General features: G+C 69.1%; 49 protein-coding genes, 1 tRNA gene, 1 pseudogene and 1 riboswitch (1 of these 52 only partly in view). Of the genes and pseudogenes, 16 read left to right on the forward strand and 35 right to left on the reverse strand.

Going from position 1 to position 53,858, the window contains the following annotated elements:
- Positions 1-697, forward strand: partial view of an inositol monophosphatase family protein gene (locus B141_RS0114115; protein ID WP_020575826.1) — the 3' portion only. 92 nt of this gene lie to the left of the window's left edge; the window shows 697 of its 789 coding nt (coding positions 93-789); its start codon lies off the left edge, out of view; it ends in the stop codon at positions 695-697.
- Between the two features lie 46 nt (positions 698-743).
- On the opposite strand, the gene B141_RS0114120 is transcribed toward B141_RS0114115, so the two are convergent.
- Positions 744-1,997, reverse strand: a complete 1,254-nt coding sequence (locus B141_RS0114120; protein ID WP_020575827.1) for an MFS transporter — start codon at positions 1,995-1,997, stop codon at positions 744-746.
- The gene (locus B141_RS40610; protein ID WP_020575828.1) at positions 1,994-2,572 is read right to left on the reverse strand and encodes an ArsR/SmtB family transcription factor; all 579 of its coding nucleotides are present in this window, start codon (positions 2,570-2,572) and stop codon (positions 1,994-1,996) included. Before B141_RS40610 ends, B141_RS0114120 begins: the two co-directional genes overlap by 4 nt.
- A gap of 202 nt (positions 2,573-2,774) precedes the next feature.
- On the opposite strand from B141_RS40610, the gene B141_RS0114130 reads away from it, so the two are divergent.
- Complete coding sequence (locus B141_RS0114130; RefSeq protein WP_020575829.1) at positions 2,775-3,209, forward strand: CBS domain-containing protein; 435 nt, start codon at positions 2,775-2,777, stop codon at positions 3,207-3,209.
- A gap of 596 nt (positions 3,210-3,805) precedes the next feature.
- A riboswitch (cyclic di-AMP (ydaO/yuaA leader) is annotated at positions 3,806-3,951 on the forward strand.
- Positions 3,952-3,957: 6 nt separating this feature from the next.
- Positions 3,958-4,941, forward strand: coding sequence for a M23 family metallopeptidase (locus B141_RS50295; protein ID WP_020575830.1), 984 nt, complete (start codon positions 3,958-3,960; stop codon positions 4,939-4,941).
- Between the two features lie 183 nt (positions 4,942-5,124).
- On the opposite strand, the gene B141_RS0114140 is transcribed toward B141_RS50295, so the two are convergent.
- The gene (locus tag B141_RS0114140) at positions 5,125-5,328 is read right to left on the reverse strand and encodes a hypothetical protein (protein WP_040421256.1); all 204 of its coding nucleotides are present in this window, start codon (positions 5,326-5,328) and stop codon (positions 5,125-5,127) included.
- A 144-nt stretch (positions 5,329-5,472) separates the two neighbouring features.
- Between B141_RS0114140 and B141_RS40615 the strand changes: the two genes are divergently transcribed.
- From B141_RS40615 to B141_RS0114155, 3 genes are all read left to right on the forward strand, one after another.
- Positions 5,473-5,952, forward strand: a complete 480-nt coding sequence (locus B141_RS40615; RefSeq protein WP_020575832.1) for a MarR family winged helix-turn-helix transcriptional regulator — start codon at positions 5,473-5,475, stop codon at positions 5,950-5,952.
- Positions 5,949-6,569 carry a class I SAM-dependent methyltransferase gene (locus B141_RS0114150; RefSeq protein ID WP_020575833.1) on the forward strand — a complete coding sequence of 207 codons (621 nt, stop codon included), beginning with the start codon at positions 5,949-5,951 and terminating at the stop codon, positions 6,567-6,569. The genes B141_RS40615 and B141_RS0114150 overlap by 4 nt, the downstream gene beginning before the upstream one ends.
- 313 nt (positions 6,570-6,882) lie before the next feature.
- On the forward strand, positions 6,883-7,497 hold the full coding sequence (locus B141_RS0114155; protein WP_020575834.1) for a type IV toxin-antitoxin system AbiEi family antitoxin domain-containing protein: 615 nt from the start codon (positions 6,883-6,885) through the stop codon (positions 7,495-7,497).
- 226 nt (positions 7,498-7,723) lie between these two features.
- On the opposite strand, the gene B141_RS0114160 is transcribed toward B141_RS0114155, so the two are convergent.
- Positions 7,724-8,497 (reverse strand): hypothetical protein, encoded by a 774-nt coding sequence (locus B141_RS0114160; RefSeq protein WP_020575835.1) that lies wholly within the window; start codon positions 8,495-8,497, stop codon positions 7,724-7,726.
- Between the two features lie 92 nt (positions 8,498-8,589).
- Positions 8,590-8,766: pseudogene (locus tag B141_RS47430) on the reverse strand (IS5/IS1182 family transposase); the annotation flags it as partial.
- Between B141_RS47430 and B141_RS45610 the strand changes: the two are divergent.
- A complete protein-coding gene (locus B141_RS45610) occupies positions 8,713-9,570 on the forward strand; it encodes a site-specific integrase (protein ID WP_020575836.1) in 858 nt (285 codons plus the stop codon). The pseudogene B141_RS47430 and the gene B141_RS45610 overlap by 54 nt on opposite strands.
- 82 nt (positions 9,571-9,652) lie before the next feature.
- Here the strand turns inward: B141_RS45610 and B141_RS0114170 are convergent.
- The 5 genes from B141_RS0114170 to B141_RS0114190 form a co-directional block, all read right to left on the reverse strand.
- A tRNA-Met gene (locus B141_RS0114170) sits at positions 9,653-9,729 on the reverse strand.
- Positions 9,730-9,819: 90 nt separating this feature from the next.
- Positions 9,820-12,837 (reverse strand): UPF0182 family membrane protein, encoded by a 3,018-nt coding sequence (locus B141_RS0114175; RefSeq protein ID WP_020575837.1) that lies wholly within the window; start codon positions 12,835-12,837, stop codon positions 9,820-9,822.
- 137 nt (positions 12,838-12,974) lie between these two features.
- Entirely contained in the window at positions 12,975-14,027 is a 1,053-nt protein-coding gene (locus tag B141_RS0114180) for a YlbL family protein (protein WP_020575838.1), read from the reverse strand.
- A 190-nt stretch (positions 14,028-14,217) separates the two neighbouring features.
- Positions 14,218-14,658, reverse strand: a complete 441-nt coding sequence (locus B141_RS0114185; protein ID WP_020575839.1) for a molybdenum cofactor biosynthesis protein MoaE — start codon at positions 14,656-14,658, stop codon at positions 14,218-14,220.
- On the reverse strand, positions 14,655-15,701 hold the full coding sequence (locus B141_RS0114190) for an NAD-dependent epimerase/dehydratase family protein (RefSeq protein ID WP_020575840.1): 1,047 nt from the start codon (positions 15,699-15,701) through the stop codon (positions 14,655-14,657). Before B141_RS0114190 ends, B141_RS0114185 begins: the two co-directional genes overlap by 4 nt.
- Before the next feature lie 223 nt (positions 15,702-15,924).
- Here B141_RS0114190 and B141_RS0114195 point away from each other — a divergent pair, with 223 nt between their 5' ends.
- The gene (locus B141_RS0114195; protein ID WP_020575841.1) at positions 15,925-17,268 is read left to right on the forward strand and encodes a zinc-dependent metalloprotease; all 1,344 of its coding nucleotides are present in this window, start codon (positions 15,925-15,927) and stop codon (positions 17,266-17,268) included.
- Positions 17,265-17,807 (forward strand): NUDIX domain-containing protein, encoded by a 543-nt coding sequence (locus B141_RS0114200; RefSeq protein ID WP_020575842.1) that lies wholly within the window; start codon positions 17,265-17,267, stop codon positions 17,805-17,807. Before B141_RS0114195 ends, B141_RS0114200 begins: the two co-directional genes overlap by 4 nt.
- A gap of 65 nt (positions 17,808-17,872) precedes the next feature.
- Here B141_RS0114200 and B141_RS0114205 read toward each other — a convergent pair whose 3' ends face one another.
- Positions 17,873-18,052, reverse strand: a complete 180-nt coding sequence (locus tag B141_RS0114205) for a hypothetical protein (RefSeq protein WP_020575843.1) — start codon at positions 18,050-18,052, stop codon at positions 17,873-17,875.
- Positions 18,053-18,261: 209 nt separating this feature from the next.
- Between B141_RS0114205 and def the strand changes: the two genes are divergently transcribed.
- Positions 18,262-18,825 carry a peptide deformylase gene (def, locus tag B141_RS0114210; RefSeq protein WP_020575844.1) on the forward strand — a complete coding sequence of 188 codons (564 nt, stop codon included), beginning with the start codon at positions 18,262-18,264 and terminating at the stop codon, positions 18,823-18,825.
- Positions 18,826-18,863: 38 nt separating this feature from the next.
- On the opposite strand, the gene B141_RS0114215 is transcribed toward def, so the two are convergent.
- From B141_RS0114215 to B141_RS0114225, 3 genes are all read right to left on the reverse strand, one after another.
- Positions 18,864-19,484 carry an STAS domain-containing protein gene (locus tag B141_RS0114215; RefSeq protein WP_020575845.1) on the reverse strand — a complete coding sequence of 207 codons (621 nt, stop codon included), beginning with the start codon at positions 19,482-19,484 and terminating at the stop codon, positions 18,864-18,866.
- Between the two features lie 104 nt (positions 19,485-19,588).
- Positions 19,589-19,843 (reverse strand): hypothetical protein, encoded by a 255-nt coding sequence (locus B141_RS0114220; protein WP_020575846.1) that lies wholly within the window; start codon positions 19,841-19,843, stop codon positions 19,589-19,591.
- 376 nt (positions 19,844-20,219) lie between these two features.
- The gene (locus tag B141_RS0114225) at positions 20,220-20,720 is read right to left on the reverse strand and encodes a M48 metallopeptidase family protein (RefSeq protein ID WP_020575847.1); all 501 of its coding nucleotides are present in this window, start codon (positions 20,718-20,720) and stop codon (positions 20,220-20,222) included.
- A gap of 679 nt (positions 20,721-21,399) precedes the next feature.
- On the opposite strand from B141_RS0114225, the gene B141_RS50300 reads away from it, so the two are divergent.
- Positions 21,400-21,558: a DUF5679 domain-containing protein gene (locus B141_RS50300; RefSeq protein WP_020575848.1), complete on the forward strand. Its 159-nt coding sequence runs from the start codon at positions 21,400-21,402 to the stop codon at positions 21,556-21,558.
- 155 nt (positions 21,559-21,713) lie between these two features.
- Here B141_RS50300 and B141_RS0114235 read toward each other — a convergent pair whose 3' ends face one another.
- Together B141_RS0114235 and B141_RS45615 are read right to left on the reverse strand one after the other, a co-directional pair.
- On the reverse strand, positions 21,714-22,067 hold the full coding sequence (locus B141_RS0114235) for a DUF3817 domain-containing protein (RefSeq protein WP_020575849.1): 354 nt from the start codon (positions 22,065-22,067) through the stop codon (positions 21,714-21,716).
- Complete coding sequence (locus B141_RS45615; RefSeq protein ID WP_020575850.1) at positions 22,064-22,558, reverse strand: hypothetical protein; 495 nt, start codon at positions 22,556-22,558, stop codon at positions 22,064-22,066. Before B141_RS45615 ends, B141_RS0114235 begins: the two co-directional genes overlap by 4 nt.
- Before the next feature lie 148 nt (positions 22,559-22,706).
- Here B141_RS45615 and B141_RS40630 point away from each other — a divergent pair, with 148 nt between their 5' ends.
- The 3 genes from B141_RS40630 (at position 22,707) to B141_RS40635 (ending at position 26,150) form a co-directional block, all read left to right on the forward strand.
- Positions 22,707-23,783: a ThiF family adenylyltransferase gene (locus B141_RS40630; protein WP_063828607.1), complete on the forward strand. Its 1,077-nt coding sequence runs from the start codon at positions 22,707-22,709 to the stop codon at positions 23,781-23,783.
- 34 nt (positions 23,784-23,817) lie between these two features.
- Complete coding sequence (locus B141_RS0114250) at positions 23,818-24,681, forward strand: LLM class flavin-dependent oxidoreductase (RefSeq protein WP_020575852.1); 864 nt, start codon at positions 23,818-23,820, stop codon at positions 24,679-24,681.
- 68 nt (positions 24,682-24,749) lie between these two features.
- A complete protein-coding gene (locus B141_RS40635) occupies positions 24,750-26,150 on the forward strand; it encodes an ABC1 kinase family protein (RefSeq protein WP_020575853.1) in 1,401 nt (466 codons plus the stop codon).
- A 505-nt stretch (positions 26,151-26,655) separates the two neighbouring features.
- On the opposite strand, the gene B141_RS40640 is transcribed toward B141_RS40635, so the two are convergent.
- The 5 genes from B141_RS40640 to nudC form a co-directional block, all read right to left on the reverse strand.
- Positions 26,656-26,820, reverse strand: coding sequence for a hypothetical protein (locus tag B141_RS40640; protein WP_237742695.1), 165 nt, complete (start codon positions 26,818-26,820; stop codon positions 26,656-26,658).
- Positions 26,821-26,972: 152 nt separating this feature from the next.
- Positions 26,973-27,251, reverse strand: coding sequence for a WhiB family transcriptional regulator (locus B141_RS0114270; protein WP_020575856.1), 279 nt, complete (start codon positions 27,249-27,251; stop codon positions 26,973-26,975).
- A gap of 572 nt (positions 27,252-27,823) precedes the next feature.
- Positions 27,824-30,004 (reverse strand): ATP-dependent DNA helicase UvrD2, encoded by a 2,181-nt coding sequence (locus B141_RS0114275; RefSeq protein WP_040421291.1) that lies wholly within the window; start codon positions 30,002-30,004, stop codon positions 27,824-27,826.
- Positions 30,005-30,105: 101 nt separating this feature from the next.
- Positions 30,106-30,354, reverse strand: a complete 249-nt coding sequence (locus B141_RS0114280) for a mycoredoxin (RefSeq protein WP_020575858.1) — start codon at positions 30,352-30,354, stop codon at positions 30,106-30,108.
- Positions 30,355-30,548: 194 nt separating this feature from the next.
- On the reverse strand, positions 30,549-31,469 hold the full coding sequence (nudC, locus tag B141_RS0114285; RefSeq protein ID WP_237742696.1) for an NAD(+) diphosphatase: 921 nt from the start codon (positions 31,467-31,469) through the stop codon (positions 30,549-30,551).
- 173 nt (positions 31,470-31,642) lie between these two features.
- Between nudC and deoD the strand changes: the two genes are divergently transcribed.
- A complete protein-coding gene (gene deoD, locus B141_RS0114290) occupies positions 31,643-32,353 on the forward strand; it encodes a purine-nucleoside phosphorylase (RefSeq protein WP_020575860.1) in 711 nt (236 codons plus the stop codon).
- A 49-nt stretch (positions 32,354-32,402) separates the two neighbouring features.
- On the opposite strand, the gene B141_RS49255 is transcribed toward deoD, so the two are convergent.
- From B141_RS49255 to B141_RS40655, 14 genes are all read right to left on the reverse strand, one after another.
- Positions 32,403-32,552 carry a hypothetical protein gene (locus tag B141_RS49255; RefSeq protein ID WP_157181011.1) on the reverse strand — a complete coding sequence of 50 codons (150 nt, stop codon included), beginning with the start codon at positions 32,550-32,552 and terminating at the stop codon, positions 32,403-32,405.
- A gap of 186 nt (positions 32,553-32,738) precedes the next feature.
- Positions 32,739-33,434 carry a hypothetical protein gene (locus tag B141_RS0114300; RefSeq protein ID WP_020575862.1) on the reverse strand — a complete coding sequence of 232 codons (696 nt, stop codon included), beginning with the start codon at positions 33,432-33,434 and terminating at the stop codon, positions 32,739-32,741.
- Positions 33,409-34,566: an ABC transporter ATP-binding protein gene (locus tag B141_RS0114305; RefSeq protein ID WP_020575863.1), complete on the reverse strand. Its 1,158-nt coding sequence runs from the start codon at positions 34,564-34,566 to the stop codon at positions 33,409-33,411. The genes B141_RS0114300 and B141_RS0114305 overlap by 26 nt, the downstream gene beginning before the upstream one ends.
- Before the next feature lie 27 nt (positions 34,567-34,593).
- Positions 34,594-35,715, reverse strand: a complete 1,122-nt coding sequence (locus tag B141_RS40645; protein WP_020575864.1) for an ABC transporter ATP-binding protein — start codon at positions 35,713-35,715, stop codon at positions 34,594-34,596.
- 31 nt (positions 35,716-35,746) lie between these two features.
- On the reverse strand, positions 35,747-36,769 hold the full coding sequence (locus B141_RS0114315; protein ID WP_020575865.1) for a carbohydrate ABC transporter permease: 1,023 nt from the start codon (positions 36,767-36,769) through the stop codon (positions 35,747-35,749).
- A gap of 9 nt (positions 36,770-36,778) precedes the next feature.
- Positions 36,779-37,720 (reverse strand): carbohydrate ABC transporter permease, encoded by a 942-nt coding sequence (locus tag B141_RS0114320; RefSeq protein WP_020575866.1) that lies wholly within the window; start codon positions 37,718-37,720, stop codon positions 36,779-36,781.
- 9 nt (positions 37,721-37,729) lie between these two features.
- A complete protein-coding gene (locus tag B141_RS0114325; protein ID WP_020575867.1) occupies positions 37,730-39,415 on the reverse strand; it encodes an ABC transporter substrate-binding protein in 1,686 nt (561 codons plus the stop codon).
- Positions 39,402-41,246 carry a beta propeller repeat protein gene (locus B141_RS49260; protein WP_020575868.1) on the reverse strand — a complete coding sequence of 615 codons (1,845 nt, stop codon included), beginning with the start codon at positions 41,244-41,246 and terminating at the stop codon, positions 39,402-39,404. The genes B141_RS0114325 and B141_RS49260 overlap by 14 nt, the downstream gene beginning before the upstream one ends.
- Positions 41,239-42,819 (reverse strand): TCP-1/cpn60 chaperonin family protein, encoded by a 1,581-nt coding sequence (locus B141_RS0114335; protein WP_020575869.1) that lies wholly within the window; start codon positions 42,817-42,819, stop codon positions 41,239-41,241. The genes B141_RS49260 and B141_RS0114335 overlap by 8 nt, the downstream gene beginning before the upstream one ends.
- A complete protein-coding gene (locus B141_RS0114340; RefSeq protein ID WP_020575870.1) occupies positions 42,816-43,991 on the reverse strand; it encodes an ABC transporter ATP-binding protein in 1,176 nt (391 codons plus the stop codon). Before B141_RS0114340 ends, B141_RS0114335 begins: the two co-directional genes overlap by 4 nt.
- The gene (locus B141_RS0114345; RefSeq protein ID WP_020575871.1) at positions 43,978-44,772 is read right to left on the reverse strand and encodes a phytanoyl-CoA dioxygenase family protein; all 795 of its coding nucleotides are present in this window, start codon (positions 44,770-44,772) and stop codon (positions 43,978-43,980) included. The genes B141_RS0114340 and B141_RS0114345 overlap by 14 nt, the downstream gene beginning before the upstream one ends.
- A 25-nt stretch (positions 44,773-44,797) precedes the next feature.
- Entirely contained in the window at positions 44,798-45,805 is a 1,008-nt protein-coding gene (locus B141_RS40650; protein ID WP_020575872.1) for a LacI family DNA-binding transcriptional regulator, read from the reverse strand.
- A 344-nt stretch (positions 45,806-46,149) separates the two neighbouring features.
- On the reverse strand, positions 46,150-49,545 hold the full coding sequence (locus B141_RS0114355; RefSeq protein WP_020575873.1) for an ATP-dependent DNA helicase: 3,396 nt from the start codon (positions 49,543-49,545) through the stop codon (positions 46,150-46,152).
- Positions 49,542-52,991, reverse strand: a complete 3,450-nt coding sequence (locus B141_RS40655; protein ID WP_202805775.1) for an ATP-dependent helicase — start codon at positions 52,989-52,991, stop codon at positions 49,542-49,544. The genes B141_RS0114355 and B141_RS40655 overlap by 4 nt, the downstream gene beginning before the upstream one ends.
- 390 nt (positions 52,992-53,381) lie before the next feature.
- Between B141_RS40655 and B141_RS0114365 the strand changes: the two genes are divergently transcribed.
- Positions 53,382-53,858, forward strand: a 477-nt coding sequence (locus B141_RS0114365) for a DUF222 domain-containing protein (protein ID WP_020575875.1), incomplete at its 3' end; no start/stop codon positions are given.

The raw sequence follows: 53,858 nt of genomic DNA on the forward strand, positions 1-53,858 counted from the left end.
TCTGCGGGTGTCCACCAAGCCCGACGAGTCGCCCGTGACCGACGCCGACACCGCGGTCGAGGAAGCTGTCCACCGCACCCTCGGGCGGGCTCGGCCGCGCGATGCCATCGAGGGCGAGGAGCTCGGCAAGACCGGCTGGGGACCCAGGCGCTGGATCATCGACCCGATCGACGGCACGAAGAACTACGTCCGCGGCGTACCCGTCTGGGCCACTCTCATCGCGCTCGCGGTCGAGGATGAGGTGGTCGTGGGTGTCGTGTCGGCACCGGCGCTCGGGCGGCGCTGGTGGGCCTCGAAGGGTGACGGCACCTACGCCGGACGCAGCCTCCGGTCGGCGCAGCTGTGTGAGGTCTCGAAGGTCTCCTCACTGCCGGACGCGTTCCTGTCGTACTCCAGCCCGGGCGGCTGGGTGAAGACCGGCCGGGGCGGGGGCTTCGGCCAGTTGCTCGAGCGGTGCGGCCGGACTCGCGGGTTCGGCGACTTCTGGTCGTACATGCTGCTCGCCGAGGGCTCCGTCGACATCGCGACCGAGCCGGAGCTCAACCTGCACGACATGGCGGCGCTCGCGGTCATCGTCGAGGAGGCGGGCGGCCGCTTCACGTCGCTGGAGGGTACGCCGGGACCGTACGGCGGGAACGCCCTTGCCACCAACGGACTCCTGCACGACGAGGTGCTCTCGCTGATCGGCGACGACTGATCGGCGTTCGCGCTGATCGCCGCCCGCGCCCTCCGTGGTGGGCAGGTCAGGTCGGGACTCCGGCCTCGGCGGGTTCGCTCCTGTCGGCCTGGTCGGCCCGGGTGAGACCGCGCACCGATGGATCGACCAGCGTGAGTGCCGCGACCCCCGCGTAGATCACCGCGCCCACGACGATCACCTGCTCGACGCCGAACGCCGCCGCGAGTGGTCCCGCCAGGAGCTGGCCCACCGGCATCGCGACCCACGAGCCGAGCGCGTCGTACGACGAGACCCGCGACAGCTTGTCGTGCGGGACGTGCTGCTGGAGGGACGTCTCCCACGCGATCCCGAACATCGCACCGCCCACCCCCGCCGCCAGCGCGGCGCTGGCCAGCACGACCACCTCCGGATCGATCCCGAGGACGAGCAACATCGGCGCCTCAGCGAGCATGCCGATCATGCCGAGCCGGAGCGGATGGCGGGGCCGGAAGCGTAGGAGCACAAGCATTCCGAGGACGGTCCCGGCGGACTGGCAGGAAAGGACGACGCCCCACGCCATACGCCCGAACGAGCCGTCAGCCACCACGGGTCCGAGCGTGCTCCAGCCACCGGCCAGGATCGCGTTCATGATCCCGAAGGCGGCGACGATCACCCAGACCCAGCGCCGGGAGACGAACTCCCGCCACCCGACCCGCAGGTCGTGAGCAACCGAGCCACCGGCGACGTGTTCGGCCGGCGGGATCCTGAGCCTGATGAGGAACAGCGCCGCGATCCCGAAACTCGCCGCGTCGACGGCAAGGCCCCATCCCGAACCCAGGAATCCCACAATCACGCCGCCAAGGGAGGCGCCACCGATCGCGGTGCCGCTTCGCACCAGACCGCTCAGCGCGTTGGCCTGCTGTAGCTGGTCGCGCGGGACGAGGTGCGGCATCAGCCCCTGCATGGCCGGGAACGTGAACGCCGCGGCGGCGCCGTTGAGCACCTCGATCACCACGATCTGCCAGAGCTTCGCGTGTCCGCTCAGCAGGAGACCGGCGGCGGCCGCCTGGGTCGCGAAGCACACCACGTTCGCCGTGACGAGAACGATGTGCCGTGGCAGCCGGTCCGCGATCACGCCACCAAACAGCATGAGCACGGTCGTCGGGATCATCCGCGCGGCGAGCACCATCCCCAGCGCGGACGCGGAGTTGGTGAGGTCGAGGACCGCGAACGCCACCGCGATGGGCGCGATCGCGTTCCCGAGCAATGAGGTGAACCTCGCGCCCAGGAAGGCACGGAAGCCCCGATGGCGCAGCGGCGCCAACGCTTCCTTGCCGATCACGCCTCCTCCCCGCGGTCAGATCGGTTCGCCTGGTCTGTGCTGCGTGGTTCGTCCCGCATCCGGAAAAGTGCCGCGGTGGCGCTGACGTGGATCGTGCCGTCTGTGCGGGGTGGATGGGCCCGCCGGTGGAGTACGTCCGATGCCTCCCTCACCAACCGCATGGCGTGATCCCAGTCCTCCTGGTCCACCCACAGCTCCGCGTCCGTCCAGTGCTGCGGCTGTGCCGGCACGGCCTGCCGGGCCCGGCGAATGAGTTCCTCGGCCATCGCCTGATAGACGAGGACCTGCGCCTCTTCCATCACCTCCGGCTCGGAGCGGCGCGCCTGCGATCCCTTCCGCTCAGGGAGTACGTACGCGTACCGCTTGGCCACGCCTCCGCGGATGTTCTCCTCCCCGACCTCGACGAGATAGCTGGCGGCCGCCAAGGTCCGGACGTGGTACGACGCGTTGGCCTGGGTGATGTCGAGCTCGCGCGCGATCTCCGCGGCCGACATCGCCGTGCCGGTGAGGAGCGACAAGATCCGCAGGCGGGTGGGATGGGCGAGGGCCCGGAGCCCGGCAACCTCCAAAGACATGTTGGAGAGTATGCGGATCCAGGCGCGCAACCGTCAAGCGGTTCTTTGGGGGTCCTCGCGTGCGACAGGCGCCGCGCCCGGCAGTCTCAGAAAGTCCTCACAATCTGTACGGGAGGGATTCCTCCGCGCACCCTTCGCGGGCTAGCCTGCAACACGGAAAGGTGGCCGGTGCTGGCCGCACCGGCGGAGAAAGGAGCCGGCGATGCGGATCAATGACGTCATTCGCGGCAAGGGCGCCCAAGTGGTGACCGTGACACCAGGGACTCTGGTCCGCCAACTTCTCCGGGTGCTGGCCGAACACAACATCGGCGCCGCGGTGGTCAGCACCGACCGGTCCACCATCGAGGGGATCGTCTCCGAACGCGACATCGTGCGGCACCTCACCACCTCGGGTATCGAGATCCTCGAGGGGCCGGTGTCATCGATCATGACCGAGCAGGTACACACCTGCACCCCCGCGGACACGGTCGACGAACTCATGCGACTCATGACCGAACGCCGGATCCGTCACGTCCCGGTGCTCGTCGACGGGAAGATCGCCGGGCTTGTGAGCATCGGCGACGTGGTGAAGACGCGAATCGGCGAACTGGAGTTCGAACGCGAGGAACTCGAGAAGTACATCGCACAGACTCGCTGACGGCGATCGGGAACCAGACCGCCAGTAGTCCAGCCCGTGAGACGACCCGCCGCCGCGAGTGCGTCCGCGACTTTGTCCGATGCTTCTCCGTGTGGATGAGTGTCGATCCTTCGGGCAAGTCCACGGTACCGGGATCCGTCGGCGCCCCATTCGGTCGCAGCGGAATTGCGCGATCAACGAGGTCTGGGAGACTGGGCCGCGCATTTCCATGATCTCGAAGGCGCTGTGATCTGCGTCACATATCAGCCCTCGATTCCTACGGATCATAGTAATGCGCTGCTTCGTTCATTCTGCGAACGTGACCTCTCGGATATTTCCCTTTCATCGCCTATGCGAGAGCCCTCCATCACGGCCTGAATGAAGAGGTCCGAGCAGGTTCTCTTGCCGTGCGTGTCCGGACAATTCCACCTGTACGTTGATCAGTTACGGCGTTCTCGCGATGTTGACATTTTCCACCACTACGACGTCGCATCGTAATTGCCGCCTTCTGCGCCTGTGGAAAGTGCCGATAATCCTCTGTTAGGACTGGCCCTGACCGATAGGGCCGAACCCGGCCCGGTTGCGACCCGCATCGCCGAACTCCGCCCGGCGGCGTCGTATGTCCCACGTTCATCACCAGGGCGGAGACGGAGGACCCATTGAGGCCCACCACGTGGTCCTTGGGGTGAAGCCACCTTTGGTGGCCGGGCATTCCTCTCGCCCGAACCCGACAGCTAACTCCGCGGGCGATGAGAGGGAATGGATCAGTATGCCCTACAAGGGGAAACATCGCGGCAAGAGCCGCCACCGTAAGACCGCGGAGAATGTCACCAAGTCAGCCGCGATAATGGGATTCGCCGCGGCGGTTCCGGTTGTCGGACTTTCAGGACCAGCGCACGCCGCGACGGTCGACAACTCGGGTCATTTCGCTCAGATCGCTCGCGCGGAGCAGGCGAAAACGACCACGGGTTACGCGGCACGGCAACTCGCGGAGTCTGGCACCTACGTCATCGTTTCGGGCGACACATTGTCCACGATCGCCGCCGCGCACAACGTCAACGGCGGTTGGCGCGCCTTGTGGAAGATCAACCGCGCCACCGTCGGCGACAATCCCAACCTGATCTTCCCGAACGACACGCTCCGGCTTTCCGGTCCGGCGGTTCACTCGAAGGCTGGTGACAAGGGCGACAAGTCGGCCCGTCACCGGTCGGCGAACAAGCCGGCCGCCCAGAAGTCCGAGTCCAAGAAGTCCAGGAAGTCCGAGTCCAAGTCGGACTCGCAGAAGTCCAGCAACCAGAACTCCAGCTCCCAGAAGTCCAGCTCCCAGTCGTCGTCGCAGACGAAGTCCGGGAGCTGGGTGCTGCCGGTGCAGTCGTACCACCTGACCGCGAGGTTCGGGCAGAGCGGCAACAACTGGGGGTCGACCCACCACGGTCTGGACTTCGCCGCACCGACCGGGACGCCCATCCGCGCTGTCGGCGACGGTCAGATCATCTCGGCCGACCAGGGCGGCGCGTACGGCAACCACATCCAGGTCCGGCACTCTGACGGGACGGTCACGTTGTACGGCCACATGTCCCGGTTCGCCAAGACCTCCGGCAGCGTCAAGGCCGGTACGGTGATCGGCTACGTCGGCGCAACGGGCAACGTCACCGGCCCGCACCTGCACCTTGAGGTTCGCCCTCACGGCGGCGGGCTCTCCGACGCGATCGACCCGTTCGCCTGGCTGAAGGGCAAAGGCCTCAACCCCTGAGCCGGCGTTCCGCCTGACGCCGACGTCGGCCCTGCGCCGGCGCCGGCGTCGGCGTCGGCCAGGCGCCAACGACGTTCCCTCCGCCACCCCCACGACGGGCGGGCCGCCAGTCCCTGGCCGGCCCGCCCGTCTCTTCATGGATCGCGTACACAGTCCGCCACACCGGCGAGATGAGCGACGCCACTAACGGCGCCGACGCAGCACACCCACCACTCTGAGCCCAAGAGCCAGGGTGACCACGCCGACCGCCAGCCAGCCGAGCGATCCATCGGTGATGGGTTGACAGTCGGCGACACACAGGATGGGCCTTATCCGTACGACATCGGCCCCCTGAAGAATCCACAGCAAGCCCAGCAGGGTCAGGACCACCCCCAGGACAATCCTCACGGCCTTACGCCATCTCACAGATGGCGCAGGTGACGTCCTGGCCGGGTCCCGCGCCGGTCGGGTAGCAGGCTTCGGCTGGGGCATTCGCGCCTCCTTCAGCTAAGGTGGGAGTAATCAAGGAACCTTAGAAGGTGAGGTTATAAGGTGTCCGAAGAACCTACAAATCCGCAACTGTTCCTGCCCCAGCTCGTCGGCCAGGCGATCAACCTGATCTTTGAAGAGCTCTACCGCCACCTCGTCGAGTCCGGACACCAGGACCTGCGACCCACCCACTGCCTGAACGTGTTCCGGTTCATGGACTGCGATGGCACCCGGCCCACCACGTTGGCCCGCCGGGCGGGGATGACCCCACAGGCGATGAGCGAACTCCTGGGCTATCTGGAACGCCACGACTACGTGCGACGTGTCCCTGACCCGAACGATGGCCGGGGCCGTGTCGTCGTCTACGCCGACCGTGGGACCCAGGCCGCCGAGATCGCCACCACGTTCTTCGCCGACATGGAAGCCCGTTGGGGTGCCGTTGTCGGACCCGACCGCCTCCAGGACGTCAAGGCCGCTCTCGCTCAGGTTCTCAACGCCGCCCCACTTCACGGCGCCCACACACCGCAAGTCTCCGCGCCATGACCCGGTCATCCAGAGCACTCGTCGGTTACTGGGACCGGCAAGCAGCCACCTACGACAGCAGGCTGGCCGCAGCCGAACGCCGATACTTAGCCGACAGCCGCCGCTGGGTCTGCGGCCGGGCCCGCGGCACCACTCTCGAGATCGCCATCGGCACCGGCGCCAACCTCCGCTACTACCCCGATGCGGTCGACGTGACCGGCATCGACTGGAGCCCTGCCATGCTCCGCGCCGCACACCGGCAGGCAACCCAGGTCCACCGGGCCGTCACACTCCACCAGGCCGACGCGAGCGCCCTGCCATTCCCCGCGGCGACGTTCGACACCGTCGTCAGCACCTTCTCCCTGTGCTGCGTCCCCGACGAACGCGCCACCCTCATCGAGGCGCTCCGCGTACTGCGGCCTGGAGGACACCTGCTGCTGGCCGACCACGTCGCCGCGTCCTTCTGGCCACTACGCGCCCTTCAGCACGCCGTGGACCTGGTGAGCGTCCCCCTGCAGGGCGAGCACTACACCCGACGTCCCGTCACCACCCTGCGAAGGCTCGGCGTGACCATCGAGGAGACCGAGCGCCTCACCATGGGCGCTTTCGAGCGCGTCCACGCCCGAAAGCCACGCTGACACGCCACACGCGAAACGCCCCCGGAGGTAAACCCTCCGGGGGCGTTTCGCCTTGGTGGCGGGGGCAGGATTTGAACCTGCGACCTCTGGGGCCCCATTACGTGGCATCCATTCCCGCTGGTCAGACCGATGTTTCACCTAGTCACAGGCAGATGACCCCGCGAAGTAGGCCGCGCAGCAAGCAGACCCCGGAGTCAGCGCCGCCAGCGTCTACGCCAAGATCCCGCAGCCTCCTGATCGGTTCTTGAGGCGGAGGTCCGAAGCGTGCATCAAATCGCACCCCTCGACATCCTCGCAGGGTATGATTTGATACATGACGCCCGTGGATCCGCCTCGCGCACGCCAACGGCTGGCGAACCTGTCGCCCACTTTCACCACGGCGCAGGCGCGCCAGGCCGGCCTGTCGTCACGGGATCTGGCGACGCTGGTCAGCGAAGGGGCCGCGGCTGAGCTCTCGCGCGGTGTCTACCGGCGGTCAGACGCCCCCGAGACTGCACACCTCGATCTGCTCGCTGTACACACACGAGCATCCCACGCAGTCGTCTGCTGCGAGTCCGCCCTCGCGCTTCACGATCTGATCGACGACATACCAGCTGCCGTACACATCGCCGTACCGCGTGGCACCCGCCGTCCGGCGATCTCCTACCCGCCCATCGTCGTCGCGCAGTACGCGACCAAGACCTTCGACCTCAACATCGAGCAGTACGAGGCTGCGCCAGGGGAGTTCGTACCGGTCTACGACGCAGCCCGGAGCGTGGTCGATGCCATGCGCCACCGCAACCGCATCGGCCAGACACTAGCCCTGGCTGCGCTCGGCCGTTACCTGCGAACCAGTGGGCCCGACGGGGTCGGGAGTCTCCAACGCATCGCGCGCGAACTGCACGCCCTCGCCGTCATCCGGTCAGCCGTCGAAGCGGTGCTCGCCTGATGGTCAATCCACTCCCACACACAGCTGACTCAGGTTGAAACCGACGGCACCAGACACCAGCTAAGTGGCCACCGATGCGTCGAGATCTCTGCTCACCCGATCATGATGCCGCCACTCCCCAGCAGGGTGAGGTTGACTCAGGGAACTGGCGCGCCGTCCTCAGGCTCACCGAGCGGCAGGTCCGTTAGGGTTTCCTTGGTTGAGGTGGTCGCCGGATCGTCAGGCTTTAGTCGACGCTCATCGAGAAGCCGTAGCAGAGGCCGCGGCCCGGGACGGGCAGCCCCGCAGGCAGCCGCGTACCGGTTAGCTCGGGGACGGCAACGGCGCTCCAGTCCACCGCGTGGTCTGTCAGATATGGGCCGAGGTCGATGGAGCTCACCACAGCGCCGTCCACGTACGTGACCAGGACGGGCGATTCGTCGAATCCACCCACGGACAGCCTCAGCCACGCGTCGCAGGCCCAGCGGATCTCGTCAGGGTCAGACGCGACGATGCTCACGAGGTACAGCATGGACCCACTACCCGCCTCATCCTTCAGCAGGTAGAAGCTGTACGCGTTCTGCACAGGAGGCTTTTCGCTCACCCCGAGCCGGATGGCCAACTCTTGCAGTCCGGCCTTGGCATCACCACCGGGGCCGGCCGCACCTATCTGGGCGAATAGCTCCCGCGCCTCAGCCCGTATCCGCTCGACTGGGCCCTCATCCTCTCCGCGGTCCCCCACACCGTCAGGGTTCAGCTCCAGCCCGTTCTCCCCGTGGGAGACCTGCTGAGCCAGACGCCCGGTCAGCAGGATCAAGGTCTCGACGTCATCGGGGTATGCCTTCAACGCAGCGCGCAGCCAGCGCTCTTCAGGCCAGGTCGGGCCCTCTTCTTCCAGGGAGTGGTCCAGGGGGTTTGTCGCCGTCAGACTCAGTAGCCGCCCCAGCTCCCGTGCTGCCCGGGCATCGCCTGTGGTCGCTGCGGTCTCCAGCCGTGTGATTGTCTCATCACTGATCACCATGGGCCGCACGTTACGACCCGCCACTGACAGTCGGGTAGCCCGAGGGGATCTCACCCCCGGGCTCCCCAAGATCCCGGCGTGGCAGTCTCCCGCCACTGGGCTCTTGTCGTTCTGGTGGCCGAGCAGGTCGTGTCGGTTATGGCTTCGTAGAAGCAGCCGAACCGCAGGAGCTGCAGCATCTTGTCGAAGACGATCCGGTCGCTGATGCGTGGGCGGTGGCAGCCCAGCGGATGGTCCGGGTGGTAGTCCGGCCGCGCACCAACGTCGATATTCGCTGGAACGGCTCGACCGTCTTCCGCTGCGCCGATCGGTGGGCCGAGCTTGAGCCATACATCCCGCACGATGGCCTTCCCGACACCCGGCCCTCGCACGCGCTCCGCGTCGCGTTCCAGGATCGCTACAGCGGCATGTGGGTGCTCGCGGCAACTACCGGAATGCGACGTTCCGAACTCGCCGGTGTCGAGCGAAGCATGGTCGATCTGGACAGCGGAACTCTGACGATCGAAGACACGCGGGTTGTGGTCGCCGGAAAGGCACAGGCTTCAGACGGCAAGTCCGAATCGAGTCAGCGGAAGATCTCGCTCGACAGTTTCACGGTTCGCCACCTGCGTAGCTACATCGACCGAATGGACGAGGAGCGGGAGGCGTTCGGCAAGAGCTACCCGAACCACGACTACCTGATGGTCGGGCCGGAGGGCCGTCCGCTCCACCCCGACACCATCACAGCGCGGTTCAATCGTCTGGTGGACAAGGCCGGCGTGCCTCTCATCCGGCTGCACGACGTACGGCACACCTACGCCACCATCTCCCAGGACGCCGGCCACAACGTGAAGACGCTCAGCGAGCGGATCGGACACGCGGATGTCGCGGTGACAGCGAAGATCTACACCCACAAGTCAACGGGTACGGACCGGGACATGGCACAGGCGATGGGCGAGCTGATCGAGCGCGCGGCCCGCGGCGACTGGCCCCCTGGAACGGCCGTGGGTACGGACCTGGGTACTGATCGCATCAATTCGGGTGAAGATCTGCCTGACCAACCGCTACTGGGCGCCGCTCGACCGTTGCGCTAGCAGCACCAGCTACAGCACAAGACCGCGGGTCAAGCCTCACCTAGCAAGACGAAGGCCCGGACCAGATGGTCCGGGCCTTCCCTGGTAGCGGGGGCAGGATTTGAACCTGCGACCTCTGGGTTATGAGCCCAGCGAGCTACCGAACTGCTCCACCCCGCGCCGACCCCCTAAGAGTACGGGTCCGAGCCGCCAGCCGCAAATCGGCCCCCTCACTACGGAACCGACATACGGGCGCGGCGGCGGTCAGAGCTATCCAGAAGGCTGATCCGGCGCGGACGCCGACCGCGGGGCGGGACCCGGCGTCGAGGTCGGGCCGGGTGTCGGCGTCGGCGTGGCGCCCTTGCCGTCCTGTCCCTGACCGACCTGCGCCTGCGCCCGAACTGCCCTGTTGACGGCATCCTGCGCCCGAGCAACCGCGTCGGCGTACCCCTTGAGGTCGCCCTTCTTCAGAGCCGCCTGCGCCTCGTCGAACGCCTTGCCGGCCTCCGCCAACGCCTGGGCCATGGTCTGGGACGGCGCCTTCGGCTTGTCCGGGCCACCGTCGCCCGGCGGAGGCTGTTCCTGGCCGTCGCCGGGGCCCTCACCGGTCGTGGCACCCGCGTTGCCCTCGAAGACCATGTTGAGCGCGTCCTGGAGCGTCGGACCGACACCGATGCCGCCACCGAACGACGCGAGCACCAGCCGGAGAAGTGGGTACGATGCGTCGCCGGAACCTCGCTGTACGTACACAGGCTGGACGTACAGCAAACCGCCACCCACCGGGAGCGTCAGCAGATTGCCCTTGACCGAACGGCTCTCGCCGCGGTTCAGCGGCAGCATCGCGTCGGCGACCCTGGTGTCGGACTCGAGCTTGTTCGCGATCTGGCTCGGCCCGTCGATCTGCGTCTTGTCGTCCAACTGCAGGACGCGGATCTTGCCGTAGTCCTTCGAGCGCGCGTCGGCGTTGACGGCAACGAAGGCGGCGAGGTTCTCGCGGTTGAAGTAGATGTACGTCGACGTCAGCGAGAACTCCGGCTCCGACTGTCCCGGCATCCGCACCGACAGGTAGTAGGCCGGCTGCTTCGTCTGGGTCTCACGGGTCGGGTCCGCCGGCACCCGCCACCGCTCGGTGCCCTGGTAGAACGCGCCCGCCTCAGTGACGTGGTACTGAGCGAGCACCTCCCGCTGGATCTTCATCAGGTCACCGGGGTAGCGCACGTGGTCGATCAACGCGTCGGGCATCTTCGACTTCGGCTGCACGGTGCCGGGGAACGCCTTCATCCAGGTACGCAGAAGCGGGTCAGTCTCGTCCCAGGCGTACAACGAGACCGTCCCGTCATAGCCGTCGACCGTCGCCTTGACGGAGTTGCGGATGTAGTTGAGGCGTTCGCTCGGCTGCCCGACGATCGCCGGCTCCGGCGTCAGCGAGGTGGACGTGGCGTCGTTGAGCAGAGTCCGCTGCGCCAACGGGTAGTTGTCAGACATCGTGTAGCCATCGACGATCCAGACGACCCGGCCGTCCACCACCGCGGGGTAGGGATCGGAGTCGAGGGTGAGCCAGGGTGCGACCTTCTGGACCCGCTCGCGAGGGTTGCGGTCGTAGAGAATCTTGGACTCGGAGTTGATCCGCGACTGGTTCAGCAGGATGTTGAAGTCCTGGAACTTCGCGGCATACAGCGAGCGGTTGACGAAGGAGCCCACCGGCACGCCGCCCTTGCCCTCATAGGTGTTGGTGGACTTGGCGTCACCGCTCGCACCGGGGACGTCGAGCTCGACCGGCGGGGTGCCCTTGGGCGCGCCGACGATGGAGTACGGCGGGGAGAACTCACCGAAGTAGATGCGGGGTTCGTACTTCCCGAGCTCTCCCTGCGACGGGATGCCGCCCTGGATCCATTCGGGGCTGCCCTCGCTGGTTCGCCGGTTGCCGTAGGCCGCGACCATGCCGTAGCCGTGGGTGTAGACGGTGTGGTCGTTGTTCCAGTTGCGCTGGTCCGCGGGCACACCGTCGAGGTTGACCTCACGTACCGCGACCACGGCGTCGCGTACCTTGCCGTCGACCGGGTAACGGTCGACGTCGAGCGACGGCTTGGCGAAAGAATAGAAGCCACGCACCTGTTGCTGCTGCTCGAACGTCTCCCCCACGATGGCCGGGTCGATCAGGCGCACGCCCGGCAGCGTTTCGGCGTCGTCAGCCAGCTGACCCTCGCTCGTGTCGGTCTCCGCTTTGTACGGATTCACCTCCGCGTCGGCGACTCCGAACGCCTCCCGCGTCGCGTCGATGTTCCGCTGGATGTACGCCGACTCGCGGACCGGCTCGTTCGGGCGCACCTGCACCTGCTGGACGATGGCCGGCCACGCCCATCCGAGCAGGACCGCCGACAGCACGAGCAACCCGAGCCCGAGCCCGGGCAGCAGCCAGGTGCGGCGTACGACATTGGCGAAGAACAGCACCGCGCAGATGGCGGCGATGATCGTCAAGATGGTCTTGGCGGGTAGGACGGCATGCGCGTCGGTGTAGGTGATGCCGGTGAAACTCTGGTTGGACATCTGGTGGGCGCCGACCACCAGGCCGTACCTGTCGAACCAGTACGCGACCGCCTTGAGCAGCACGAACAGGCCGAGCAGCACCGAGATGTGCGCCTGCGCCGCGGCCGAAGCCTTCTGGCCCTGCGTCTGCAGCCGGATTCCGCCGTACAGGTAATGCGCGACGAGAGCGGCGACGAGCGACAGGAGGATCACCGCGAACCCGTAGCCGATGAGGAAGCGGTACCACGGATAGCCGAAGACGTAGAACGCCACGTCGTTTCCGAACTGCGGGTCCTGGGTGCCGAAGGGCGTGGCGTTGCGCCATTCCAGGAACGTCTGCCAGCGCGACGAGGCACTCGAACCCGCGACCAGGGCGAGTACGCCGGACACCACGCCAGCGATGAGGATCCGGTGCGGGTCGACGACGTCGCGGTAGCGGTCGAGCGTCTGCTGCTCGCTGGAGATCGCGCGGTAGCGAGGTCGCAGCCGGTAGGCGAGCGCGAGGTTGGCGAAGACCACCAGACCGAGCACGGCCCCGAAGACCGCGAACATCCCGATGCGGGTGAGGAGCGTGGTCGTGAAGACCTTGGAGTAGTCGACGGAGACGAACCACAGACGCTCGGTCCAGAAGTTGGTGAAGACAGCGAGTAACCCCACCAGCACCACGAGCACGATCAGCGTCGGAACCAACGCGCGGCTGCGGACGTTGCCCCCTCTGAACCCGCGCCGGAACGGATCGCGCGGGGCCGAATAGCTGCTCACTGATGCACGCTCCTCGCAGGTCCATGGGTAAGTCCGGGCTGCGGCGTGGGGCAACCCGTCGTTAAAGGGGCAACTTAGCGAAGCCTTTGCGAGTTCCCACCTTTACCCCGGGAACGGCGATGGCTACACACCGTGGGTCAACCCACGCAGCTCGGGACCTTCGCGTCGGCGTCCTTGGCCAGGATCTCGAGCGCGTGGACCGCGTCCTTCAGCGTGGCGATCTTCACCAACCGGATGCCTGAGACGTCCGCGCCGGCGGCCGCCGGGCAGTTGTCGGCCGGAACGAGGAACGTCGTCGCGCCGTCCTTCTTCGCCCCCGCGATCTTCTGCTGGATCCCACCGATCGGGCCGACCTTGCCGTCAGCCGTGATCTCGCCCGTACCGGCGATGTGCTTGCCGTCAGTGAGGCTGCCCGGCGTCAACTTGTCGACGATCGCCAGCGCGAACATCGTGCCCGCACTGGGGCCGCCGATGTCCTGGCCGAGGTTGACCGTCACCTTGAACGGGAACTCGAACCCGTCCCGTGGCCCGATCCCGACGAACGCACGGTTGGGGTCGTCCGGTGCTTTCGCCGCGGTGACGCTGACCTCGAGCGGCTTGCCGTCGCGGCGTACGTCGAACCGAACCGCGCTGCCCGGCCGGTGCTTACGGACGAGCTCGACGACCTGATCCCGGTTGGACACCGCCTGGCCGTCCACCGACATGATCACGTCGCCCGCCCTGAGCTTGCCGACCGCGGGGGCACCCTTGACCACCGACTGCACCACCACCGCGGATGGCACCTTCACGCCGACCTCGCGGAGCCCGGCCGCGATCGCCGTCTCCTGGGAGTTCTGCATGTCCTCGGCGTTCTGCTGCTCAACCTGCTGGGCAGTCTGGTTGGGCGGATAGACGTAGTCGCGCGGGACCACCGCCACGGTCGGGTCGAGCCACCCGGAGATCACCCCGATGAGGTCCAAGCTCTGGTCAGGACTCGTGACCGCCACCGTGGTGAGGTCGAGCCGGCCGTCCGTGGGGTAGGTCTTGTGACCGGCGATCCGGATGATCGGCTTTCCGTCAACCGTGCCGAGGGTGTTCTCAGTCGGCCCCGGGCTCATCGCGACGTACGGAACCGGAACCAGCCAGGCAATCGCGACGAGAGCGACAAGCAGGACGGCGGTCAGGGCCATCGTCGCGGCACGGCGGGACATGTGGCCAGAGTAGGTGACGTGACCGGGAAGCCCCTGCGTGGGCCGCCAAAATGATCACGTATACGTGGTCATTAGGTGCCTCGCATGGTGCCGATGCCGTGCGAGGCACGCAATGACCACGTATACGTGATCATTACGGTCGTCGCCCGCGGTCTGCGCTCTCGTTAGCTCGCGGCGCCGGCCACTCCGCTCACTCGGCGCCGACCCACTCCGCGGACCCGTCGGCGAACCTCTGATGCTTCCACAGCGGAACCTCGGCCTTGAGGTCGTCGATCAGCTGCCGGCAGGCGGCGAACGCCTCCGCCCGGTGCGGGGCCGCGGCCCCCACGACGACGGCGATCTCACCCACCGAGAGGTCTCCGACCCGGTGCACCGCCGCGACGACCGACCCGGGGTGGGCCGCGACCACACCTTCGGCCACCCGGCGCAGCTCCTTGAGCGCGTTCGGATGCGCGTCGTACCCCAGCTCGTTGACGCCGCGCCCGGCATCGTGATCGCGGACCGTACCGACGAACACGCAGGTCCCGCCAATGCGCGGGTCGGCGATCGCCGCGAGCACCTCGTCCACGGACAACGGCGTGTCCCGGATGGCGAGTAGTCGCACCGCCTGTTCAACCGAGATGTCGGTCACGTTCCCCCTCGCGTTCTCCTACGGCGAGCCCGGCGGACCACGGCCGCCGTGCCCAGCAACGCCACGGTGGCCCCGGCCGCACCGAGGGTCGCCGTCTCCCGGCGGCCGATCCGCCGCCCGAAGGCCGCGTGCCGCCCAGCGACTTCGGTGGCCAGAACCTCACACGCGGTGGCATTGTCGTACGTCGGCCGCCAGCCGGCCGCGGTGAGTTTCGCCGACGACACTACCCACGGGTGACTGACATAGGCGAGGTCACTGGCCGGCGCGGGTGTGAGACCCAACCGGTGAAGTCGCTCCGCCGCCCCCAGCGCCAGGCTCTCGGGAAGCTCGAGGCGCGGCAGGCCGAACAACGTCTCGATCTCGTCCTGCTCGAGGAACCCTTCACAGCCCACCGTGACCGGCCCCTCGACACGACCGAGCACCGCGTACTCCAGCGCACTCACCAGGTCATCGACGTGGCAGAACTGCCAGCTGGGCCGGCTGCCCCGGATGACCAGCAGGCGGGCCGCCTCGAAGTGCCGGGTCAGGAACGTGTCGATGCCCGGGCCGACCAGCATCGACGGGCGTACGACGGTGACCGAAAGCCCGGGATGCGTCTTGGGTGCCCGGCGCGCGAGCCACTCGATCTCCAGCAGATCCGCGACGACCCCTTCCGGGCGCGCCCGCAGCGGCCCGTCGTCCTCGAGCGGGACGGGGTTGTCGGGGAAGGCGCCGTAGACCATGGCACTCGTACACACCACGACCCGGGGTACGCCGGCGGCCGCCGCCGCGGTCAGGACCGTCTGCGCGCCCCTGACATTGCGTTCGCTGCGCTGGCGCGGGTCGGAGTCGGGTGAGACCTCAACGTCGAGGTGGACGACGACGTCACACCTCGCGATGCGCTGGGCGATCGCCGGATCACGGACATCAAGGACCCGCCACTCCACTCCGTCGACGTCACCTCGGTGTTCGTCGACGCCGATGACCCGCTTCACCTCGTCGAGTGCGACGAGGCGTTCGGCGAGAGCGCGCCCGATACCGGACGATGCGCCGGTGACGGCCACAACGAGACCTCCGCCGCGGCGGCCCAGAAGCGCAGGGCGACGCGTCGTGCGTCGGCTGCGCCGGGCACGAACACGGGTGGGTTCGTCGTTCAGAGGGAAACTCCCGGGCTAGGTTGGACGATATGAACTGCTCGCTTCGTACGGCTGGGTCGCGCCGGTCGGCAAGCCCCATGCACGAGACCATCCGCACGCAGCTTCCCCTCATCCTGCCGGAGGTCCAACCGTGAGCAACGACGAGCCCGGCGCCGGACGCGAGGGCGGCGAGCCCGAGAAGCGTCCACCCGGCGGCCAGGACAACCCGTTCGCGGGGTTCGACCTCGGCGCGATTTTCGGACAGCTGCAGAGCATGTTCTCGTGGCAGGGCGGCCCCATCAACTGGAACCTCGCCAAAGAGACGGCTCGGCAGACGATTCGCGAAGCCGGCGACGCTTCGTTGACCGGTGCCGAACGCGCGGCGGTCGACCAGACCGTCCGGCTGGCCGAGCACTGGCTTGACGAGGCTACGACCCTTCCGGCCGGATCGGCCGGCGCGGCCCTCGCCTGGAACCGCAGCGACTGGCTCGAGGGCACGCTGCCCGCCTGGCAGAAGCTCGTCGAACCCCTCGCCACCCACGTCGTGGGCGCGATGGAGAAGGCACTGCCGGAGCAGCCCGGTCCGATGGGCACTCCGCTCACCGGTGTCCTGACGCAGGTCGGCGGCATGATGTTCGGTGCTCAGGTCGGGCAGGGCCTCGGGCAGCTGGCCACCGAGGTGTTCGGCGCCACCGACGTCGGGCTACCCCTGGGTCCGGCGGGCCAACCGGTCCTGCTTCCGGCGAACGTCGCGAAGTTCGGCGAGGGTCTCGGCCTCCCCGCCGAGGACGTACGCCTCTACCTGGTCCTGCGCGAATGCGCCCATCAGCGCCTTTTCCACCATGCGCCGTGGTTGTCCGCGCACCTGTTCTCGGCGGTCGAGGACTACGCGCGCGGGATGCACGTGGACGTCAGGAAGCTCGAGGACGCCGTGGGTCAGATCGACATGACCAACCCCGAGGCGCTGCAGGAGGCGCTCGGCGGTGGCCTGTTCGAACCCGAGGAGACGCCTCGCCAGAAGGCCGCCCTCGCACGGCTGGAGACCGCGCTCGCCCTCGTCGAGGGCTGGGTCGACGACGTGGTGACGGTCGCGGCCGCGCCGCGCATGCCGTCGGCGGTCCAGCTCCACGAGGCGGTACGCCGGCGTCGAGCCGAAGGCGGCCCGGCCGAGCAGACGTTCGGGACGCTGGTCGGACTCGAGCTGCGGCCACGCCGGATGCGGGACGCCGCGACGCTGTGGGCCGCACTCCGGGAGGAGCACGGCATCACGGCCCGGGAGTCCCTGTGGGCGCACCCAGACCTGTTGCCGTCCGGTGACGACCTCGACGACCCACGTGGCTTCGCCGCACACGCCGGCGCACCGGAGAGCCTCGACCTCGGTGACCTGGGCTTTGACCTACCAGGCGAGCCCGGCACGCCGGGCACTCCAGATGAGCCCGGCACGCCCGGCGACAAGCCAGCTGGGGAGAGCGGCGACGACGGACCTGCACGGTGAGCGGCCTGCACGCCGACGCCGTGACGGTTTTGTCCGCATGGGAAGCACCGAACGACCACCAGGAAGCTCTGCGGCGGCACTACCTCGAGTATCTGGCCCAGAATGCCGACGGAGTGTGGCGGAGCTGTCGCCCCTCGCATCTCACCGCGGGGATGATCATCCTCGACCACGATGGGCGACACACCCTGCTGGTGCTGCACGGGCGGATCAACCTGTGGGTGCAGCCCGGAGGTCACTGCGAGCCGGGCGACCGGTCACTCATGGAGGTCGCCGAGCGTGAGGCGCGGGAGGAGACCGGGCTCGCGGAGCTCGTCCTCGACGCGAAGCCGATCGCGTTGTCCCGCCATCGCTCACCCTGTGGCGCCGAGACTCATCTGGATGTGCAGTATCTGGGTACGTCACCCGCGGGCGCTGCCCCGGTGGTCAGCGACGAGTCGCACGACGTCCGATGGTTTCCGGTGAGCGCGCTCCCGGGCGAGCTGGCCTCGGGGGTCGCCGAGAGCGTCGCGACCGCGGTGGCCGCACTCGTGCGGCGCTGACGGGGCTCATCGAGGGCTGACCGGGAGTCCTCGCCCGCCCCATGCTCAGGCGCCGGCCCCCATGCTCAGGTGAACGCCAGGACCACCACGACGACCAGGAACGCGACGACGAGGATCCCGCCCACGACCAGCGCGAGCGGCGGGATACTCCGACGGGATGGTCCACCGCTGCCGTCCTCGACGAACTTCTGGAACATCACGGTGCTGGCACTGGGGTCCTCTTCGGCCTTGTTCATGTCCGACATGCCGCGAAACCTTACCGGCCCAGTCCCCGCTCGACCGCCTCAGCGGCGTTCATTTCACGAGAGACCACGGCTGAGTCACCCACTGCTACGCGCCACCCCACTGTCGGTGACGACACGTCCGGCAGACGACATTTGCCGCGGACAACCGGCCGGTGTGAATGCCTATACCGTGAGGTGCTGCTGAGAACGCAGGACCGGAAGGAGAAGCCGTGGGCACCCTGCCCAGCGGAGGCAACGTACGCCCGATCACCCGGTGGGGCCAGCCCGTCATGCACCATCCCTGCCGGCCCGTGGATGCCTTCGACGAGCACCTGTCCGACCTCGTGGCCGACATGGTGGCGACCATGGAGGCGGCCGACGGTGTGGGCCTGGCCGCCAACCAGATCGGCGTTGACCTGCGGGTGTTCGTCTTCCGCTGCACCGACGCCGACGAGATTGTCCACGAAGGCGTGGTCTGCAACCCGGTCCTCGAGCTACCAACCGGACAAGACCGGCGGCTGGAGGAGTCTGACGAGGGATGCCTTTCGCTCCCCGGTGCTTTCGTGCTCTGCGCCCGTCCCGACACGGCCGTCGTACGCGGAGTCGATCAGTTCGGCGCTCCGGTCGAGGTGCACGGAACGGGCCTGCTGGCCCGCTGTCTCCAGCACGAGACCGACCACCTCGAGGGCACGGTGTTCGCCGATCGGCTGCCCAAGCGGGTCAGGCGCCGGTTGTTCGCCGAAGCGGAAGACGTCGCCGACGAGTTCGGACCGGAGTGGCCGGCCGGCAGCTAGGGACCCCCCGCCGCACCACCGCCGCCTGCGGCCACCCGTCAGGTCAGCGGCAGCGGTATGAGGCGGTTTTCGAGCGCGGCGACGACTCCTCTCGTGACGACGGCGGGGCCAGAAAGCTGTTCGTACGCGGCGAGCAGCGCCGTCCGCAGGCTCGGCCGGACGACGTCCGCACCCAGGTGGTTCAGGGCTCCCGACCGGTTCAACCGGTCAAGCACGGCCCGCTCCACCGCGCCGACGTACAACCGCGGGCCGCTGGCGCGAAGTTTGTGGTGGAGTTCGAGGAGTGCTTCACAGCCCGCGTCGTCGATCTCCGGCGTGGCCTCCAGCGCCAGTACGACAGCGACCGGAAGCGGGTCGCACGCCGTCACACACCCGATCACGGTGCTCACGAGGGTGGCCGCCGTGCCCGCGTCGAGCCGGCCCGTGGGCTGCAAGCAGATGAGGTCGCGGCTGATCGAGGCTGGTCGCCGCTCGGGCGCCGGAACGGCTGGCAGCAGCCGGTCCCGGGCCCGGCGGACCAGGCGAGACCCCACCCCCCGCGGTGCGGTGGCGTGCGGTGGCGCCCCGTGTGGCGGCGCCCCATGTGGTGGCGCTTCCGGTGATGCCCCCCGGCGCGGCGCCACCCGGCGCGCCAGCGAGTACACGTCGTCGAGAAGCATCGCTCTCCCCAGCAAAGTGATGTTCTCCAGGTCCCTGATGAGTCTCCGCGACCCGGCCGGCCTCCGGCCTCACCCTGATCGGGCGAACCCAGCACGCGCGCCGTTCAGCGTCCTGATCTGCGTTCGGACGGATGGAGTTGGGCCGCGACGTAGGGACCGACGAGCTCCGAGCACTCCCGCCTGGGAGCCGCCACCTCGACGATCGCGCCGTCGTCGAGCCGGAGCCGGAGCAGAAGGGGATATGGCCCCAGATGCCGGAGATTGGCCGGCGCGTCCTCGAGGTCCTCGGCGAACCGGCAGGCCAGGAGCAGGACGCGGCTCAGTGCCACCCCGCGGTAGACCACCAGAACGTCATGCACCCAGGAGGCGTACGCGGAGCGCCGCGACCAGCGCTGTGGCAGCGACTCGAGCCCCCACGACGAACTCCTTAGCCGGCACCGAAAGATCCCTGGTGCGCTCTTGATCCGGCGGCGCCGCCACAAGACAGCGACCGCAAGACATATCACCACGACTGTGACAAGACTCGGCACCCATAGCATCACACCGACACCTCCCCGCGCGCACGGCTCACCCACGCTCAGGTTCGAAGAGGCCCGGGGCATCGACCACACCCCCAGCGGATGAAATGCCCCCGCCCCGCCTGGCCGGCCGGCGTGTCGATACTGGCTGGCGTGTCGGGTCACCCGTGGTTCAGTGCGCCTGGCCGGCTCACCCGTCGACGGGGCTGGTCAGCCGTCAGTCCTCGCACTCCGACAGCGGGAGATGCGCGGTGGCCGCGACCCCTTCGAGGTAACCGCGAGCGCGGTCGGCTTGTGGATAACGGCGTACCAACGACCAGAAACGAGGGGTGTGTCCGGCCTCGACGAGATGTGCCAGCTCGTGGACGAGGACGTAATCGACGACCCATGCGGGCATGCCACGCAGTCGGGTGGAGAGCCGGACACTGCCGTCGCTCGGCGTACAGGACCCCCACCGCATGCCCTGGTTGGTCACCCACCGCACGCTGGCCGGCTCCACACCGTCGCCGAGGTAGCGGCGGCTCAGGGCGCGGGCCCGGTCGAGAAGCTCCCCGTCGCTGGGGCTGCGCCGGCGTTCCTGCGCGGCGAGCCGGTCGAGCATGACACCGACCCAGCGGCGCTCCTCGGCCCTGCTCATCCGGGCGGGAAGGAGGACGATGACCCGATCGCCCTCGCGGTAGGCGCTGACCGTGCGGCGCCTCCGCTGGCTCCGCCGCACCTCAACCTGGCAGGGCTCCTCGCGCGCCTGGGCGGTGCGTAAGCCCGGGCGCGCCTCAGTCCGTTGCCTCGGTGCCGGTGCGGCCACCCCAGAAAACTACCTCCCCGCGCCGACTGGGGCCTCTCGTCTTCCACAAGGGTGTCTCTTTTCCACAGGCTGGCACCTCGGGGAAATGTGTCGTGATCGTGACTTTTCGGGCTCTGCCCGGCAGCATTCCCACAACCTGCCCCAGGAAATCCACCGCGAGAGGGCACTCTTTGCACAGCTCGTCCACAATCTTGTCCACATTCGGGGATAAGACGTTGACGCGACGGATGCCGGCTCGTAGGTTCGACGATCAGGAAGCCCCCGGACACGGAGCGTCCGCTCGCATGGGGAAGGCGTGCGGACCCACCGGTTCGGGGGCTTCGACATACGCTCCGTAGCCGGTTCTGATGGCCGCCGGCGCGGGGTGCCCCGCATCCCCTCGGGAGGGGGTACGGTCGACACGGCCGCACCCGGTTGTCCGCCTCGCGCGTCCTTCCAGCACGCACGGGTATAAAGGTGGGCACCATGGGCAGGACATCAGCCATGCGCGTGCCGAGCACCCAGGCGAGGACAGCGCTGGCATAAGGTGACCCGAGATCGGGCGGCCCGGGCGGGTCCGCCCTGCCCCGACCCAGCACAGAGGAGGGCCGTCATGGCGGAGACCTACACAGGCGAGTTCTACTGCGTGAAGTGCAAGGCCAAGCGCAACGCGACCGGCGAGATCAAGGTGAACGACAAGGGCACCCGGATGGCCAAGGCCACCTGCCCCGAGTGCGGCACCAACCTCAACCGGATCCTCGGCAAGGCCTGAGCACGCACCAACGTCGGGCGGCCGGTCACCTCCGGCCGCCCCTCCCACTCCCGGCCAGGCACCACTAACCGCTGGCCGGGAGTGGGCGACGCCTCCCGGTGAAGCCTCCTAGGGCGTGTTGGCTCGCTTCACCGGCGCCATTCGAGAAACACGCCCTAGAGCCGCTCTCCGCGGCGAACCCGTCCGACCACCACCCGCTCCGCCACGAACGACAGGAACGGCACCGTGCCGGCAACCAGCACGAGCAGCGTTCCGCGGAGCGACCACCGTGCCCTCAGCGCGAGGTCGGCGGCCAGCACCAGGTAAAGCATGTACAAAAATCCGTGCAAGGGTCCGACAACCGCCACGAGCCCGGCATTCTGGGCGGCGTACTTGAGCGGCATCGCGACCAGCACCAGCACGAGCAGGAACACCCCCACGACGTACGCGATGACGCGGTAGCGGGTCAGGCGTCCCCGGAGGCTGGGAGCGAGCGGCTGGGTCGTGGCGTCGACGGGCGTCTCGGTCACACGGACTCCTGCGATCGGCGGTGCAGAGCGGCGAGGTACTTGTTGTAGGCGGCCAGCTCGGGATCCTCCGCCTCACCGGCCTCGTCGAGGCGCGACCCGATCGCCGCACCGACCCGCTTGGGCGGGAGAGGCGGAAGGAGATCGTCGCCGTCTCGCTGGGTCTTGGCCACGGACGTCCCGGTCAGCGCGCCGTCCGTCTGGACCTCGGACACGCTGTCAGAGGGCTCCGAGGGAGGCGCGTCAGCGTCGCCGAGCAGCTTCCACCACAGATACACGGCGAACGCCGCGAAGAACGGCCACTGCAGGGTGTAGCCGAGGTTCTGCCAGTTGCCGGTCGACGACTCGAACCTCCGCAGCTGCCACCACGCGAGGAACAGGAACGCCCCGACGGCGAGTACGACGAACACGGTGAAAGCCGCCCATCGCGGCGTCAGCAGTCGCCTGGCCCTCGACATGGTCGCGCCGCCCACCGCGGCCTGTGGGGGGTTCATGGTCGCGTTCGACTCCTCGTTCCCTCCGGCTCGTAGGCCGACACTAACACCGCCTGTGGATGAAACCGGCGGGGCCGCGAGGAGACGTGGCAGGCTTCACTCCTTCCAGAATCCGCTCGTGGTCGGACTCGCACGGGGAGGTCACTTGATGCGACCACAGCTCAAGCCGGGACTGCGGAGGGTGTGGCGCGACCGCCGCACGGTCCAGATCGGTCTCGACCCCGAGCACGCGCTTGTCCTCACCGACCTCGACCCCGCCCTCACAGAGGTCGTCGACGGTCTCACCGGCATCCGTACCACCGAGGCGATCGTCACCCAGGCACTCTCCCGGGGCATCGACGGCGTACGCGCCCGCCGACTCCTCCAGCTGCTTTCCGATGGCGGCGTCCTCGATGACGCCGAGTCCACCCACCTCGCACTGCGAGACCTCACACCCACCGAGCGCGAACGCCTCTCCCCCGACCTCGCGGCTCGATCGGTGAGCAGCCGGTCCCCAGACGGCGGGGCAGCCGAGCTCGCCGTCCGCCGGGACGCCTGCGTCGCGGTCTACGGCGCTGGCCGGGTCGGCGCGTCGATGACCTCGCTGCTGGCCTCGGCCGGAGTGGGGCGGCTCACCATCATCGACCGATCGTTGGTCCGACCGGCCGACCTCGCTCCCGCTGGGCTGGCCTTGGGCGACGTCGGATCCTCCCGGGCGCTCGGCGCGAGCCGTGCGGTCGCCGGCAGTGCGCCCTCGACCGACGTCGCGGCGATCGGGGAAGGTCAGACCACGGTCCGACCGCACGTCGCGATCCTGGCGCCCGACGACGAACCTGACCGCAGGGTTGCCGACACGCTCGTCCGGGCCGGTGTCCCGCACCTGGTCGTACGCATGCGGGAGGCGCGCGCGATCCTGGGGCCGTTCGTGCTTCCCGGTGAGTCCTCGTGCATCCGCTGCCACGACCTGCATCGCGCGGCCCGGGATCCGCAGTGGCCGCACGTCCTCGCGCAGGTGCTCTCGGAGCCCACCCGGACCCCTGCCTGCGACGTCGTACTCGCCACGAGTCTCGCGGCCCAGGCGACGCTCCATGTGCTCGCGTTCCTCAACGGCGTCCGACCGCCGTCAGTCGACGCGACGCTTGAGATGGACCTCCCGCTCGGCGCCCAACGCCGCCGCTCGTGGTCGTCCCATCCCTCGTGCGGCTGCCAGTGGGACCCCGAGCCCTTGCCGGCCGCTGCGGCGTAGGTGGGTTGTCAGTGGCCGGGATTATGGTCCGATCATGAGATACGGATTCGTGCTGCCCTACGGAGACGCGCACACCACGGCCGATCTGGCCGTTGTCGCCGAAGACCACGGATGGGACGGCTTCTTCGTCTGGGAGGGGATCTGGGCCATCGACCCGTGGGTGTCGCTCGCGGCCGCGGCCGTCCGCACGGAGCGAATCCGGCTGGGCACCATGCTGACCCCGCTGCCGCGGCGAAGGCCATGGGAACTCGCCGGCCAGACATCCACTCTGGACAACCTGTCCGGAGGTCGGGTCATCCTCTCCGTCGGCCTCGGGGTCGCCGGTGAGGATCGCTGGTGGTTGTTCGAGGATGACCCGGGCCGGGCGGCCCGCGCGCAGATGCTCGACGAGGGCCTGGCGATGCTCGAGCGGTTGTGGCGCGAGGAGCCCTTCGAGTTCGAGGGCCGGCATTTCACGTCCCGGCTGATCGACTCGCTGGTGCCGCCCGCTCCTCCGGCGCCGGTGCAGAAGCCACGGATCCCGACCTGGGTGGTCGGCGCCTGGCCGTTTCCCAAGTCCATGCGCAGGTCCGCCCGCTGGGACGGTTGGATTCCCCACTACCAGCCGGTCGACGCTTCGGCCGACGGGCAGCTGACGCCGGAGATCTTCGGCGAGGGGGCGATCTGGATTCGGGAGCAACGCGCCACCGAGGGCCTGCCGATGGCGGGCTATGACCTGATCATGGAGGGCGCCACCCCGGCCGACGATCCGAAGGCCGCGGCGGAGCAGGTACGCCCGTGGGCACAAGCCGGGGCCACCTGGTGGCTCGACGCCGACTGGTCAAGCATGGACCCGGCGCGCGTCCGGGAAGCCTCCGAACGCCGGCTTCGTGCTGGTCCGCCCCGAGTCGACCACTGATGGGACCAGACCGCCCGATCCCGGCCAGTCAGCACGCTCGGGTTGCGCCCAACCTGGACAATGGACCTGTGAGCGATCTTCCTCGCAATGCAGTCGCCCGGACCGCGCGGCTGGCCAGCCTGCCCCTCGGCATCGCCGGCCGCACTGCCCTCGGCCTCGGCAAGCGGCTGGGCGGCCGGCCAGCCGAGGCGGTGGTCTCCGACGTTCAGAGGCGCACCGCGGAGCAGCTGTTCAAGGTGCTCGGCGAGCTCAAGGGCGGCGCCATGAAGTTCGGCCAGGCGCTCTCGATCTTCGAGGCGGCCCTTCCCGAGCACCTGGCGTCGCCCTACCGTGCGACCCTCACCAAACTCCAGGACGCCGCGCCGCCCATGCCACCCGCCACGGTCCATCGGGTCCTGGAGCAGGAGTTGGGCGCCAACTGGCGGCGACGGCTTCGACACTTCGACGACAAGCCCGCCGCCGCGGCCTCGATCGGCCAGGTCCACCGGGCACAGTGGCCAGACGGCCGCGACGTCGCGGTCAAGATCCAGTACCCCGGTGCGGCCGAGGCCCTCCGGTCCGACCTCAACCAACTCGGGCGTGTCAGCCGGTTGCTCGGGTCCTGGATGCCTGGCCTGGAGGTCCGGCCCCTGGTCGAGGAGCTCAAGGCTCGGATCGGAGAGGAGCTCAACTACCAGCTCGAGGCCGAGGCACAGGCGGGCTTCGCGGCGGCGTACGACGGTGATCCCGAGATCGCCGTGCCGCACGTGCGGTTCCACACGCCGCGGGTCCTCGTCACCGACTGGCTCGACGGCATCCCTCTCCACCAGGTGATCGCCGACGGCACCCAGGACGAACGCGACCGGGCCGGCCGGCTCTTCGTCCGCTTCCTCTTCTCCGGCCCCGAACGTGCCGGCCTCCTGCATGCCGACCCGCACCCCGGCAACTACCGGATCACGCCCGACGGCCGGCTCGGCGTGGTCGACTACGGCCTGGTCGCCCGGCTACCCGGCGGCTTCCCACCGCAGATCGGGCGCCTGCTGCGGATCGGTCTCGACGGCGACTTCGACAGCGTGGTCGACGGCCTGCGCGAGGAGGGCTTCATCAAACCGCACGTCGAGATCGACGCGCAGGAGTTGTACGACTACCTCCAGCCGTTCATCGAGCCGGCTCGGGACGAGACCTTCGCCTTCTCCCGCGAATGGATGCGCTCGCAGTTCCAACGGATCAGCGACGTCCGCGGGGCCGGCGCCAAGACCGCGTTCAAGCTGAACCTTCCGCCGTCGTACCTCCTCATCCACCGGGTGTGGAGCGGCGGCATCGGCGTGCTCGCCCAGCTGGGCGCGGAGGCGCCGTTCCGATCCGAACTCGAGCGTTGGCTCCCCGGCTTTCAGCCCGACCTCGGTCGGGCTGAGGTGCGGCAGCTCGTCGACCTGCACCCCGACGACGATGTTCTGGCTGAAGACGTCGACGAGATCGCTGAGGGGTGAGTGGGCCGGGCCGCCGCGAGCCGCTGCTCGCGGGACTGTCGGCCGGCTGGGCTTACCAGACGGCTCGGTCGAACCGTGCCTCGATGTTGTGCAGGTTGCTTCGAGCGCAACCCTCGCAGTAGCGCGTCGTCGCGCCTCGCTCGAACGACACCGCCCAGGTGATCGGAGTCTGGTCACCGGGTGCGGAAGTGCCGCAGAGATCGCACTCAATCATCGCCGTCGGTCGCTTTCTGTAGACCTGGGCCGCTGGAGGCGGCCGCGTCCTCGTTCCACGCATCATGGTGACCCAGCCGTGTTTCGACCACGCAACGCACACGGTACGACACTCTTTTGTTACCAATGCATCGAACTTGTGGTGACCAACACCAACCTCCGATAACGGCCCGGGCCCAGGGCACCAAAGGCTCCAGGCATGGAAACGGGCCGGGACACCTCGACTGAGATGCCCCGGCCCGAACGCCGGAGGCCGGCGGAGCTGGAGGTCGCACCGTCATTCCTGCTCGAACTAGTTGAACCGCGCCCTGATGAGCCGCGCGCGAATCGCGGCCTCCTGTGCTTTACGGCTCAGCCGGCGGGCGCGCACCAGCTGGGCCGCCCGTCGTCCTTCCTTGGTGGTATTCACCCGCTCATGTATCTGTGCGCGGGCCAGATCTTCGTGGAGAAGATGCATTGCGGTGCTCCTCATTGCGATATTGCGTGCCGAGTCCGTCCGGACCGTGACGGTCGTGGACTGGTCGGCGGCGTGACGATTGGTCATCGGGATCTCGGTGGTCAGGGAGGTGAAGGGCCGGATCGCTCGGGCCTGCCTCGGTCGGATGGTGGTCATGCCGCGACTTCGTTCTTGCGAGGACGTCCACGCGGACGCTTACGCGGTACGACGACGCCGGCGATGAACAACTCGCCGCCCCATACGCCCCACGGCTCCCGCCGGGCAAGCGCGCCATCGAGGCACTCCCGCCTGATCGGGCAGTCGTGGCAGATGGTCTTGGCGAACTCCACATCCGCCGGAGACTCGGCGAAGAAGAGTTCCGGATCGAACGTCCGACACGGAAGCTGTACCTCCGTGGCGACCTCAGGTATGTCGAGGACGCTCAGGCTCACTTCCAGTCACCTCCTTGTGTCCTGGGTTTGCGCGATGGACCGAACTGCTGTGCCGTGAACTGACCTGCTGGTGCCAGGTGAACTGCTGGCTGGTTCATGGGCCTGCCATTTCGCTGGTGCAAACAAAAAGGCCGCGGATCCCGGAGTCGGGATTCCGCGGCCTCGGAGGCGCCGGCCAGATCTTAAGTGACCGGTGGGCTCCAGGCTGGAACACCCGACAATGGGGCCTTGTTGGACGGAGCAGAAACTCCCGACGGAGTGGCCGGGGTGATCGGGGTGACGACACCGTCGCGGTAGAACACCGGACCGCGCGCGAGGACACCGAATCGGCCGCTGGGCACACTGCTCCCCTGGTGCGTGCGCTGACGAGGTGAAGCGCCACGCCTGGTGGAAAGCATCTCCGAGCAGGGGGCGCCGGTCAGCAGCTCACGCGAGCTGTCAATTGTGATCATCGTCGACGCACCTCCTCTGACTCAGACATGCCAAACACGCAGCGGCGGATTTGGGGACGTGGAGAGACTACGCGGTCGGCCCTGGGCAGGGCAACGAATTATTGTGGCTGGTTTTCAACGTTACCGATCCGTGGCCGACGCTCCGCCGGCTCCGCCCTCACCCGCCGCGCAGATGCCGAGCACGTCGTCGGCGTACCGGGACAACTTGCTGGCTCCGACACCTGGGATGGTCGCCAGCTGCGAGGGACTGGTCGGCCTGGCCTCGGCGATCGCGACCAGGGTCGCGTCGGTGAAGACGCAGTACGCCGGCACCCGCTGCTCCTGGGCGCGTTCGAGCCGCCATGCGCGCAGGCGTTCGAACATCTCCTCGTCGTAGCTCGCGGGGCAATCCGCGCACCGGCCGACCTTCCGCTCGGTCGCGTCGTGAAGAGGTCGATCACACTGGCGGCAACGGGCGAGACCACGGGCGGGCGACCGGCGCCCGGCGCGATCAGCCGTGCTCGGCCGATCGGCGGTGGCGCTGCCCTTCGGGCGTACGGAGGAGAGGAACCGTGATGGCGAGCGCCGACCACGCCCACCCGGCGTGCGGCTCAGGGACCAGGAAATGCCGAGGTGGCTGCGGGCCCGGGTGACCCCGACGTAGAGCAGCCGGCGTTCCTCCTCGATCTGCTCCGGCGTCTCGGCGTAGGTGATGGGGACGGTGCCTTCGTGGATCCCCACAAGGAAGACCGCGTCCCACTCGAGCCCCTTCGCCGCGTGGAGCGTCGCGAGCGTCACACCGTCGGCCGCGGGCGCGTGCTGGGCCGCGATGCGGTCGTCCACGACTCCGACGAACGCCGCGAGGTCGGTCTCGGGCTGCTCGCGGGCCACGTCAGCGGCCAGGGAGGCGAGCGCCGCGAGCGACTCCCAGCGTTCGCGGACCGCGCCGGTGCCACTCGGCGGCTCCGATGTCCATCCCGTCGCGGCCAGGACGGCGTGCACCTCTGAGACCAGTCCGGCATCGGAGACCTCGGCGGCCCGGGCAGCCCCGCGCAACAGCACCACGGCCTCACGGACCTCCGGACGGTCGAAGAAGCGTTCGGCGCCCCTCAGGAGATAGGGGATCCCCCGCTCGGCCAGGGCCTGCTCGAACGCCTCGGACTGGGCGTTGACCCGGAAGAGCACCGCCATCTCCCGCAGCGGGACGCCCTGCTGGCGAAGGCGTTCGACGGCGCGGGCGACGCCTTCGGCCTCGGCCACCTCGTCGGGGTATTCGGTGAAGGTCGGCTCCGGGCCGTCGGGGCGCTGCGCGCGCAACGTCAACCGATGCTTGCTCGCCGGACCCCGGGCGTCGGCGAGGAGGGAGTTGGCCACCCTCACCACCTGGGGCGTCGAGCGGTAGTCGCGCTCCAGGCGTACGACGGACGCGCCGGGATGCCGGCGGGTGAACTCCAAGAGGTATGCCGGGCTGGCTCCGGCGAAGGAATAGATCGTCTGGCTCGCGTCGCCCACGACACACACATCGGAACGGTCGCCCAACCACAGGTCGAGCAGCGTCTGCTGGACCGGGCTCACGTCCTGGTACTCGTCCACGACGAAGTGGTGGTATTGAGCGCGGACGGCGGCGGCGACCTTCGGACTGTCGGCGAGGAGCGCCACCGCGCAGAGGAGGACGTCTTCGAGGTCGAGGTGGCCCCGCTCGCGGCGTACCTCCTCGTAGGCGGCGAAGACGTGGGCGATCGTGGCGGCGTCAAAGCCCCCGGCCTGCCGGCCCGCCTTCGCGGCAAGGGTGGGGTAGTCGTCGGGGCGGACGTTGCTGACCTTGGCCCACTCGATCTCGCTGGCAAGGTCACGACGGCCCGCGAGGTCGGCGGAGACCCGGCAGCGGGCGGCCGCCTCCGCGACGTACCGCAGCTTGCTCTCGACGATCGGTGGCAACTCCGAGCGATAGACCTGCGGCCAGAAGTAACGTGCCTGCCGCAGGGCGGCGGAGTGGAACGTGCGGGCCTGAACGCCGGCGACCCCGAGCTCGCGTAGCCGGGTCCGCATCTCCCCCGCGGCCCGGGTGGTGAACGTCACGGCCAGGACGCGCCGCGGCTGCCAGCGCCCGGCCAGCACGGCGTAAGCAATCCGGTGCGTGATGGCCCGGGTCTTGCCGGTGCCCGCACCGGCGAGGATGCAGAGCGGACCGTCAAGGGACGTCGCCGCCGCCCGCTGCTCGGGATCGAGCGCCGCGAGCACGTCGTCGGCGGTCGGGGCCGGCCGCAGCGCTCGCGCGGCTTCGGACACGGTGGCGGCGAGTACGTCAGTCACCTGGCCCATCATGGCACCACCGGCGGACACCCGGCGGGCACCTGCCCCACCTGTGGACAGGGCCGCCGGATGGGCCGCTGTGGACGAAATCGCGGCTCAGAACGGCGCGCCTACTGGGCCGCGACCAGCCGCGCCTGGACCTGCGCGAGGGAGGGGTTCGTGAGGGCGCTGCCGTCGGGGAAGACCACGGTCGGCACCGTCTTGTTGCCGCCGTTGACCTTCGCGACCAGGTCGGCCGCGTCGGGGTTCTGCTCGATGTCAACCTCGACGTAGGCGATGCCAGCCCGGTCCAGCTGCCCCTTGAGACGGCGGCAGTAACCGCACCACGGCGTGCTGTACATCGTGATCGTGTTCGACATCGGGCGATCCTTCCAATGAGCGCCGGACCCTCGCGGACACCGGTGTAACGGCCTCGGACCGCGCGTTCTTCCCGGATCGAGCTTTGTCGCGTGCGTCGGCCATGGACGGCCAGTGGGTCGTGGGTGGCGAGTCGGACTTGTCGAGCTTAGATACACCCGGGCCGTCCTACCGCGGACGGCCCGCACGGCCCGGGTCACCAGTCGCCTGGAAGCTCCTCGCCGTACCACGCCTCGATGAGGCGGCGCGCGATCGAGACCCGGCCGGGAAGCAGCAGCTCACCCGACTCGACCGCCGCCCGCAGCTCCGCGCGGGAGAGCCACCGGGCCTCGGCGATCTCCTCCTCGTCGACCTTGATCTCCGTCGTCACCGCCCGGGCGAAGAACCCCAGCATCAGGCTCGACGGGAACGGCCACGGCTGGCTGCCGGCGTAGACCGGATCCACGACCTCGATGCCGGTCTCCTCGCGTACCTCCCGGACGACCGCGTGCTCGAGGGGTTCGCCCGGCTCGACGAAGCCGGCGAGGGTGGAGAACCGGCCCGTGGGCCAGCTGGGTTGCCGTCCGAGCAGGCAGCGGTCCGCGTCGTCGGAAACCAGGACGATGATCGCCGGGTCGGTCCGCGGAAAGTGCTGCGTGCCGCACGACGGGCACCGGCGTACGTGACCACCGTCGGTTGGCTCGGTCGCGGTGCCACACCGGGCGCAGCGCGGGTGGGCGGCGTGCCAGTTGACGAGCGCCATCGCGTGGACGAACACACCGGCGTCCCGGTCGGAGACGAGACCGCCCGCCTCCCGGAGCCCGATGAGCCGGCGGCCGTCCTGGCCTTCGCCGTCGGCCTCCCCGGTCCCGTGCACCGCGAAGTACGGGACCCCGTCGGTGTCGAGCCCGAGAAGATAGCGCTCATCGGACGGCGCGCCGGCCGCCTCGACAGAGGCCGGCGAGACGTAGACCAGCGCGGAACCGTCCTCGCTGGCCGGCGCCTTGCCGTCGACGATCACGAGGACCCGGCAGCGTGGATCAGACCAGCGCTCCGCCACCCATGCGGCGTTGGCGCGGCGTTCGGTCGCGCGGTCGAGGGTGGAGCGGGCGAGTGCGAGCTGGGAGAGGCGCGGCACGCTGAGCACTGTAGCCCGCGCCGCGGGCCGACAGTCGCCGTGAACCACGGATGGCCCGCAGCGGCCTTCGGGTTCGCGATCAACCGGGGACCCGCCTCTCCATACCTCTGGCAGCAAGGTGACGCCGGGAGCTGGGCTGGCCGGACCCAGCTGGTCTGGCAGGATCCCCGACCATGAGTACCCACATCGGCGCAGCGCCGGGCCAGATCGCCGAAACCGTCCTCCTACCGGGTGACCCGCTGCGCGCCCGATGGATCGCCGAGACCTACCTGAGCGATGCCGAGTGCTACTCGACCGTGCGCAACATGCTCGGCTACACCGGCACCTACGCCGGGCAGCGGATCTCGGTCCAGGGCACCGGCATGGGCCACCCCTCCCTCGCGATCTACGCACACGAGCTGATGGCGGAGTACGGCGTTCGCACGCTGGTGCGGGTCGGCTCCTGCGGCGCTCTCAGCGACCGGCTCGCGATCCGCTCGATCGTCCTCGCGATCACCGCGTCCACTGACTCGGCGATGAACCGCGCGCGGTTCGAGGGCTTCGACTATGCGCCGGCGGCCGACTTCGACCTGCTGCGGACGGCGTACGACCTCGCGACGAGCACCGGCATGGACGCGCACGTCGGGCCGATCGTGTCGGTCGACGCGTTCTACTCAGAACGTCCGGAGCTGCTCAAACGGTTGGGTGAGTACGGCGTGCTCGCGATCGATATGGAGACCAACATGCTGTATACGCTCGCGGCGAAGTTCGGGGCACGCGCCCTGACGGTCCTGACCGTGAGCGACCACCTGCAGACCGGCGAGGAGACCTCCGCCGAGGAACGCGAGCGGACCTTCACGACCATGGCGGAGCTGGCCCTCGACACCGTGACCCGGCGGGCATGACCATGCCGCGCTGAGAAGTCACGGTGCCGGAGGGCCTGCTCCTGGAGCGTCAGTCGACGCCGTCCATGTCAAGCACCACGTGCTCGGAGTAGTCGGTGTCGAAGATCGCGCCGTGCCGGAGCATCGGGACAGCGACCCAACGCTCCCCCTCGGGCTCGAACCACAACAGGTATTCGCGGAATCGGTCGAGGCGACGCATGACGAAGCTCCTCCCCGTCGGGAACTCAAGGCGCCAACCCCAGTGCGTCCGCACCCACCACCGGGCGGCGTCACCGGCCGCGACCATCTCGACCAGTGCCGTGCCCCCGCGACGAGGGTGGGTTCGAACGCGTGGACGAATACTAGGTGGGGGTGCCGACAGTCCGGGCCCGACCCGGGAGTCTGGTCACGTCCGGGGTGGGGAGGTCCGCGCAGCCTCGTACAGATGCGTCTGGAGGATGCTCACGAGCGCGGGCACGATCAGCACGAGCCCGCCGACCGACACCACGCCGACCAGCACGGCGAGACCGGCGACGACCCAGATGAGCAGTGTGCGTTCGGGGTGCCGCCAGGCCAGCCGCACGGACTCGCGGGCGATCCCGGCGAACGAGCGTCCCGGCTCCGCCGCGAAGATCGGCCCCCAGTACGTCGCGCAGACCGACCAGCCGAGGATCGCGAGCGTGAGGACCGTGGCGAGCGGCCCGATCCCGCCCGCGGCGACCGCCAACCACCCGAGAACCCCGAACGTGCCGTAGAGCGGTGCGAGGATCCGCAGACTCCGGGCTGCCATCGCACGGAACAACTCGACCGCCAGTCCGGCGTCGACGTGCTGGCCCCGGCAGGCCTGCGCCGCCAGGCCGTACAACACCGCCGTCGCCGGGGGCAGAGCCGTCGCGGAGTACAACCCGAGCAGGATCCGGAGCCAGCCCGGGAGCTCGGGGAACGCCAGCGCTGCCAGGCCCGGGGCGAGTTGGAACGCCCAGACGACGTTCGCCATGACCACCCGCTCGACCTGGCCGGCGACGGTGGCGAACGCCGCCCAGACCAGGCCGCGGCGTTCGTCGCGCGGGCTGACGTCATCGAGGAACGGCAGCAGTCTCACCTCCGTGCAGGAGCGAGACGCCGGTCTCGGCGTCGAACAGGTGGACCTTGCTCATGTCGACACCAAGCGGGATCTCCTGGTCGAGATAGCGCGCCGGCAGCCGGACCTTGAACGTCGCCACGAAGTCCTGCGGCTCTGACCCCGCGCCGTCACCGGACAGAGCCAGGTAGACGGTGCTTCCGGCCGACGTGGGCTCGACCAGGTTGACGATCCCGTGGATCGTGGTGTCGTCGGTGACCTCGAACGGCGCCATCCGGGGCACGTGGAGGTGTTCGGGGCGGACACCGAGCTTGATCTTCCTGCCGGCGTAGCGGCGTGCCTCCCCCGCCATGCTCGGATGGAGTTCGAGGCGCAACCCACTTCCGGTGGCGAGGACCCGGTCGCCGTCAACCTCGACCTGCAACTCGAAGAGGTTGATGCTCGGCGTGCCGATGAAGTAGGCGACAAAGACGTTGACCGGCCGGTCGTAGAGGTCGGCGCCGGAGCCGACCTGCTGGATGCGTCCGGCGTTCATCACCGCGATCCGGTCGCCGAGCGCCATCGCCTCCGACTGGTCGTGGGTGACGTAGATCGTCGGCCGGCCCTTCTCCCGGTGCAGCGTGAGGATGTCCTCGCGTGCTTGGTAGCGCAACTGGGCATCGAGGTTCGACAGGGGTTCGTCGTACAGATAAAGCGAGGCGTCACGCACCATCGCCCGCGACAACGCGACCCGCTGGCGTTCGCCGCCGGACAGCTGCCGGGGTTTGCGGGCGAGCAGGTGCTCGATGCGGAACGTCTTGGCCGCCTCGGGGACGCGGTCCCGGACGACCTGCCGGGGCGTACGCCGCGACCGCAGGCCGTAGGCGATGTTCTCGAAGACAGTGAGGTGCGGAAAGATCGCGTAGTCCTGGAACACCATCGCGACGTTGCGGTCCTTCGGCCGGATGTCGTTGACCACCCGCTCGCCGAACCTGATCTCCCCTGCGGAGACAGGCTCGAGTCCGCCGAGAAGCCTCAGTGTCGTGGTCTTTCCGCATCCCGACGGGCCGACCAGGACCAGGAGCTCACCCTCCTGGATCTCGAAGCTCACCCGGTCGACGGCCCGCTTGCGATCGAACTCCTTCACCAGGTTGTCGACCGTGATCGCGTTCACCGCGCCTCCTCGTTTCGTACGACCGCATCAGAAGAGTTCGAGTACGCCGGGCAGATGGATCGGGTCTTCAGTGTCAGCGGCGAAGAAGTACGCCCGGGACCATTCCGGGGTGACGCGTACCTCCGACCGATCAGGAAAGTCGATCGCCGTGGCGACCGCGACCGCCGCGCCACCCACGCTGCCGTAGAGAAAACTCGCCCGCTCGGTGGGAATCCGCTCGCGATGCCGGACCCGCAGCACCGCACCGTCGCCGGCATCGACGATCCAACCTTCCGGGCGCACTCCCAGGCGTACCGGGCCGTCCGGCACCGCGGGCCGGACGTCGTCCGGCAGCCGCCAGCGCAGGTCGCCGACGACCACCTCGCCACCGGCCACAACCACCGGGAGCACCGCCATCGGCGGCGAGCCGATGAACGTCGCGACGAAGAGATTCGCCGGCGTGTAATAGAGCTCGTCGAAGCTGCCGAGTTGTTGGATGTCGCCGTCGCGCATCACCGCGATCCGGTCGCCCATGAAGACCGCTTCCTGCTGGTCATGTGTGACATAGAGCGTGGTGATCGCGAACTTCCTGAGCAGCTTGCGAATCTCGATCCGGGTCTGCTCGCGGAGTTTGGCGTCGAGGTTGGAGATCGGCTCGTCCATCAGGAAGAGCTGGGGGTCGCGGACGATGCAGCGTGCGATCGCCACCCGTTGTTGCTCACCGCCCGACAGCGTCGTCGGGACCCGCCCCAGCAGGTGTTCGAACCCCACCCCCATACGGTCGGCCGTCTCGCGGACCCGCTGCTCGGCTTCCTCCTCGGTGCGGTCGTGGACCTGGAAGTAGTAGGCAAGGTTGCCCTGCCCCTTCATCGAGGGATAGAGCGCGTAGTCCTGGAACACCATGCCCACGCCGCGTTCCTGCGGGCGGACATAGGTGACGTCGGTGCCGTTGTAGAGGACGCGTCCTGCGTCGGGATACTCCAAACCGGCCACGACCTTGAGCAAGGTGCTCTTGCCGCAGCCCGACGCGCCCACCACGCTGACCGTCTCGCCGTCGGCGACCGCCATGCTGACGGAGTTGAGTGCGGGTCTCGTGCGGGACGCCTCCCGATCGACGATCGTGTCGCTCGCGTAGCGCTTCACCACCTGGTCGACCTCGATCCGTGCCACGGTTACCCCTCCCTTCTCGCCGAAGGCCGGCTCACTTGAGACCACGCAGGCGGATACCGCGCAGGAGATACTCACGGCAGACGATGAACGCGATGAAGACCGGCAGCGACTGCAGGATGCCCAGCACCATCAGGCCGTTCCACGACATTCCCGCGGAGAGGATGTCCTGCATCTGTTGGGCCTGCGCGCTCGCCTGGTCGGCGTTCGTTGCTCCTGCCTGGGTGAATCTCTGCAGTAGTAGGTAGATCTCCACCGACGCGGGCATCTTCTCCGGACTCTGGAGCACCACCAGCGGCCACAGGAACTGGTCCCACGCCCCACTGAACGCCGTCCAGATCGCGACCGCGTACACCGGCACGCTCATCGGCAACACGATCCGCCGGAAGATGTTGAACTCCGAACCGCCGTCGACCCGTGCGGCCTGGATGACCGAATCGGGAATAGTGTCGAAGAACCCCTTGAAAAGCAGGAAGTTGAACGCCTGGAACACGATCGGCAGGATCACCGCCCAGTGCGTGTCCCAGATCCGCACGCTCGGAAACTCAAGGTCCGTGCCGGGGATCCCCGGCACCGACGGCAACGCGAACGGGAAGTTCCTGGTCAGGAGATAGTTGGGGATCAACGTCAACGCCGCCGGCATCATCAGTGTGCCGATGAAGAACAGGAACGACCAGCGGGCGAGCGGGCCGCGCTGGAGCTTGCTGTTGGCGTACGCCGCCAGCGAGGTGATCGGGATTCCGAGTACGAGCACCCAGAAGGTGATCTGCACGGAGTTCAGGAAGAACATCCAGAACGGCCCGTCCATCAACCGCGCGGCGGCGGAGTTGCTGCCCTGCACCAGGCTCACCACCAACCGCCAGCCGGCCAGTGTCCCCTCGTGCGGCCACCACGTGGGCGGGAAGGCCAGCACCTCCTCGCCCGACTTGAAAGACGTGACCAGCATGAAATAGAAGGGGAACAGGTGCAGGGTGATCCCCAGACACAAGAACGCGACGACCAGCCACCACGCGATCCGGAGCGCCGGCTGCCTACGTCCCACTTGTGGAAACAGCATGCGGTCTCCTCACCGGTCCGGGTCTTCACGGAAGAACCTGCGCTGGATGATGACGAGCGCCATCGTGACCAGGAACAAGTAGACGCCCAGGGCGGTCGCGTCCGCGTAGCGCAGGCCGCGCAGCAGGTCGTAGAGGTACATCACCACGGTGCGGCTCGCACCGCCCGGCGCGCCACCGGTCATGATCAGCGGAAACTCGAACGCCTGCGAGGATCCGATCACCGCGAAGATCAACAGCATCGAAATGACCGGTCGCAGTCGTGGCAGCGAGATCGTCCACACCTTGCGCCAAAAGCCCGCGCCCTCGATCTCGGCGGCCTCGTAGTAGGAGGCCGGAATCCCTTGCAGGGTTGCCATGTAGATCAGACCGGGACCGAAGAAGAGAATTCCCGGAAACACCAGCCAGAAGAGCACCTGGTCACTGCTGTTGAGAAACGGCTGTGGCGGCAGGTGCAGCACTTCGGTGGCGATCCACTGGAACAGGCCGTACTGCGCGTTGAACATGTACCTGAAGAGCAGCGTGCTGGCGATGCCCGAGAGGGGAAGGAACCACAACAGCATCATCCAGCGGATGTGCCGTCGTGGCATCTCCATCAACAAGATGGCGACCAGGATCGGAATCATGAACGTGAGCCCGATGCTCAGGGCCGCGTAGATCGCGGTGACCTTGAACGCCTGCCCGACGAGCGGATCGCTCCACAGCCGCTGGTAGCTCTCCAGCCCGGTGAACTCCACCGGGCCACGGAAACGGGCGTTCGTCAGGCTGATCACGAACGCCATCACCAGCGGATACCAGCCCCACGACAGCTGGAAGAGAAAGGCCGGGATCACGAACAACACACCTTCAAGGCGGCGCCGCCGGCTCAGGCGGGGCGCCGGTTTATCCGGCGCCCGCCCGCCCGCCGCGTCCGCGGTGGGGACGTCCTCTGTCACGACCTGCCGCTCCGTCATGGGCGCGACTCACCCCTTCAGCGCTGGGAGCACGGTGTTGTCGTACCAATCACGGAAGACGTTCTGGTGGTATTCCGGCGCGTTCGCCTTCCAGTAGGCGTCGTGAGCCTCGTAGTAGTTACGGGCGCTCTTCACGAACTCCTCATCCGACCTGCTCGAGGTGAAGCTCTTCGCCTGCTGGTTGCGGGTCTGGTCGAGCTTGGCCAGATCAGCGCGCAGGTCGAGGTTGCCGCGCTCGTTTGCCCACCGGGAGCTCATGTCGTCGCGGGCGGTGGTGGTCGGCCCGGTGTTGTTCTCGGGTGAGAAGTAGAACGCCTCGTTGGGTGCGATCGGGATCTGCGCCGCCCGACGGACCTGATCCATGAACGGCTTGCCCCATGCCTCGTCCGGAGAACTCGGCGCCTGGTCGACCAGATCCTTGTACAACGGCATGATGTTGGCCCCGTCGAAGACGTGCTTGGGATCCTTGGTGTGTTCGTACGTCGCGGTCCGTTGCTTGACCCACCCTGGTCCCTGCATGTAGGTGAGCAGGCTGATCGCCTTGTCGAGTTGCTCGTCGTCGAGGTCCGGCGAGAACCCCACCAGGTCACATTGTCCCTGCGTGCTGGTGCTCCGGCCGTTGCCGCCGACCGGCTGCGTCATCCAGCCGACCACCTCCTCGATCGGCTTGTCGAGCTTCTTGGCGAGGTCGGCGGGTGCGTTGTCGCCACCTGGTGCCGAGGCGAAGAAGATCACCGTGTTGTTGTGCATCGCGACGTCGCCGCGGAAGAACGCGGCCAGAAGGTCACCGTCGCCCAGGCTCACGTCGGCGAGCACGGACTTGTCCTCGAAGATCATCGCCCGCATCCGCTCGATCAGCGGTACCCAGGTATCGGCGCGGGAGGTGTAGTCCCAGCGCCAGTTCCAGCCGGTATCCGGTGCGGGGATGGTGCTGTGGAAGTCCATGCCGTCGGCGCTGAGTCCAGCGTTCAGACCCCAACCCTGCAAGGCGATTCCCTTGCGCTTGCCCTGACTGAGGCCCTTGGCGAGTTCGCGTACGTCGTCCCAGGTCCAGTCGGGCGTGGGTTCTTTCAGGCCGAGTTCGCGGATCAGGTCGATCCGGTAGTGCAGGCCGGTCCCTACGTTGTAGATCCACGGGGCCGCGTAGAACTTCCCGTCGATCGCCCACTTCTCCCAGATGGGCTTGACGTAGTCGGCGAGTTTCTCCTCCACCTTGTACGTCTTCAGGTGTTCGGTCACCTCGGCGGCCAACCCCTGCGACATCGCCGCCCGGACGTTCGCGCGGTTCCAGCCACCGATCACGTCACCGGGGAACATCGACGGCGCGGTCCCACCCGTGAGGGCCGTCGTGAGGGTCTGCTGGTTCCAGACGTCGAGGGTGGAGTTCTTGATGGTGACGCCGGGGTTCTCGTCCAGCCATGCCTTCAGCACGTCGGCGTACGCCTTCGTGCCCGGGTTGGCCTTCTGATCCTTTGCGTTCGGCATCGGGCCGTAGGGCCAGCCGTTGTTCGTTGTCAAGGTGATGTTGGCAGCACCGGAACCCTTGCTGCAGGCGCTCAGGAATCCGCCGCCGGCCGCGGCGAAGGCCCCGCCGGCCATCATCGTGAGCAGCCGCCGCCGGGTGGTCGTACCCGTCGCACCGGTGGTGCCCGCCGGTCCGGCCGCCGCCGTACCCGTGGTGTCACGATCGGACATCGTCGTCCCCTCCTGTGCTCGATGAGGTCTTGCCTTGCACGAGTTCTTTCGTCCCCCGTGCCCAGACCCGGCCGCCGTTGAGCAGGACGACGGGTCCAGCGGGGCCGACGCAGAGATCGACCGTCTCCTCGACCGGCGGCCCGTCGCTGATGCGCTGCCAGGCCGCCCCGTCAGGCGAAGCCGACCACAGCCCATCCACCGTCAGCGCGACAACGCCGTCCGGCCCAGCCGCCAGGGCGCGTACGCCGTCGTCGAACGCATGCGCCCGCGTCCACCGCCCACTCCGGTCGCGGACGAAGAGGCAACGGCCGAGGCTCAGCCCGACCTCGCCGCCGAGCGGCACGGAGGCGACGATCGGCCACGGTGTGTCGGCGCGCCCCTCCAGCTCCCAGGTCGCACCGTCGTCCGCCGACGCCCACAGCGCCACCGCACCCTGTCGGGGATCGAAGGTCGCGGCGATCAGCGCACCGTCGCCGCTCTCCAGGGCAGCGAGCGGGCGGAAGCCGAAGGGTGCCGGCAGGACCTCCCAGCTCGCACCCCCGTCCCGGGTGCGCAGGAGGGAGTCGCCACGCCCCGCGGGCGCGGCCCAGCCCGAGCCGTCCTCCCCGAAGGTCATCCGGCCCACGTGGCCGGGTTCGCCGTCCACGACGGGTTCCCACTCCGCGCCGCCCCACCGGAACAACCCAGCGGGCCCTGAGCCCAGCAGCACCTCGGCTGGCGTGACCCATGCGCCCGACAGCGGGAACGGCGGGTCCGGCAGCGCCTGCCAGCGCGCCTCCTCGTCGTACCAGTGGACGCCGGTCCAGCCACCGGCGAGGAGCGGACGGTCGCGCCAGAGGAGGAGCCGGTCAAGGTCGTGCGTGGGCGGCACCCGCACCGGCTGCCAGGTGAGCCCGTGGTCGTCGCTGGCCGCGAGACCTTCGCTCGTCCCGGCGTACAACCGGACGCCGGCGCGCGCGAGGCAGAAGATCGTGCGGGCGCACGCGTCCTCGCCAACTGGTCGCCACGAGCAGCCGCCGTCGATCGAACGCCAGATGCCGGCGCCGGCCGTGCCAAGGATCAGGCCGCCGTCAGGCGCCACGACCAGGCTGGTGACCCCGGCCGGCACGCCTCCACCGGGCGACCAGTCGTGCCCACTGTCCTTCGAGCGCAGCGTCCGGCCGTCCTCCGACGCCGCCACGACCACGCCGTCAGGTACGCATGCCAGGGCGGCGACCGCGAGGCCACTGGTGTCGGAGCAGGCCCGCCAGCTACGGCCGGCGTTCGTCGTCAGGTAGACGCCGTTCATCGTGCCGGCGAACGCCACGCCCCCAGGTGCGGCGAGTAGCGCGGAGACCTCGGGGTCGCCGAGCCCGAAGGCGGCCGGCAGCCAGGTACGCCCGCGGTCGGCGCTCCGGAGTACGCCGTCGCCGATGGTCGCGGCGAGGACGACGTCGCCGCCATCCGGCCCGGCACCGGGCAGCGCGAGCAGCGCCGCCAGCGGAGCACCACCGGACTGGACCTCCCCGAGCTCCCAGTCGGAGTCGCGTGCACGAGCGATGCCCTCGGCCCCACCGGCCAGGAGCCAGCCATCCAGCACGCTCAGCGCCGCGACCGTGGACAGGGGACCGCGCCCAAGCCGCCGCCCAGAATCCACGTACTCAGAGCCCAACTCGTACTCAAAATCCGCCTGGTGGTCAGCGTCCGCCTGGTGGTCAGCGAGGAAGGCGACGCCGCCGGCACCACCCAGCCAGAGCCCACCCCTGTCCGGGGTCACCGCGAGGATCGGCGTGGACGGAGTCGCTGGCGGGTACGGCATCCAGCGGTCAAGGTCAGGAAGGGCGCTAGCCACGGGCGGCCACCACCTCGGCGGAGACGAGGAGCCCCGCGGTCTCGCCGGCCGCGGCCAACGCCCCCGACGCCACGCCAGCGACGTCCACGATGCCAGCCGCACGCATCTCCACGACGGCGTTCGCCACGACATCAACGCCGTACCCGTGCCCCCGTGCGCGCACGGTGTGGAGCGCCACCCGCGGCTCCCGCTGGCCAGCGTTCCCGACGATCTGGAGGAACGGCGCCTCAAGCCCCGCGCGGACGGCCTCCACCCCGAGCGCCTCGTCCGGGTGCGTGCAGGCCTCGCGCGCCGCGGCGACCGCCGGGAGGCAGTCCAGGTATGCGACGCCGCCACCAGGTACGGCACCGGTCCGCAGGGCCGTCCGCAACAGTCGTACCGCCTTGCGGGCGTTGGCCTTGCGCTCCTCCTTCTCCTGGCTGGTCGGGGCGCCCACCCGGAGTACTCCGACCCGCCCGAGCAGCCGGGCCTGCCGGAGCCAGAGCCGGTCCCGTGCGCTGCGGGCGGCGGCTCCGGACGCGGGATCGAGCTCCCAGGCCCGGGCGCGCAGCCGCTCCGCCGCGTCCCTGGTCGCGGCCGGCTTGCCGCCACCTCCCACCAGCGTGACGGCTCCGTGCTGGACGAGGGCGCGGCGCGCCCGGCCGGCGTATTCAGGCCGGAACGTCGACAGCGGCCGGCCCAGGTCCTTCGACACCACCTCGGCGCCGGTGAGGAGGGCGAGGTCGGCGAGGTCATCCAGGGCGTGCGTCCGCGCGGTCGACAGGACCACCGGAGCGCTCACGACCGCGCCCCGGAGTTCGTTCAGGCTGAACACCGCCAACGCCGCCTCGCTGATCTCCGTGGCCACGACGAGCAGCGGCGGCCGACCGGGCAGCCGGAGGGCGGCCTCGAGCAGCGGGCGGACCTGCTCGATCCCAGTGATCTCGTCGGCCACCACCACGACCGCGGGATCGGCGAGGGTCAACTCCGCCTTGCCCAGCGGGAGGAGCCGGGAGTCGGCGGGCCGGGCCCGCCACTCGGCGCCTTCCAGATAGTCGTACGCCAGGTCAGTCGCGGGATGCTCCTCGATCCGTACGGCACCGTCGGGCCCGAGGGCGTCGAGCATCTCGCCCAGCACGGCACCCAGAGCGGGGTCGGCGGTCACCGCCGTCGCCATACCGACCAGTGCCGCCGCACTCTTGACCGGCTCGGCCTGGTCCTCGAGCGCGTGGCAGACGGTCGCGGTGCCGCGCTGGATCCCGCGGCGAACCAGCACCGGGTTCGCTCCGCCCGCCACCACGCGTACGGCCGGACGCAGGATCCCACGCAGCAGGACGGCAGCGGTCGCTCCGCCGTCGCCGTGGCGTTCGCCCACCCGGCGCACCATCTCGCGGAGCAGCGCCGTGCCGGCCCGCTGTGCCCGCGGCTGCCGCGGCTGCTGCGGCTGCCGCTGCTCGGCCAGGGAGGTGAGTCGCCGGGCGATGGTCGCCGAGTCGGTCAGGTGCTCGGCGACGCCGCGTCCCGTGTCGTTGAGGACCACGCCGCCCACCGGGCCGAGCGTCGCCGCCAACAGCCGGGCCATCGTCTCGGTCATGGCAGGAGCGCCTGTCCGCTGTCGCGGTCAAAGACCCGCAGCCCGTCGGGACGCGCGCCAAGGCGTACGACGTCGCCTGGCGCGAGCCCTCCCTCCTCGCCTGACCGGAACACCGCCGCCAGCCCCTCAGCCGGCCCGGCTGCCTCAGGTCCGGCCGATCCCAGCTCGACTGGGGCGCGCTCGGCGGACACCACGGCGTCCTGGGCCTTCAGCCGCAGGCGTACCACCGCCTCGCCGATGAGGGGTTCGATGTCGATGACCTCTGCGGCGAGCGTGTCCGCACCGCCCGGGCCGGCCAGGGTCACGGCATCCGGCCGGACGCCGAGCGTGACCTCTTCCTTGTCGTAGCCGGCCAGCGCGGGCGTCCACGCCTCCGGCAGTGGGAGTACGGCCTCGCCCACGACCGCGGCGTACGCACCATCGACGGCCCGCAGTCGCGCCCTCAGCAGGTTCATCGGCGGTGAGCCGACGAAGCCGGCGACGAAGGTGTTCGCCGGGCGCTCGACGAGCTCGTCCGGCGGGCCGACCTGCTGGACCCGGCCGTTGGCCATCACCGCGACCACATCGCCCATCGAGAACGCCTCCGTCTGGTCGTGGGTGACGTAGACGGTCGGTTTCCCCTTCTCCCGGTGGAGAGCGGTGATATCCCGGCGTACCCGATGCCGCAGCTTCGGGTCGAGGTTCGACAGCGGCTCGTCGAAAAGGTAGGCGTCGGCGTCCTTCACCAGCGCGCGACCGAGCGCGACCCGTTGTTGCTCACCGCCGGACAGATCGGTGATCGGCGCCTTGAGAAGGTCCGTGAGGTCGAGCTTGCCGGCCGCCGCGCGGACCCGGCGGTCGATCTCCTCGCGAGCGACGTTTCCCCTGGCCTGCAGGCCGTAGGCGAGGTTGCCGAAGACGTCCATGCTCGGATACAGGCCGTACTCCTGGAACACCATGCCGAGGTTGCGATCCCTGGCCGGCAGGGACGTCACCGGCCGGTCCGCGATGATCACCTCACCGGCGTCGGGCTGCTCCAGCCCGCAGATGATGCGCAGAGCGGTGGTCTTGCCGCAGCCCGACGGCCCCAACAGAACAAGGAACTCACCGTCGCGGACACTGAAGGACAGATCATCGACGGCCTGGTGGTCACCGAGCCGCTTGACCAGACCACGCACCTCAAGCCCAGGCACCCTTACCTCCTTCGCCGCCTGTCGCCGCCCGCGTGACGACGTCCCGCATACCGGCCCACTCCCGCCAGATGTCGGTCATGCATTCCCACCGCTGGGAGTCGTGGTCGACATGGGAGAGGCGGAAGAACACCGCGTACCGGGTGTTCGGTGAGGCGTTTCCGGCGATGCCATGCCCGATCTGGTAATGGCAGAGAACCGCGTCGCCTGCCTTGGCGGTCACCTGCTCGGGTTCTGGGAGTTCGACCGCCGGCATACCGTCGAGCAGGCTTTGCGGACCGTGCTCGCGGAAATAGGTCTCGTACGCCCGGTGCGTACCAGGCCACACGGTGAAGTTGCCGGAGTACGCCGCGGGCACGTCGCTCAGAAAGACACCGATGAGCGCGGTGAAATTCTGGATCGTGCCCTCCGGCACTCCGTTGTGTGGGCTGTACATCCCGTCGATATGGGGATGCGGATCATGCGGGGGTTCCGTCGAGGGAAAGCGCAGCGCGATCTGCCCGCTCCTGACCGGCGCGACGGCACCCGCACCGACAGCGGATTCGGCGAGTTCCCACAACGGGCTCGCCGTGAGCAGGTCGGTGATTTCCTGCGAACGCTGGAGCTCTGGGCAGTACGACTGGGACCGGAACGTCACCAGCTGCTCCGGGTCGATGCCGGCCGTCCCGAGCGAGCTGTTGACTGCCCGCAAGGCGGTGTTGACGACCTCCTTGGGGACGATCTCGGGAAACCGCACCAGTCCGTGCGTATAGAGGGACTCCTGCTGGGCACGTGTCAGCTGCATCGCGTGGGTCGCCTTCGTCTCTTCGTCAGGCCGGGATTCGTTTGAGGGAAGCGGAATGGCGCTCGACCAACTCGACGCCGATCCGGGTCTCGCGGATTCCGAGTCGTGGGCTACCAATCCGTTGGATCAGGTTCCAGACCGCCTGCATGCCCAGCAACTCCTTGTCGACTGCGATCGTCGTGAGCTGCGGCACGCTGTGGGCCGCCATCGCGATGTCGTCGTACCCCACGACAGAACACTCGTCGGGCACCACCACGCCACGCTCTCGCAGCAGATCAATAACGCCAAGAGCGAGGTTGTCGTTGCAGCAGAAGATCGCGGTCGGTGGCACTGGAAGATCCAGCAGCGCGGCCATCTCCTGCCGGCCACTGTCGGCGGTGAAATGCCCTTCCCGGATGTACGCCGGATCAATGCTCAGCCCTTCCTCGACGAGCGCCCGGCGGTAGCCGGCAAGGCGAGAGCTGACCGAAGTCGACCAGGGCGGGCCGGAGATCATGGCAGGTGGTGGAGTTCGATGACCGAGCTGGATCAGGTGTTTGGTAGCGAGATATCCGCCACGATGGTCGTCAGCACATACGGAGTCGATCGGGGACGTGTCAGGTTGATGATCGACCAGGACACAGGGAACACGGGATTTCAGCAGGGCGTGCAGATAGTCGTCGCTGACGGTTCCCACCACCAACAATCCCTGCACCTGTCGACGCTCGACCGAAAGCGGCAGCTCACCGGCCTCCACGTCGTCGCGGAGAGTTTCCAGGACAAGCGAGAGGCCGAGTTCGCCGGTGGCGACCTGGGCGCCGTACAAAACCGGTCCATAGAAGGGATTCGACGGGCCCACGTAATGCTGCGCCCGGGCAAGGAGACCGATGGCCGTGACGCCGTTGGGAAGCGTTCGCGTGACCCTTCGTCGTGGGTGGTAGCCGATTTCGGAGGCCGCGGCGAGTACCGCGGCCCGTGCTTTGTCGGAGACCGACGAATTGCTGCGGAACACACCGGAAGCGGTGCCGATCGAGACGCCGGCGCGTAATGCCACGTCCCGCAACGTAGATCGCTGGCGCGCGCCCACGTTCGCACCCCCTCCGTTTCAATGAACGTTCAGGGAATTGCTTGGCCTTGGACCATAGCCGGCGAGCCCGGGCCGACCAAGCGGCTCGTCCTCACGTGGACAGAACGTCAAGAAATGAACGCGGTTGAGCAGGAGCGCCACCCACCCGAATTCCGTGCGACACCGCGAAAGAACGACTGAACGTTCAGTTCGGCGGCTCAGGATCGCAGGCGGTGCGCGAGCTGTCCGAAGGCTCTCCGCCTTGCCCCGTCGGCGCCCCCGCACGTTGACCATGGTCCGCCTCGAGGGTCGCTCTAGGCCGCCTTGGGCGGTCAGTCGTCGTCGCCTTCGGGTACGGAGGTGATGAGCTCCTCCAATCCAGCCGCATCCAGCAGGTCGACCGGCCGGACGGTGAGGCCTTGGCGTACGTAGTGGAACGCCGCCCGTACGCGTTCGAGAGGTAGGCCCGTGAGCTGCGCCCAGGCCAGGCGATAGGCGGCCAACTGCACCGCCCGGGCCGCCTCGTCCTCCGGATCCTTCGGAGGACGTCCGGTCTTCCAGTCGACCACCTCGATGCCCCGCTCCTCCGCTGCCGGGCCGGTGCGAGGATCCGCGTCGAACGTCGCGGCGAACACCGCGTCCGCGCGACCGCGTACGACCACTCCCGCGACCACCAACTCGAACGGCACCTCGACCTCGATCGGTTGCCGGTCGGCCCACTCGGAGGTGAGGAACGCCTCCTGGAGAAGGGACAACTCCTCATCGGGAGCCGCCTGACCGTCGGCCGCGCCCGGGAGTTCGTCGATGTCGAGCAGCTGGGGGCGGCCATACCTGGCCTCGAGCCAGGCGTGGAACGCCGTACCCCTGCGCGCCAGCGGGTTCGGCGGCCTCGGCACCGGCCGGCGGATCGACCGAGCGAGCAGCCCGGGCTCCCGGCGCAACTGCACGAGTTGGCTCACGGACAGGCGTTCGGGCAGCTCGACGACCACCTCGTGCCGGGAGGTACGCCGGGCGCGCTCCGCCAACAGCAGGTCGACATCACGCTGCCATTCCTGGGCCGCTTCGACCACGGCTGGTGCGAGCGGCTCGTCGGCGGCCAGGGCGGCCTCCGCCGCGGCGACCAGCCCTACGCCGGACTCCAGGTCGCGCCGGCGTTCAGGGGTGAGCGGGTCGTAGGGCCAGGCGTGCCGGGGTGGCTCCGCGGTGATCGGGTTGCCCGCCGCGAGGTCGACCTTGTCGTGCCACGCCGCGATCCGGCCCGCTCCGGCCCGGCAGGCCTCGGCCACCTCGAGGAGATACTCCCCCGGCTCGCGGGGTTTCTGCGTCTCGTCCCAGCGGTAGCCCGACCAGACCAGCAGGTGCCGGGCCCGGGTCGCCGCGACGTAGGCGAGCCGGCGTTCCTCGATGCGGGCACGCTCACCGCAGTCCTCGACGAAGCGTTCGACGGCCTCCTTGACCTCCTTCTGGTCGGCGGCCTTGTCGACCTCGAGGTCAGGTAGTGCGCCACGGTCACCACGCAACGGGAACGGCAGAGCACCGAGGTCAGACAGCCACGCCTTGTCGCGTGCGCCTGCGGCGGGAAACACGCCCTCGACGACACCGGGCACGAACACGACGTCCCACTCCAGGCCCTTGGCACCGTGGACGGTGAGGATCTGGATGCGTTCCTCGGCGACCTCCACCTGTCCGGGTTCGAGGCCGCGCTCCTCTGCGTCAGCCGCGTCGAGGTAGGCGAGGAACGCCGTCAACGAAGCGCCTTCCCCGCTGTCGGAGAACGTCACCGCGGCGTCGAGGAACGCGTCGAGGTCAGCCCGGCTGAGCGCGACGTCGCCAGTGCGCGCGGCGATCTCGACATCAAGGCCGAGCGTGCGGATCACGTCGGCGATCAGGTCGACCAGCGGCTGTCCGACCCGGCGGCGCAACGCACGCAACTCCTCGGCGAGGGCGGCGAGCCGGCGGGCGCCCTCGGGGGATAACCATCCCTCACCTGGAAGGGAATCCAGCGCGTCCACGATGCTGGCGTTGTCGACCTCGTCCGGCTCAGGCTCCTGTCCCGCCGCGTTCTCCTGGGTGGGATCGCCGCTGTCCGTGGAGGGACCGCGGCTTTCGGGGGCCGCATCGGCCGGCGCGGCCGTCGCCGTCGCGGCCAGCCGCCTGGCCCACCGGCCGAGCGCGTCCAGGTCGCGGGGGCCGATCCGCCAGCGCGATCCGGTGAGCAACCGCATCAGGGCGTCGCCGCGCCCCGGGTCGGCCAGCACCCGCAGGGTCGCCACGACATCGGACACGGCGGGCGTCGCGAGCAAACCACCAACACCGACGATCTCGACCGGAAGACCGGCCGAACGCAGGGCATAGGCGAGCCGGTCGATCTGGCTGCGTTTGCGAACCAGAACGGCCACGGTGCGGCCGGCCTTCCCGCGGCCGCGCGCCGCCGCGTCCGTGTTCCAGACCGCGAGGGCGCGCTCGGCGACGTCGTGGGCCTCGTCCTCGACGGTGTGGTGCAGCGCCGCGATCACCTTGCCGCGCCCGTTGGAGGAGTGCGCACTCAACTCGGGTACGTCAAGGCCGCCTTGACGCATCGGTGCGGAGAGGACGTTCGCGACCTCGAGGATGGCCGAGCCGTTACGGAAGCTCGTCGTGAGCGAGCGGGTCGCGCCCGGCGTACCGTCAGACGTACGAAAATGCTCGCCGAAGGCCGCCAACGTGGCGGCGCTCGCCCCCCGCCAGCCGTAGATCGACTGGCACGGGTCGCCGACGGCCGTGATCGGGTGGCCCGTGGTGCCGCCGAAGAGCCCGCGCAGCATGACCAGCTGGGCATGGCTGGTGTCTTGGTACTCGTCCAGGAGTACGACGGTGTACCGCTCCCGCTCGCGCTGCCCGACTTCGGGGAACCGCTCGGCCAGCTCCGCCGCCAGCGCCGACTGGTCGGAGAAGTCGACGGCCTCCCGGCGGCGCTTCTCCGCGTCGAACGCCTCCACCAACGGCAGCAGCTGCAGCCGGGATCGCTGCCGGGCAAGGACCTCCTCGACGTTGCTGTACAACGCCTTACGGGTGCGGGCGACAGCCGGCTTGGCGGTCACCGTCGCGGCCAGGCGTTCGGTGAACTCCACCAACTGCCCCGGGCTCACCAGGTGCCCACTCAGCTCCCCGTGCAGCGCCAAAACCGCGTCCACGACGGTCGAGAACGCCAGATCGACCGCGTCCATCGGGCCGTCGTAAGCCTCCGCGACCCGGGTGGCGTACTGCCAGGCCATCGCCGGCGTCACCAGCCGGGCAGCGGGCTCGCGGCCCAGCCTGAGGGCGTGTTCGGCGACGATGCGTTGGGCGTATGCGTCGTACGTCGAGACGGTGACGTCCCCCGGGGAGCCATCCGGATCGCCGTCAAGCCCCACGTGCCCGCGGGCCCGCAACTGCGCGAGCCGGCGCCGGATCCGGGCCGCGAGCTCCCGTGCCGCCTTGCGGGTGAAGGTGAGACCCAGCACCTGCTCGGGCAGGACGAGACCGTTCGCGACGAGCCACACCACCCGCGCGGACATCGTCTCGGTCTTGCCCGACCCCGCACCGGCCACGATCACGCTGGGTTCGAGCGGGGCCTCGATGACCGCGGCCTGCTCTGGCGTCGGTGTCGGGAGGCCGAGGAGGCGGGCCAACTCGGGCGCGGAGTACCGGACGCCATCCTCGCGGACCAGCGGGAGCGCAAGCTGTGTCGTCAAAAGCGGATCGGTCACGGGGTCACCTGCCCGCCCTCGGTGTGGATGGGGCAGGAACGGCGGACGACACACACGCCACACCAGCGGTTCTCGCTCGCGTCGAACGTCGCGCCGGCCATGCCCTCGGCGGTCTCGCGGACCAGGCGTTCGGCCCAGGCCGGATCCTCGGCTTCTGCCAGCGGCGGTTGGTGCTGCTCGGACACCTTGGCGCCGCTCCCGAGCTGGACGAGGACCGCCCCGCCCGAGCGGCCGGTAGGGCCTTCCGGCGGCTCTGTGGCACTGCCCGCGTCACCCTCGCCCGCGCCAGCGTTCCCTTCGCCCGCGTCCCTTGCGCCAGCGTTCCCTTCGCCCGCGTCCCTTGCGCCGGCGTCGGCTTCTTGCGGACCGCCACTCTCGCGTGGATCGGCTCCCGCCGAGCCGGCGAAGGCGCCCCGCTCCACCGCGAGTTGGTACGCCCCGAGCTGCGGGTGTTCCGCCAGCTCCGCCGCCGCCGGCTTGCTCCGGCCGGTCTTGAGGTCGACCACGACGAGGCGGCCATCGGCGTCGCGTTCGAGCCGGTCGACGCGTCCGGTGAGCCGGGCCCGGCCGACCTCCACCTCGAACGCCTCCTCGGCCGTGACGTACGCCCGCGGGTTGCTCCTCAGCCAGGTTGCCAGGCGTTCGACCACGGCCTCCGCCTGGTCGTGCTGCTTGCGCGCGTACCAGCCAGTGCCGAGGTCGAGACGGCTCCAGCGGTCCTCGAACGCGGGAAGGATCGCGTCGGGCTCGATCGCCCCGACTGCGACCTCGAACGCGAGCCCGTGTACGAGCGTGCCGACGCCCTGGCTCAGCGCATCACCGGCGGTGCCGCCACAGCTTTCGAGCAGCCAGCGCAACGCGCAGCGGGTGAACGCCTCCACCTTGCTCGGTGAGACCCGGACCTGTTCGTCCAGCGCGCGCAGGGGCTGGTCGTCAGACAGCGGGGCGACGGCGTACCACTCGCTCGGGTCCGCGCCACGGACGCGGGCCGCAGCCAGTCGGGCGAGCTGGTGGGCGGCGGCCATCCGTCGCGGGTCGGCAGAGGCGTTCGCTGGGGCTTCGTCGTTCGTTGGGCCACTGCCATTCGCTGGGGCTTCGTCGTTCGTTGGGCCACTGCCATTCGCTGGGGCTTCGTCGTTCGCTGGGCCATCGCCGTTCGCTGGCGCCGCGGCGGGTTCGCACACGACCGAACGCAACTCAGCCACGACCGCCGCCAACTCCAGACCGCGGGGCACGCGGGTGAACGGGCGTTCGTCGCCCGGACCGGTCCAGGGTGCGATCTCGTCCAGGAAACGGGAGGGATGGGCTTCCTCGCTCGACACCGCCGTGACGATGAGCCGCCGGCGAGCCCGGGTGACGGCGACGTAGAAGAGTCGGCGTTCCTCGGCCAGCAGATGGCTCACCGTCATCACCGGGGACGGATCACGCCCGGCGACCAGGTCGACGAGGAACTCCGACCCGAGCAGCGAACCCCGCAGCCGCAGGTCGGGCCACCCGCCTTCCTGAACACCGGCGACCGCGACGACATCCCATTCGAGCCCCTTGGACGCGTGCGCGGTGAGCACTGCGACGGTCTCCCCTTCGGGCGCCCGTGGCGCGAGCGTGTCCGCTGGAATCTCCTGCCCGAGCAGGTGGTCGAGGAACACCGCGGGACCAGCCGCCGGCAGCCGGTCGACGAACCTCGCCACCGCGTCGAACAACGCCGTCACCGCGTCGAGGTCGCGGTCGGAGGCGGCCGAGCCGGGCCCGCCAGACGCCGCGAGCCGGGCCCACCGGTCGGCGACCCGGCTGGTCGACCACATCGCCCAGAGCACTGTCTCCGCGGTGGATCCCGAGGCCGCCACGGCCTCCCGGGCGCTGTCGAGCAGGTTGGCGATCCGCTGGGCTGGCGCGGCCGCGGTGGCTTCGAGTTGCAGGAGCGCGGCCGGCTTGTCGAGCGCCTCGACCAGCAATGCCGACGACGAGCGGCCGCCACCGGCGAGGAGTTCGTACCTGCGTAGCTCCTGTCTCAGGCGCCGCAGGGCCAGCGCGTCAGCACCGCCGTACGGGCTCGACAACAGGTCGAGGGCAAGCTGGGCGTCGAGTTCGCGGCGTCCGGCGGCGACCTCGAGAAGGGTGAGGAGGGGGCGGACCGCGGGCTGGTCGACCAGCGGCATCTCCTCCAGGCGTACGGTCGCCGGAACGCCTGCCACGGTGAGCGCCCGCCGCAGCAGCGGGACGTACGACGCGGCCCTGACCAGCACGGCCATCCGCGACCAGGGCACGCCGTCGACCAGGTGCGCCTCGCGCATCCGCTGGGCGACGAAGGCTGCCTCCTGGTTTTGGGAGCGGAGCAGGTGCACCTCGAGCTCCCCGGAAGGGGTGCCCTGGACCGAGCTCAGACGCCGGTGGGTCGGTGGTCCGCCGAGCCGAGCCGCCACCCGGCGCGACGCCGTGAGCAGGATTGGCCCGGCCCGCCGGCTGCGGGTCAACGCGATCACCTCCGCGTCCTGCCCGTCGACCCGCTGGAACCGGTCCGGGAACCGCCGGATCCCCTCCACCTCCGCTCCGCGGAAGGCGTAGATGGACTGGTCAGGATCACCCACCACCACGAGGTCGCGCCCCCCGCCGGCCAGCAGTCGCAGCAGGTCCTCCTGGGCGGGGTCGGCATCTTGGTACTCATCCACGAACACCACGGCGCGGCTGGCCCGCTCGCGCTCGAGGAGCTCCGGGTCGACGCGCAAGAGGTCGACAGCGGCCCGGACCAGCTCCGCGGGGTCATACGCCGGAGCCTCCGGGCGCAGGGCGGTGATCGCGGCGTACTGGCGGGCGAACCGCGCGGCCGCCACCCAGTCGTCACGCTTGTGTCGGCGCCCCAGACCGCCGAGGGCCTTGGGGTCGAGTCCGCGTTCCGCGGCCCGCAGCAGCAGGTCACGCAGCTCCTGCGCGAATCCCCGGGTCAGCAGCGCTGGACGCAGCCGGGCCGGCCATCCACGCGCACCGAACTCATCGACGTCCCCCTGCAGCAGGTCGCGGATCAGCAGGTCCTGCTCGGGTCCGGACAGCAGGCGAGGCATCGGCCGGTCGCGGAGCACCGCCTCACTGCGTAGCAGGCCGAACGCATAGGAATGGAAGGTGCGGGCCATCGGCTCGCGGATGGTACGGCCGAGCCGGGCCGCGATACGGTCGCGAAGCTCCGCGGCGGCCCGGCGGCCGAACGTCAGCAGGAGGACCTGGGCGGGGTCGAGTCCGTCGTGTTCGATCCGGTGGACCGCTGCCTCGACCATGGTCGTCGTCTTGCCAGTGCCGGGGCCGGCGAGCACCAGCAGCGGACCGCCACGGTGGTGGACGACGCGTTCCTGCGCCTCGTCGAGCCGCGGGGCGCTCGTGTGGGTCGACGGGGTCAGTCGCGGTCGGCGGACCAGACGGTAGGCCGGCGTCACGGACGGGGCAGGCGATACGGGCACGCCCCGCATTCCACCAGAAATGACCGACAGAGGAACGGCGGTCCACCCCACGACGCCCCACCGGTGATCATGTCCGTGATCATGATCTTCTTCATGAAGGGTTTCGGGATGTATGGCCCTTTCTGGCTTCATGATCATGAACGCAGGTGCCGGTGGATCTCTGAGCTGGTACAGACGGGGTCGGTCTTGGTCGCGGTATGGCCTTGTTTTGTTGGACTTTCAGGGCCGGGGTTGTCGGTGGTCGCCGCTAGTGTTCGGGTATGGATCCGACCTCGACGGACGCGGGGCCGGCACCGGTTCTGGGTGTTGGTGGAGCGGTCGACCCGGATCTGGCGGACAAGGTGTTGGCGAAGAAGCTCGCCGACGAAGAGGCGAACGCTGCCCGTTTCGGTGCGAACTGTCGCTGTACGACGCCCCGGACGCTCCGGCACCTATCTTCGCGGGAAGCTCGACCCGATCGCGGCGGACCGATTCCGCACCGCCATCGAGCCCCTGTCCAAACCCCTGCCCACCACCGCGGACGGGCTGGACCCCCGAAGCGCCGCCCAGCGTCGAGGCGAGGCGTTGGACGAGCTCGTCCGCCGCTACCTCGACTCCGGAGCCTCCCCGTCGCAGGATGGGGAGAAGCCGCACATCGTTGTGACGATCACCGACGAGGATCTGGTCAACGGCACCGGGTTGGGCCGGCTGCTGCGTACCGGCACCTACGTGTCGGCACGCACGGTTCAGGAGTGGGCGTGTGATGCCAAAGTCAGCTGGTTCGGCATCCGCGACGGCGAAGTCGCCCTCTCCGACGGCACCAGATTCTTCACCGGACGCCTCCGCAAACTGCTGGAGCTACGAGATCGGGGATGCGCGTTCCCCGGC

The sequence above is a fragment of the Actinopolymorpha alba DSM 45243 genome (genome assembly GCF_000373925.1).
Classification (GTDB): Bacteria; Actinomycetota; Actinomycetes; order Propionibacteriales; family Actinopolymorphaceae; genus Actinopolymorpha; species Actinopolymorpha alba.

What these genes read in the sequence shown, in the direction of transcription:
- B141_RS40610 (WP_020575828.1), bottom strand. Translation starts at nt 2,572, where the DNA reads ATGTCTTTGGAGGTTGCCGGGCTCCGGGCCCTCGCCCATCCCACCCGC.
- B141_RS0114130 (WP_020575829.1), top strand. Translation starts at nt 2,775, where the DNA reads ATGCGGATCAATGACGTCATTCGCGGCAAGGGCGCCCAAGTGGTGACC.
- B141_RS50295 (WP_020575830.1), top strand. Translation starts at nt 3,958, where the DNA reads ATGCCCTACAAGGGGAAACATCGCGGCAAGAGCCGCCACCGTAAGACC.
- B141_RS0114150 (WP_020575833.1), top strand. Translation starts at nt 5,949, where the DNA reads ATGACCCGGTCATCCAGAGCACTCGTCGGTTACTGGGACCGGCAAGCA.
- B141_RS0114155 (WP_020575834.1), top strand. Translation starts at nt 6,883, where the DNA reads ATGACGCCCGTGGATCCGCCTCGCGCACGCCAACGGCTGGCGAACCTG.
- B141_RS0114160 (WP_020575835.1), bottom strand. Translation starts at nt 8,497, where the DNA reads ATGGTGATCAGTGATGAGACAATCACACGGCTGGAGACCGCAGCGACC.
- B141_RS0114180 (WP_020575838.1), bottom strand. Translation starts at nt 14,027, where the DNA reads ATGTCCCGCCGTGCCGCGACGATGGCCCTGACCGCCGTCCTGCTTGTC.
- B141_RS0114205 (WP_020575843.1), bottom strand. Translation starts at nt 18,052, where the DNA reads ATGTCGGACATGAACAAGGCCGAAGAGGACCCCAGTGCCAGCACCGTG.
- B141_RS0114215 (WP_020575845.1), bottom strand. Translation starts at nt 19,484, where the DNA reads ATGCTTCTCGACGACGTGTACTCGCTGGCGCGCCGGGTGGCGCCGCGC.
- B141_RS50300 (WP_020575848.1), top strand. Translation starts at nt 21,400, where the DNA reads ATGGCGGAGACCTACACAGGCGAGTTCTACTGCGTGAAGTGCAAGGCC.
- B141_RS45615 (WP_020575850.1), bottom strand. Translation starts at nt 22,558, where the DNA reads ATGAACCCCCCACAGGCCGCGGTGGGCGGCGCGACCATGTCGAGGGCC.
- B141_RS40630 (WP_063828607.1), top strand. Translation starts at nt 22,707, where the DNA reads ATGCGACCACAGCTCAAGCCGGGACTGCGGAGGGTGTGGCGCGACCGC.
- B141_RS0114250 (WP_020575852.1), top strand. Translation starts at nt 23,818, where the DNA reads ATGAGATACGGATTCGTGCTGCCCTACGGAGACGCGCACACCACGGCC.
- B141_RS40640 (WP_237742695.1), bottom strand. Translation starts at nt 26,820, where the DNA reads ATGCATCTTCTCCACGAAGATCTGGCCCGCGCACAGATACATGAGCGG.
- B141_RS0114275 (WP_040421291.1), bottom strand. Translation starts at nt 30,004, where the DNA reads ATGGGCCAGGTGACTGACGTACTCGCCGCCACCGTGTCCGAAGCCGCG.
- B141_RS0114280 (WP_020575858.1), bottom strand. Translation starts at nt 30,354, where the DNA reads ATGTCGAACACGATCACGATGTACAGCACGCCGTGGTGCGGTTACTGC.
- deoD (WP_020575860.1), top strand. Translation starts at nt 31,643, where the DNA reads ATGAGTACCCACATCGGCGCAGCGCCGGGCCAGATCGCCGAAACCGTC.
- B141_RS49255 (WP_157181011.1), bottom strand. Translation starts at nt 32,552, where the DNA reads ATGCGTCGCCTCGACCGATTCCGCGAATACCTGTTGTGGTTCGAGCCC.
- B141_RS0114315 (WP_020575865.1), bottom strand. Translation starts at nt 36,769, where the DNA reads ATGCTGTTTCCACAAGTGGGACGTAGGCAGCCGGCGCTCCGGATCGCG.
- B141_RS0114320 (WP_020575866.1), bottom strand. Translation starts at nt 37,720, where the DNA reads ATGACGGAGCGGCAGGTCGTGACAGAGGACGTCCCCACCGCGGACGCG.
- B141_RS0114325 (WP_020575867.1), bottom strand. Translation starts at nt 39,415, where the DNA reads ATGTCCGATCGTGACACCACGGGTACGGCGGCGGCCGGACCGGCGGGC.
- B141_RS0114335 (WP_020575869.1), bottom strand. Translation starts at nt 42,819, where the DNA reads ATGACCGAGACGATGGCCCGGCTGTTGGCGGCGACGCTCGGCCCGGTG.
- B141_RS0114345 (WP_020575871.1), bottom strand. Translation starts at nt 44,772, where the DNA reads ATGCAGCTGACACGTGCCCAGCAGGAGTCCCTCTATACGCACGGACTG.